Raw genomic sequence first — 56,981 nt, 5'->3', positions numbered from 1 at the left:
ATCGGCAATCCCCACATCTCCCAATAGGTGTTGCGGGGATGCGGATCGTCGGTGAACTCGATGTTCACCGCCCAACCCTTGGTCAGGCAGTATTGCACCTGCTTGGTGATCTGATCGTCGGTGAGATCGGGCAGGAACGAGAAGCAGCCTTGAGTCAGCTTCATGTCAAATCTCCTTAGACGGTTTCGAGCGCGGTCGGCACGAAGTCCGGCGTGTCGGTGGATTGATAATTGAAGGTCACATCCTTCCAGACCTCGAGCGCCGCCTTCAGCGGCGTGCAGGTCTCGGCCGCCCTGGCCAGGATCTCCGGGCCCTCGTGGACGTAATCGCGGCCCTCGTTGCGCGCGAGGATCATCGCTTCCAGCGCCACGCGGTTGGCGATCGCGCCGGCCGCGATGCCCATGGGGTGGCCGATGGTGCCGCCGCCGAACTGCAGCACGACGTCCTCGCCCAGGAGGTCGAGCAGCTGGTGCATCTGGCCGGCATGGATGCCGCCGGAGGCGACCGGCATCAGCTTGTTGAGGCTTGCCCAGGACTGGTCGAAGAACAGGCCGTGCTCGAGCTTGGCCGGATTGAAGTCCTCGCGGCAGACGTCGTAGTAGCCGCGCGTCGTATTGGGGTCGCCTTCGAGCTTGCCGACCACGGTGCCGGCATGGATATGGTCGACCCCGGCAAGCCGCATCCACTTCGCGATGACGCGGAACGACACGCCATGGCTCTTCTGCCGTGTATAGGTCGAATGGCCGGCGCGGTGCAGATGCAAGATCATGTCGTTGCGCCGCGCCCATTTGGCCATCGACTGGATCGCGGTGTAACCGATCACGAGGTCGATCATGACGATGCACGACCCCAGCTCCTTGGCGAACTCGGCGCGCTCGTACATGTCCTCCATCGTGCCCGCGGTGATGTTCAGGTACGTGCCCTTCACCTCGCCGGAGGCGGCCTGCGCGCGGTTCACGGCCTCCATGCAATAGAGGAAACGATCGCGCCAATGCATGAAGGGCTGCGAGTTGATGTTCTCGTCGTCCTTGGTGAAGTCGAGCCCGCCCTTCAGCGCCTCATAGACCACGCGGCCATAATTGCGGCCTGAAAGCCCGAGCTTCGGCTTCACCGTCGCGCCGAGCAGCGGCCGGCCGAACTTGTCGAGCCGCTCGCGCTCGACCACGATGCCGGTCGCGGGCCCCTGGAACGTCTTCACATAAGCGACGGGAAAGCGCATGTCCTCCAGCCGCAATGCCTTGAGCGGCTTGAAGCCGAACACGTTGCCGATGATCGAGGCCGAGAGGTTCGCGATCGAACCAGGCTCGAACAGGTCGAGATCATAGGCGATATAGGCGAAGTACGAACCCGGCGTGCCCGGCACCGGATCGACGCGGTAGCATTTCGCGCGATATTTCTCGGCAGCCGTGAGGCGATCGGTCCAGACCACGGTCCAGGTCGCGGTCGAGGATTCACCGGCCACCGCCGCAGAGGCCTCGATCGGATCGACACCTTCCTGCGGCGTCACGCGGAACAGCGCGATGACGTCGGTGTCCTTCGGCGTGTAGTCGGGCTCCCAATAGCCCATGCGCTTGTATTCCATCACGCCTGAGCGATAGCGCTCTTTGCCGCGGACCGTGCCTGCATGTGCGTTCATGTCTCTCTCCTGCTCTTTTCTCTGCTCTTCTGATTGATCAGGCCGCAACCGGCTCGCGGGCGTCGACGCGCGGATCGAGCTCGCCGGCGCGGTAGCGCCGCGCCATCTCGCTCAAGGGAACGACCTTGATCTTGCTGGCATGGCCTGCGGTGCCGAACTGCTCGAACCGCTCGCGGCAGAGCTCGCGCATCGCGTCCATCGCGGGCTTGAGGAATTTGCGTGGATCGAACTCATTGCGGCTCTCGGCCGCAACCTTGCGGAATATCGCGGTCATCGCCAGCCGGCAGTCGGTGTCGATATTGACCTTGCGCACGCCGCTCTTGATGCCGCGGACGATCTCCTCGACCGGCACGCCCCAGGTCTGCGGCATCTCGCCGCCGAACTGGTTGAACATGTCCTGCAGCGGCTGGGGGACCGAGGAGGAGCCATGCATCACCAGATGCGTGTTCGGCAGCCGGCGGTGGATCTCCTCGACCACGCGCATCGCCAGGATGTCGCCGTCCGGCTTGCGGCTGAACTTGTAGGCGCCATGCGAGGTGCCCATCGCGATGGCGAGCGCATCGACCTTGGTGGCCCGGACGAAGTCGACCGCCTGGTCGGGATCGGTCAACAGCTGGTCGTGGCTGACCTTGCCCTCGACGCCGTGGCCGTCTTCCTGCTCGCCGCCGCCGTGCTCCAGCGAGCCGAGCACGCCGAGTTCGCCTTCGACGGAGGCGCCGACCCAGTGGGCGAGATCGACGACGCGCCGGGTGATCGCGACATTGTAGTCGTAGTCGGCCGCCGTCTTGGCATCGGCCTTGAGCGAGCCGTCCATCATGACGGAGGTGAAGCCATGGGCGATCGCGGACGCACAGGTTGCCTCGTCATTGCCGTGGTCCTGGTGCATGCAGAGCGGGATGTCCGGATAGGTCCGCTCCAGCGCGTCGATCATGTGCGAGAGCATGAGATCGCCGGCATAGCTGCGCGCGCCGCGCGAGGCCTGGATGATCACGGGCGCGTCGACCTCGGCCGCCGCCTGCATGATCGCGATGCCCTGCTCCATATTGTTGATGTTGAATGCCGGCACCGCGTAGCCGTGGCTGGCCGCGTGATCGAGCAATTGGCGAAGGGTGATACGAGCCACGATTGATCCTCCTTATTGACGCTTGCGGGCGATCGCCCGGCGGGCCGCTTCCGCGATGCTTTGCGGCGTGATGCCGAACTCCCGGTACAGGACCGGTGCCGGCGCCGAGGCGCCGAAGCCGCGCATGCCGACGAATTCGCCCTCCGGGCCGATCCAGCGATGCCAGTCGCCGGCGACGGCTGCCTCGACACCGACGCGCGGCGCGGTGCCGAGCACGGTGGCGCGGTAATCGTCCGGCTGCTCCTCGAACAGGGCGAAGCAGGGCGCGGAGACCACGGCTGCACGGACGTGCTCGGTCGCAAGCAGGCGGGCGGCTTCCAAGGCGATCGACACTTCCGATCCGGTTGCGATCAGCGTCACGTCGCGGCCGCCGTCCGGCGAGACGACGAGATAGGCGCCGCGTGAGACACGGTTCTTGCCGCGCGCATCGCTGCGGAAGGTCGGCAGCGCCTGCCGCGACAGGCAAAGCACGGATGGACGGTTCTCGGAGCTGAGTGCGCAGTCCCAGGCCTCCAGCGTCTCCACCGCGTCGGCGGGACGGAACACCAGCAGGTTCGGGATCACCCGCAGCGCAGCAAGGTGTTCGACGGGCTGGTGGGTCGGGCCATCCTCGCCGAGGCCGATGGAATCGTGCGTCATCACATGAATGGCGCGCAACCGCATCAGCGCGGCCAGGCGGATCGCCGGCCGGCTGTAATCGGAGAACGCCAGGAAGGTGCCGCCATAGGGGATGAAACCGCCATGCAGCGCGAGGCCGTTCATCGCGGCGGCCATGCCGTGCTCGCGAATGCCGTAGTGGATGTAGTCGCCGGCATACGACCCGCGCTTGACGGGAGCCTGCGCCTTGGCATGCGTGAGGTTCGAATGCGTAAGGTCCGCGGAGCCGCCGACCAGGCCGGGGATGGTCCCGGCGATGCCGTCGAGCACCTGTTGCGAGGCCTGCCGCGTCGCGAGCTTCGGACGCTCGGATGCGAAGCGCTCGCGCAATTTCGCCGCGGCCAGCGCGTACTCGGCCGGCAAGGCAACCGCCTTGCCCTCGACGAACAGATCGCGCTGCTCCGGCGTCGCGCGTTCATAGCGATCGAGCCAGGCGAGCCGATCGACCTGCCCGCGCTGCCCGATCATCCGCCAAGCCCTGAGCACCGGCATCGGAACCACGAAGGGTTGATAGTCCCAACCGAGAGCCCGGCGCGCTGCCGCCGTCTGCTCAGTGCCGAGCGGCGCGCCATGCGCCTTCTCCGTGCCTTGCCGATCCGGCGCGCCGTAGCCGATGATGGTGCGGCAGGCGATGAGCGACGGCTTTGCGGTCTCCCGCTCCTCGGCGATGGCCTGCGCGATCGCTTCGGGATCGTGCCCGTCGATGCTGCGCACCGACCAGCCGGAGGCGGCGAAACGCGCGAGCTGATCGTCGGACGTCGCCAGCGAGGTCGGTCCGTCGATCGAGATGCCGTTGTCGTCGAACAGCACGATCAATCGGCCGAGCCCGAGATGGCCGGCGAGCGAGATCGCCTCCTGGCTGAGGCCTTCCATCAGGCAGCCATCGCCCGCGACCACATAGGTGAAGTGATCGACGAGCCCGTCGCCATGACGCGCATTGGCCATCCGCTCGGCGAGCGCCATGCCGACTGCGGTCGCAATCCCCTGCCCGAGCGGCCCCGTCGTGGTCTCCACGCCCGGGGTATGGCCGTATTCCGGATGGCCCGGCGTCTTCGAGCCCCATTGCCGGAACGCCTTGATGTCGTCGAGGCTGACGTCGCCGCCGGTCAGATGCAGCAATGCATAGAGCAGCATCGAGCCATGGCCGGCCGACAGCACGAAACGATCGCGGTCCGGCCAGTTGGGATGCGCCGAGTCGAATTTCAGGAAGCGCGAGAACAGCACGGTTGCGACGTCGGCCATGCCCATGGGCAGGCCGGGATGGCCCGACTGCGACGTCTCGATGGCATCGACCGCGAGGAAGCGGACGGCGTTGGCGAGATCATTGTGCGAGACCGCATTGAGGTCGGCTTCGGCATGAACCGAGATGTTCATCGGATCCTCCCATTATCGTTGGTGTACGTCACTTCAGGTTCCGCTTGCGCTCGATGAGCTGCATGATCAGCGGCGTCAGGATCAGCTGCATCGCAAGGTCGAGCTTGGCGCCGGGGCAGACGATGGAATTGGCGCGCGACATCCAGCTCTGCGGCAGCATCGACAGCAGATAGGGGAAGTCGATGCCGCGCGGGTTCTTGAAGCGGATCACCACCATCGATTCGTCCGGCGTCGGGATCCAGCGCGCGACGAACGGATTGGAGGTGTCCACCGTCGGCACGCGCTGGAAGTTGATGTCGGTCTCGGTGAATTGCGGACAGATGTAGTGGATGTAGTCGGGCATCCGCCGCAGGATGGTGTCGGTGACCGCCTCGGTGGAGTAGCCGCGCGCGCTGCGATCGCGATGCAGCTTCTGGATCCATTCGAGATTGATGACGGGCACGACCCCGATCTTGAGGTCGGCATAGCGCGCGACATTGACCTTGTCGGTGACCACGGCGCCGTGCAGGCCCTCGTAGAACAACAGGTCGGAGTTCTCCGGCAGCTTCTCCCAATCGGTGAAGGTGCCGGGCGCCGCGCCGTGCAGCGCTGATTCCTCGGCGTCGTGGACGTAGTGCCGCGTCACCGCCGTGCCGGTCTCGCCGTAGTCGCGGAAGGCGCGCTCCAGCTCCTCGAACAGGTTGGTCTCGGGGCTGAAATGGCTGAAATGCTTGTTGCCGCGATCGGCCTCCTTCGCCATCTGCGCGCGCATCTCGGCGCGGTCGTAGCGATGAAACGCGTCGCCTTCGATATAGGCGGCGTTGACCTTCTCGCGGAAGAATATCTGCTCGAACGTCTTCTTCACCGAGGTGGTGCCGGCGCCGGAGGAGCCGGTGATGGAGATGATGGGATGCTTCCTGGACATGGCGCGCCTCGCTCAAAGCCGGAAGAAACCGCGCCGCGCGAACAGCGGTGCGGAGACGCTGGCGACCAGCAGCGGATCGCAATGCAGCTCCTCGACGCGGCGCACCTCGTTGCTCGAGCCCATGATCAGCGGCACGCGCTGATGCAGGCTCTGCGCCGAGAGGTCGAGGATGCGCTCGCGTCCCGTCGTGGCGGAGCCGCCGGCCTGCTCGACGATCATGGCCATCGGGTGCGCCTCGTAAACCAGGCGCAGCCGGCCGTCGCCGTAACCGGGACGCGCGTCGGAAGGGTAGAGGAAGACGCCGCCGCGGGTGAGGATGCGATAGGCCTCGGCGACCAGCGAGCCGACCCAGCGCATGTTGAAATCGTGGTTGGCTTGCCCTTCGACACCGGCGAGACATTCGTCGATGAAGGCCCGCACCGGCGGATCCCAGTGCCGGCGGTTCGAGGCGTTGATCGCGAACTCCTCGCCGGCCTCGGCGATCTGCGCGCCGGCGCGCGCGAGGCGGAAGCAGCCGGCCTTGCGGTCGAGCGTGAAGATGTCGACGCCCTCGCCGAGCGTCAGCACCAGGGAGGTCTGCGGACCGTAGGTGACGAAGCCCGCCGCGAGTTGCGCCGAGCCGCGCTGGTGGAAGGCGAGCGTGAGGTCGTCCGGGGCGGGCAGGATCGAGAAGATCGTGCCCACCGTCATGTTGATGTCGATGTTGGAGGAGCCGTCGAGCGGATCGATCGCGATGCAGATGCGCCCCTCGTGGTCGCCGATCTGGGCCTCGCGCATCTCTTCCGAGGCGAGCGCTGCGACCGGCAGCCGGCCGAGGCAGCGGCGCAGGATCGCATCCGCCTGCACATCGAGATTGCGCTGGAGGTCGCCGTCGCTGTTGCGGCCGGTCGTCAGGCCGGAGGCGTCCGCGAGATCGCCTGACGCGATGAGGTCGGCGATCTCGATGGCCGCCGCCGCGATGGCATCGACCGCGGCTGCCACGGCCAGCGCGTGCGGCGCGGTCTCGGAATACCGTTGAAGGTGATCGTCCAGCCTGATTTGCCCGGTCATCTGCGTCCATCCCCTGTGCCGGCGCCGCCTCCGATTGCCTCCCCGGCGGAGGTCGGTGCGGTCAGTCCCGGCATCAGGAGATTGACAGGGACGGCTTAATAAGGAAAATTTCTATTCATAATGAGCCTCAAAGAATTTTCTTATAATGGCCCCGGCCATGCGGCGGCTCAGCTCCGGCATCTGACGATCCGGCAGCTGCGCTCGCTTGCGGCGCTCTCGGCCAAGGGCAGTGTGACGGCAGCGTCCGGCCATCTCGGGCTGACCCAGCCAGCCGTGACCCAGCAGCTCCGGCAGCTTCAGGACCTCGCCGGCCTGCCGCTGGTGCAGCGGACCGGCGACGGCATGCTGCTGACGGAGGCGGGCAAGGAGGTGCTGACGCTGGCCGAGCGGGTCGAGGCCGCCATCATGGACTGCCAGGGCGCGCTCGACCTGCTGGCGGGGCGGACCGGCGGCACCGTGCATCTCGGCGCGGTCTCGACCGCGAAATATTTCGTGCCGCACGCGATCGCGGCGTTCTCCAAGCGCTATCCCAAGATCGAGATCAAGCTGACCATCGGCAATCGCAAGGAGATCCGCGAGGCCATGCACGGCTACGAGCTCGATTTCGCGGTGATGGGTCGGCCACCGGCCGACGTCTCGGTCGATGTCCGCCAGCTCGGGCGCAATCCGCACATCATCGTCGCGCGCAAGGGGCACTGGCTCGAGCAGGATTCCGGCCTCAGCCTGACCGATCTCGTGCACGAGACCTTCCTCACCCGCGAGCCCGGCTCGGGCACGCGGACGTTGATGGAGGGCATGTTCCAGAAGTCCGACCTCGAGCCGATCATCGGCATGGAGATGAGCAGCAACGAGACCATCAAGCAGGCGGTGATCGCCGGGCTCGGCATCGCCTTCATCTCGGCCCACACCGTGGCGCATGAGCTCGCCGAGGGCCGGCTGGTCGTGCTCGACGTGGCGGGCCTGCCGATCGTGCGGCAATGGTACGTGATCCGCCGCAGCGACAAGGTGCTGCTGCCGCCGGCGCAGGCGATGTTCGATTTTCTCGGCTCTGAAGGGTCGAACTACCTGCCGGACCTGCCCGAGCTCGGCGAGCGCTGAACCGCCGCCGCTCAGCTCATCAGCTTCATGGCAACGGTGGCGGCCAGGATCGCGATGATCTGGAGCAGGCGCTGCGTCGTGAAGATGCGGTTGAAGGTGGTCATTGCTTGCCCCGGCCGGCGTGGAGGAGATTTCGAGCGGCCCGTTGCTAGCACAGGCGGGCGGCGACACAACTCCGTAATGGCCACGGGGGCGGTCGCGCCTGCGGCGGGCCGGTTCACGGCCGCACCGGCCGCTGGCGATCAGGCCGCGAGCGGCGCGGCGTGGTCCATGCGCGCCGCGAAATAGGCTTCCAGCTCCGACAGCGCCCGCGCCTCCCACTCCCTCGCCTGCTCCAGCAGCGACCAGCTCTGGCCCGGGCGGAATGCCGCGGTCTGGCGATAGAGCGATGCGATGCCCCGATAGCGCCGCACGTTCTCCAGGATGGCGTGACCGTTCATGTCCGAAAGCTCCCTCGTCGTTCCCGGGGGAGAAATTGCGGCCAAATCTTTTTCGAAAAGTTAGCGGCGCGCGGCAAGCGCGCGGATGGTTGCCGGATTGTTGCGCGCACGCAACGCCCAACGCGGTGACGGGACGGTCTGGACAGCGATTTATTGCGGATTCGTTGCCGCGCTCTTGCCCGGGGGCTTCAGCCCGCTGCGGCTGACGATCTTCATCGTCTCGCGGCAGAGATCGGCAAGGCCGATCAGCAGCACGGCCAGCAGGCAGAACAGGTTGATGGAATCGGCATTCGCGCTGGATAGCGCGTTGAACTCGAAGGCGGGCGGAATGAACGCCCACCACACCAGCGGAATGGTGAACAAAGCAGCGAACCCCGCCGCCGGCGCGCCCGCGATGAGGCCGAGCACGAACAGGCTGGGCAGGAACGCCGCAAAATAGAACTTCGCGCCGAGCGCGACGCAGATGGCCTGAAGCACAGTCGACATCGCGATCACGATGCAAGCGAGCAGCAACGCCTGCCACGACCACGGCCGTACCCAGGGTACGCCAAGCAGCCCCGCACGCCTCATCAGCCTCCCCCTGCCGCCCGTTAACCGGCTTGATTGAAACGAAAGTACTACAGCCGCAGGCAAACCGCGAGATGGAAATGACAGCGCCCCGGGACGGGTCAACGAGCCGCGAAGCACCGCTCTGGGCGGCTTGCCGGCTGGCTGGGGTGCGTGAGACTTTCAGTTCCGTCATCCTGAGGTGCGAGGCTTGCTCCGCAGCGCGATGCGCCGCAAAGCGCGCACCTCAGGGTGACGGGGCTGAAAGTTGAGTTCGCATTGTCGATCTTCAGGCAAGCAGACACGCCTTCGCAGCCTCGCGGCTGGATTCACCCGAGCTTTGCTTCATCTTTCACCCTCTAAATCCAGGAGGGCACAGGGAAGGCCGGGTGCTGACAACGCACCCACGGTCTGCTGCGCAATATGCACACGCAGAAGAACCGCACAGCAGCATACAGGTGGTGCCGATCACTCGGCCTTCCCTGCGCGGTGGTCGGACGGCTTATGCCGTGCTCTCCCGGGAGCCGAACTTTCCTTCTGGCCTCCCTCGCCGTTCGAATTGGCGATGCCGTCCGCCCGGTTGGGCTCGCGCGCATCTTCGATCCGGCTTGACCGTAGCAACGACGGCCAGGACCACACGGTTTTGCCGTACGCGTATTCGTGAGCGCCACAGGGTCAACGGCATCGTGCACGGTGCCATCGAATGTCGGCGCGACGAACTGAACAGCGCCGTTCGTCCGCACGCGGCCACGGGCTCACAGGGACTACCCGCCCTGCCCGCACCTCTCGTGCCGACGCTGCCGCGTCCACCGCAAGCCCGGCTCGCGATCAAGACGACCTCGAGATCGCCCCTCCTGGATGAGCCGGGATGGGCGACACATACGTCAAAACCGAATTTCGGTAAAGTGGAATATTTTCGCGCGGGTGGATTGACAGAGGCCGACACAGGCGCGACTTCACCCTATCCCGCGCGGCGGGCGCGGGCTCTGCTTTCCCAGCGGTTCAGCATCTGGCCGAGCTCGCCGTTGACCACTGGGACGGCCGTGATGGCGCTCGTGATCTCGTTGGTGTTGGCCGGCGCGTTCGCGTTGAGCCAGTCCGGCTCGGTGTATTCGCGCCAGCGGCGGGCCTCCGCGCGCCGCTTGTTGGAGATGTGGTCACGCGTGAAATAGCCGGCCGCGAATGCGATCCCCAGCAACACGATCAATACGACGACGCCAGCCACGTTCAACTCCGTTCATCGCCCCCGGACGGTGTCTGCGGGGCAATGCGCGCGAAATCATGGCTTGAATCGGGCTGAATGCGTTGCATGCCGCGCTTGCCCGCAAGCAAATTTTGCGCTGGCCTGCGGAACATTTTCGAGCCCTGCAAACGGTGCAAGGCGGACGCGAAGCGCGCTCGCTCCAAACGCATTCGAATATGACGGGATTGCGGCCTCCGACATTGCGCGAGAGCAATTCCAGTCTCGCAACCGGCGCCGGACCGCATTAACCTCCAGTTGCTCGGCCGGATCAACCGGCCAGCCGAACGATATTGGGAGGACGCCATGACACGCCAGGAACAGCGTGAGCACGAGCTTGCGCTTTCACGACGAACACTTGTCCGGGGGCTTGCGCTTGGCGCTGCGGCCACCATCGCCGGCCCTGCGCTGGCCCAGACCGGACCCGCCGCACCGCCGACCACCATCACCACCCCGCCGCGCGATTTCGGACCGCACGGCGCGCCGACCACCTATTTCTGGGACCCCGACATCATCGCGGTCGATCCCTCCTTCAACGATCTCGCGCAGCCCAACACCGCGATCAAGCGTCTCTACACCGGCTTGCTGTGGGCCGAGGGCCCGGCATGGAGCGCGCAAGGACGATATCTGTTGTGGAGCGATATTCCCAACAACCGGCAGATGCGCTGGAGCGAAGACGACGGCCGCGTCAGCGTGTTTCGCACCCCCTCCAACAATTCCAACGGCAATTCCTTCGACTTCCAGGGCCGCCAGCTCTCCTGCGAGCATCTGACCCGCCGGGTGACGCGCTACGAGCATGACGGCACCGCCACGGTGCTGGCCGACTCTTATCAGGGCAAGAAGCTGAACTCGCCGAACGATGTCGCCGCGCATCCCGACGGCAGCTACTGGTTCACCGATCCGCCTTATGGCGGCCAGCTCTACGAAGGCGAGCCTGACGTCGCGGGCGGCCCGAGCAATGCGGGCGGCAAGCTCAATCCGCGCATCGGACAGCCGGCCGGCTTCACACCGGGCAGGCGCGAGCTGCCGACCAATTGCTATCGCATCGACCCCTCCGGCCGCGTCGACCTCGTCGTCACCGAGGAGCAGGTGCCCGATCCGAACGGCCTCTGCTTCTCGACCGACTACAAGAAGCTCTACATTGCCTCCACCGGCAAGGGACCTGGCGACACCGGCCCCGGCGGCAAGGGCGAGATCTTCGTGTTCGACGTCGGCAGCGACAACAAGCTGTCCAACCTCAAGAAGTTCAGCGATTGCGTGGTCGACGGCGTGAAGTGCGGGCCGGACGGCCTGCGCTGCGACGTCAACGGCAATCTATGGGCCTCCAGCAATGCCGGCCGCGCCGTCGGCTATAGCGGCGTGACGGTGTGGTCGCCCGAGGGCAAGCTGCTCGGCCGCATCCGCCTGCCGGAGGTCTGCGGCAACGTCTGCTTCGGCGGCCCCAAGCGCAACCGCCTGTTCATGGCCGCGAGCCAGTCGCTCTACGCGGTGTTCACGGCGACGCAGGGCGCAGGGCCGGGCTGAGAGTGCACCACTATCGTAGGGTGGGCAAAGGCGCAAAGCGCCGTGCCCACCTTCTCGTTCCGTATTGAAGGAGTCGTGGGCACGCTGCGCTTTGCCCACCCTCCGGCACCTGCAGACAGGACAACGGAGGTGACTCCCCGACAAAGCGCGTGATACTTGAGCCATGGCAGATAAAATTCGCGTCGTTGTTCTCTATGGTGGCAGGTCAGGTGAGCACGAGGTCTCGCTGAAATCCGCCGCCTCCGTGCTCAGGCATCTCGACCGCTCGCGCTTCGAGATCATCCCCGTCTCCATCGACAAGGCAGGACGGTGGCAGTGGAACGATCTGCATGCGATCGATCAGGCGCAGGCGACGTCCTTGCCGATCCTGCCCGACGCACCCGAAATACGGCTCGCCCGAACACCCGACGGACGCTGCGCGCTCATGCCGATCTCGGAAAGCGGAGCTGGCCCGCTCGATATCGACGTGGTCTTTCCGGTCCTGCACGGGCCGCTCTGCGAGGACGGCGCCGTGCAGGGCCTCCTGGAACTGGCTGAGGTTGCCTATGTCGGGTCGGGCGTTCTCGCCTCCGCCGTCAGCATGGACAAGGATATCGCCAAACGCCTCGCCGGATTAGCCGGCATTCCGGTCGCGCCCTATCGCGTGCTGACCCGCAATGCTTTCGCCCGGGACCGCGCCGCATCGGTCGCCAAGGCGACCGAGGGCTTGGCGCTCCCGGTCTTCGTCAAGCCTTGCAACATGGGCTCCAGCGTCGGCATTCACAAGGTCAAGACGTGGGATGCGCTCGGCGCGGCGCTCGACGACGCATTTCGCTATGACGTCAAGGTGCTGATCGAACAGGGCATAGACGCGCGAGAGATCGAGGTCGCAGTGCTCGATGGCGAGACGCCGTTTGCGAGCGTCGCCAGCGAGCTCAATCCCAACGCCCATCACGAATTCTACTCGTATGAGGCCAAGTATCTGGACCCCGACGGCGCCCGGGTCGATCTTCCGGCCAGGCTCGACGCCGCCCAGATGGCGCGCGTGCGCACGCTCGCGGTGCAGGTCTTCGCGGCCCTCGAATGCAGCGACCTCGCGCGCGTCGACTTCTTCCTCGACCGGCACTCCGGCGAATTCTATTTCAACGAGATCAACACCCTGCCCGGCTTCACGTCGATCAGCATGTACCCGAAGATGATGGAAGCCTCCGGCGTATCCTATGGCGAGCTGCTGACGCGTCTCGTCGACCTGGCGCTGGATCGGCACCTGCAGCGTCGATCGCTGGAACGCGCCTACGCAAGCTAGGTTATCTGTCGGCACAGGCGACACCTGATCGCCGCGCGAAGCATGCGCCGCGCGGAGCCGCTCCCGCCGCGGCCGGAGGATCCAGATGGATGATCGATCAGAACCGACCGGCAGCCTGATGCAGGACGATGGCTTCGTCCGGGTGCGGGGCGCGCGCGAGCACAATCTCAGGAACGTCGATGTTCGCATTCCCCGCAACGCGCTCGTGGTCTTCACGGGCGTGTCGGGCTCCGGCAAATCCTCGCTCGCCTTTGGAACGATCTACGCCGAGGCGCAGCGGCGCTATCTGGAGTCGGTATCGCCCTACGCGCGTCGGCTCTTCCACCAGATGCAAGTCCCTGAAGTCGACGACATCGAGGGCCTGCCGCCCGCGGTCGCGCTTCAGCAGCAGCGTGGAGCGCCAACAACGCGGTCGTCGGTCGGCAGTGTCACCACCATCTCGAACCTTTTGCGAATGCTCTATTCCCGCGCCGGCGACTATCCGCGCGGACAATCGATGCTCTATGCGGAGGCGTTCTCGCCAAACACGCCGGAGGGCGCCTGCCCGACCTGCCACGGTATCGGCCGGATGCTCGATGTGACCGAAAAGTCGATGGTGCCCGACGATACCAAGACGATCCGCGAGCGTGCGGTCGCGGCCTGGCCGAGCGCTTGGCAAGGTCAGAACCTCCGGGACATCCTGACGACGCTGGGCTACGACGTCGACAAGCCTTGGCGCGAGATCCCGAAGAAGGACCGCGACTGGATCCTGTTCACCGAGGAGCAGCCGACCGTTCCTGTCTATGCCGGCTACGACGCCGCCGAAGTCAAGCGCGCCCTGCGCCGCAAGGAAGAGCCGAGCTATCAGGGGACCTTCACCGGCGCCAAGCGCTACGTGATGCAGACCTACGCCAAGTCCGAGAGCGCGATGATGAAGCGCCGCGTCGCGCAGTTCATGATCACGCGGGATTGCCCGACCTGCCATGGCACGAGGTTGAAGCCCGAGGCCCTCAAGGTCAGGTTCGCCGGGCTCAACATCGCCGAAATGTCGCACCTGCCGCTCTCGCAGCTGCACCAGCTCATCAAGCCGTTCGCAACCGCCTCTGCGGACAGGTCGGAGAAGGCCGTTGTCGCCAGACGCATCTGCGAGGATCTTTCGGCCCGGCTCGTCGTATTGCTCGACCTCGGCCTCGGCTATCTCGCCTGCGAGCGCAGCACGCCGACGCTGTCGCCCGGGGAATTGCAGCGGTTGCGTCTGGCAACGCAAGTCCGCTCCAACCTGTTTGGCGTCGTCTACGTGCTCGACGAGCCGTCCGCAGGCCTGCATCCCGCCGACACCGAAGCGCTGCTGCGGGCGCTGGACCGGCTGAAGCATGCCGGCAACTCGATCTTCGTGGTCGAGCACGAGATCGAGGTGATCCGGCATGCCGACTGGCTGGTGGACGTCGGCCCCGATGCCGGCGAAGGCGGCGGGCTCATCCTCTACAGCGGGCCGCCGGCAGGGCTTGAGGACATCGAGCAATCGCGAACCGCGCACTATCTGTCGAGACCAAGAAAGCCGCTGCCGACTGTTCGTCGCGAGCCGAAGGGGCATCTGAAAATCAGGGGTGTGGTCCGCAACAATCTTCGCGGCCTCGACGTCGACATTCCCCTAGGCGTCATCGCTGGCATCACCGGCGTGTCCGGCTCCGGCAAGTCGAGCCTGATCAGCCAATTTCTCGTCGACACCGTGGCCGCTCATCTCGGCCACACGCTTGCTGCCGATTCCGATGACGACAGCCTGGCTCCGACGGTCGAGACATTGGGCGGCAGGATCGTTGCCGGCCTCGACCAGGTGAACCGGCTCGTCGTGGTCGATCAGAAGCCGATCGGCCGCACGCCGCGGTCCAACCTTGCGACCTATACCGGCCTGTTCGACCATGTGCGAAAACTGTTCGCGGCGACGCCGCAGGCGAAGTCCCGCCGCTACGATGCCGGCCGGTTCTCGTTCAACGTCGCCAAGGGCCGCTGTGCGACCTGCGAGGGCGAGGGTTTCGTCTGCGTCGAGTTGCTGTTCCTGCCCAGCGTCTACGCACCCTGCCCGACCTGCAAGGGCGCGCGCTACAACGACAAGACGCTCGAGGTGAAGATCCGCGGCAAGTCCATTGCGGATGTGCTGGCGATGCGCGTCGACGACGCCTTCGAGTTCTTCCAAGGCGATGCCACGCTGAAGCGCTCGCTCTCGGTCGTGCGCGAGGTCGGCCTCGGCTATATCCGCCTGGGCCAGTCCGCCACCGAATTGTCCGGCGGCGAAGCTCAGCGCATCAAGCTCGCGACCGAGCTGATGCGTCCGCAGCGCGGGCACACGCTCTATATCCTGGACGAACCCACTACCGGCCTGCACCCGCGCGACGTCGAACGGCTGATCGCCCAGCTCGAGCGGATCGTCGACGCCGGCAGCAGCGTGATCGTGGTCGAGCACGACATGGACGTCGTGGCCCACAGCGACTGGATCATCGATCTCGGCCCCGGCGCCGGTGACGAGGGCGGCCGCATCGTCGTGGCGGGAACGCCTGAACAGGTCGCCAAGGCCGGCGGCAAGACCGCGCGCTATCTGGCCCGGCGGCTCAAGCAATAGCGTCGTCCAGCCCGATCGTCATGCCCGGGCTTGTCCCGGGCATCCACGTTCTTTGTACAGTGTGGCAAGGCGTGGATGGCCGGGACAAGCCCGGCCATGACGTTGGAGAGACTGGCGGCCGCGCGCGCATATATACGAGTGCCGGGTCGCCCTCGACTTTCGCGATGTTGACTTTCCGTCGGCGCGCTCCCCATACTTCGCAAAAAAGATAACAAGATCATACGACGGTTTTGAGGGAGGATAGGATGCCGACTTCACGCAGGCAGCTGCTGAAGAGTACGGCGGCTGCCGCCGCCACGCTCAGCCTCGATTGGACCCGGGCCCAGGCGCAGGCCGAGAATTTGCGCATCGGCCTGATCTACGATCTCACCGGCCCGTTCGCCGCCGGCGGCTCGGTCGCCTCCTCGGTCGGCGCGCAGATCGCCATCGACCTCGTCAACGAGAAGGGCGGCATCGGCGGCAAATACAAGGTCGCTCCCGTCGCCGCGGATTCCCAGAGCAAGCCCGACGTCGCGATCAACGAGGCGGAACGCCTGATCAGCCAGGAGAAGATCGACATCCTCAACGGCGTCTATGCGAGCTCGCACGCGGTGCCGCTCGCCGCCAAGGTCGAGCAGCAGAAGAAGATTCTCTGGATCACGACCGCGGTCTCCACCGCCGTGTTCAAGGACAAGAACCTGCAATACGTGTTCCGCGCGCAAATTCACTCGGATCAATACGGCCAGGCCTTCGCCGCCTTCCTTACCGAGCACGCCAAGGCCAAGCTCGGCATGGAGGCCAAGGACGTCAAGGTCGCGCTGATCCATGAGGACGGCCCCTACGGCGTCGGCGTCGCCGCGGCCGACGAAGCCTATGCCAAGGAGGCCGGCATCCAGGTGGTGCTGCGCGAGGGCTATTCGGCTTCGGCGCCGGATCTCTCGGTGCTGGTCACCAAGATCAAGCGCGCCAAGGCCGACGTGATCTCGCATGCCGGCTACAACCCCGACATCACCCTGTTCCTGCGCCAGGCCCGCGAGAGCGGATTGCGCTTCAAGATGCTGTTCGGCGCCGGCGCGGGCTACAGTCAGCTCGACAAGCTGCGCGCGACGTTTGGGACCGACATCGACAATTTCTGCAACATCGACCCGGTGCCGGCGCAGCTGCTCGATCCTGCCAAGCTCGCACCGGGCATGGGCGAGCTGATCAAGACCATGGTCTCGCGCTATCAGGCCAAGACCGGCGCCACCGACGTGCCGCCGCATTGCTCGATGGGCTTCAACCAGACCTGGGTTCTGCTCAACAACGTGCTGCCGGTCGCCAAGGAGAAGTACGGCAGCTTCGAGCCCGAGGCCATTCGCAAAGCCGCGCTCGACGTCGACATTCCCGCCGGCGGCACCATCCAGGGCTACGGCGTGAAGTTCTTCCCGCCGGGCACGCCGCTCTCCGGTCAGAACGAACGCTCGACCCCGGTGGTGATGCAGAACGCCGGCGAGCACATCTCGGTGGTGTGGCCGACCAACATCCGCACGCGGGACCCGGTATTCCCGCTGCCGAAGGGCTCGACCTACGGGGCGTAAGGACGCAGCTTGCTCCCACCCTCCCCTGGAGGGGGAGGGTCGCTTCACGTCGAGCGAAGCGAGAGGTGAAGCGGGGTGGGGTGATCTCTCCGCACGGGCACTGCCCGATCGGAGAGATCACCCCACCCCGCTCGCGCTACGCGCGATCGACCCTCCCCCTCCAGGGGAGGGTAAGTGCGCCCGCTCCTACAGCACCACCCGTCGTCCCTCCTCCGCCGCCCAATACCCGGCGTAGTTCACCTTGATCGTCTCATAGGCCAGCGCGAGATCGGACAACGGCTGCCGCCCGCTCGCCACGCATTCCATGAAGTCCTGGATCTCCTGCAGATAGCCGCGCGTCCATTCCTCCTCGAGACAGACATATTGCCAGCCGGTTTTGCGGTCGACCTTTTCCGTGATGTAGACCGAGGCAAGCTTCTCTTCGCTGGTCTGGTAGCTCATCAGGTGATTGTTCGGCGTGATGTTGGCGAACAGCGAGCCGCCGGACGTATAGGTCTCGATCAAGTTGCGCACGCCGCCCATGATCATGTCGCCGGAGAACACGGTCGCCTTGGTGCCGTCGGAGAAGGTAGCAGTGAGCGTGCCCCAGTCCTCGACGTCGACGGGATTGGCCTTGATGTAGGTGCGCTCCTCGGGCTTGAGCCCGGCGGTGACATTGCCGACGTCACAGGTGACGCTGGCGACGTGAATGGTCTCGCCGCGCGCCGTGGCCTCGACCTGCTTCAGATAGAGCACGGCCGAGAGCGGATGGCAGCCCATGCGGATCAGCGAGCCGCCGCCGGTCATCGCCCATTGCGCGGCATGGGCCGCATGCGAGCCGGAATGGCTCTCCTCGCCCTTCATGAACAGGATCTTGTCCTTGGTCGCCCTGACGATCTCCGCAATCTTGGTCACCGCGGGCGCGTAGACCCAGTCCTCGGCATACATGAACAGCTTGCCGGTGCGCTCGATCGCGGCGCGCGTCTTGTCCATCTCCTCGATCACGCGCTGGTACATCAGCGCCTTCGGCACGTGCTGGCCGATCGGCCGCACATCGCCGTCGCGGCCGAAATAGCCGGCGAAAGGCTTTTCGCAGATCACGTGCTTGCCGGCCTGCATCGCCGCAACGATCATTTCCGCGTGAAGATTGGGCGGGGTGCAGATGTCGACGACGTCGATCGCGCCGTCCGCGATCAAATCGGCGAAGCTGCGATAGACGCGTGCGATGCTGTGGCGGCTGGCGAATTCGACGACACGGTCGCCGCGCGCGGCCACCGCGGCAACCTCGACATTCACGCCATAGACGCGCCGGAACGCGTACATGTGCAGCTCCGACACGAAGCCGCAGCCGACGAGTCCCACCCTGATCCCAGCCATAGCCCTCACCTTTGCTCGGGCAGCACTATAGCGCGCGGGGCGGCCTATTCCACGGAGACCCGCACCACGCCGGCGCTCATCATGCCGAGCGCACGGGCGGCCGGCACCGAGAGATCGACGATCCGGCCGCGGATGAAGGGGCCGCGATCGTTGACGCGGCACTGGATCGTGCGGCTGCCGTAGGACACCCTGAGCACGCTGCCGAACGGGCGCGTGCGGTGCGCGCAGGTCAGCTCGCCGCCCTTGCCGGCTTTTCCATAGCCGTAATACGAGGCAAGGCCACTTTCGGCCTGGGCAACGGAAATTGCACAAAGCGAAAAGCTGGCCAGAGAAAAGAAAAGCGTGGTTTGCGCGCGCACGGCACCACTCCCGGTTGGCCCTGCCCGGCGCTGCAAACGTCGCTTTGTTCCCTCGAGTTCCAGCAACACTGCCGCTCAAGGCGCGACAGTGCGATCACAGATTATTTCCGTCTGTGAAGAGACCCGCTTTTTTCCGCGTATGAGGCTGCGTCAACGCGCTCAGCCGAAGAGGCGGCGGGGAATGCGGACGTTGCCTTAAAGCCGCCCAGCCGCAGCTCGCCACGATCGTGCTCATGCAGTTTGCCTGCATGAGCTGATCGCCTGACTCTCCCACTACCTACGCGACACTCACCAATGTCGGCGGTAATAGTGACGGTGATAGACCCGGTGCGGCCGGTAATAGCCGTAGCCGTAGTACGGACGGTAGGGTCGATAATAGCGTGGATAGGCATAGACCGGCGCGTAGCCGTAGCCGTAATAGGCGGGGGCATAACCATAGCCATAGCCGTAGCCCGGATAGCCGTAGCCGCCGTAATAATAGGGTCTGCCGTAGTAGCCATACGGCGCGCCGCCGGCGATGGCGCCGCCGATGATTGCACCTGCGGCGAGGCCACCAATGGCCAATCCCCATCCGCCGCCGCGCCAATGCACCGGCGTGACGTCATCGCCGACCGCCGCCTTCATGGTCGCGACGTTGGTCGGCAGCGGGGCCGCCGCCGCCTGCTGGATTTGACCGGCGATGACCACGCCGGCCAGCGAGCAGGCAATTGCCGTTTTCCAGAACCTCATCGTCTCAGCTCCTGTTTGACGTTTCGCTTGGAAAAGGATCGCAGCGGCATGATCGGGCATCGTTGCGTTATGTCAAATCCCGGATCTTCGAGCCGGAATTTTGCGTGCGGCGCACAAGTCCCATTCATGCCTCCTGGCGAGAGGGCCGTCGGCATGCAAAGCGCCCGAACCATCCGCCGCCCGGCGTCGCCGCCGCGATGCCGGAGCCGGGCGGGCAGAGCATTAAGCTTCCCGCGCTCGCAACCAACAACCTACTTCACGATTTACTATGCGTACCGCTACTATCTGTTCCAAGGGCGCGAGGGCTTCTCGCGACAAATGGCCTCGGTCTGCGCCGGGCGTGAGTGGGAGGATGACATGAGTGCCGTCGGTAATGAGCCGCTCGCCCGTCAGGCGCTGGCGTTCGTCCTGGCTGGTGGACGCGGCAGCCGGCTCCTGGAGCTGACTGACCGGCGCGCCAAGCCCGCCGTCTATTTCGGCGGCAAGTCCCGCATCATCGATTTCGCGCTGTCGAATGCCGTCAATTCAGGCATCCGCCGCATCGCGGTCGCCACCCAATACAAGGCACACAGCCTGATCCGGCATCTTCAGATGGGCTGGAACTTCTTCCGACCCGAACGCAACGAGAGCTTCGACATCCTGCCCGCGAGCCAGCGCGTCTCCGAGAACATGTGGTATGTCGGCACGGCGGATGCGGTCTACCAGAATATCGACATCATCGAATCCCACGCCTGCCGCTTCATCGTGGTGCTGGCCGGCGACCATATTTACAAGATGGACTACGAGGTGATGCTGCGCCAGCACGTCGAGAGCGGCGCCGACGTCACAGTCGGCTGCCTGGAGATGCCGCGCGCGGAATCTTCGGGTTTCGGCATCATGCATGTCGACGAGAACGGCTGGATTCAGGAGTTTCTGGAGAAGCCGAAAGATCCGCCGCCGATGCCGGGCAAGCCGGACGTCTCGCTTGCCAGCATGGGCATCTACGTCTTCGACGCAAAGTTTCTGTTCGACCAGCTCAAGCGCGACGCCGAGGACCCTGACTCGAACCATGATTTCGGCAAGGACATCATTCCCTACCTCGTCAAGAACGGCCGCGCCATCGCCCACCAGTTCTCGACCTCCTGCGTCCGCTCCAGCCGCAACAACACCGCCTATTGGCGTGACGTCGGCACCGTCGACGCCTACTGGTCCGCCAATATCGATCTCACCGACGTGGTGCCGGAGCTCGATCTGTTCGACCGCGCCTGGCCGATCTGGTCCTATTCGGAGATCACGCCGCCGGCGAAATTCGTCCATGACGAGGAAAGCCGGCGCGGCCAGGCGGTGAGCTCGCTGGTCTCCGGCGGCTGCATCATCTCCGGCGCCTCGCTGCGCCGCTCGCTGCTGTTCACCGGCGTGCGCATCAACTCCTACGCCAATGTCGAGAACGCAGTCATCATGCCCTATGTGAATGTCGGCCGCGGGGCTCGCCTGAAGAACGTCGTGATCGACCGCGGCGTCGAGATTCCCGAAGGCCTCGTCGTCGGCGAGGATCCCGAATTCGACGCAAAGCGATTCCGCACCACCGAACAGGGCATCTCCCTGATCACCCAGCCGATGATCGACGGGCTCAATAGATGATGCCTGTTCGCGTCCTCGCGGTCGCTTCGGAAGTCTATCCCATCGTCAAGACCGGCGGCCTCGCGGACGTCGCCGGCGCGCTGCCGATCGCGCTGAAGGCGCACGGCGTCGAGATGCGCACCTTGATGCCGGGCTATCCCGACGTGATGCGACTGCTGTCCGGCGCCGCGGAGATCCGCAGCTGGCCGGATTATTTCGGCGGTCCCGGACGGCTGCTCGCGGGCTTCCACGAGGGGCTCGACCTGTTCGTGCTCGACGTGCCCCACCTCTATGCGCGGCCGGGCAATCCTTACGTCACCGCTGAAGGCGTCGACTGGCCCGACAATGGCGTGCGCTTCGCAGCGCTGTCGCGCGTCGCCGCCGACATCGGCCGCGGCCTCGTGCCCGCGTTCGTGCCCGACGTCGTGCACGCCCACGACTGGCAGGCGGGGCTTGCGCCCGCCTATCTGCACTATGACAATCGCCCGCGGCCCGCCACCGTGATGACCATCCACAACATGGCCTATCAGGGCAAGTTCGCGCCCGATCTGATCGGATCGATCGGCCTGCCCTGGCACTCCTTCAACGTCAATGAGCTCGAATATTTCGGCGGCATCAGCTTCCTCAAGGCCGGCCTGCAATTCGCCGACCGCATCACCACGGTGTCGCCGACCTACGCGCGGGAGATCCAGAGCGACGAAGGCGGCATGGGATTCGGCGGCCTGTTGCGCGCACGCGCAAGCGTGCTCAGCGGCATCCTCAACGGCATCGACATCTCGGTGTGGAATCCGCAGGAAGATCCTCACATCGCCTACCGTTACGGCGCCGAGGACCTCACGTTCCGGGCCGCGAACAAGGCGGTGCTGCAGCAGCAGTTCAACCTCGATTCCTCGGACGAGGCGCCGCTGCTCGGCGTCATCAGCCGGCTGTCGTGGCAGAAGGGGCTCGATCTCCTGCTCGAGGCGGTCCCGATCATCTTGCGCGAAGGCATGCAGCTCGCGCTGCTCGGCAGCGGCGACCGCGATCTGCAGGACCGCTATCAGGCCGTGGCCCGCGCCAATCCCGGCCGCATCGGCGTCGTGATCGGCTATGACGAAATCCTGGCGCACCTGCTCCAGGCCGGCTCTGACGCGCTGATCGTGCCCTCGCGCTTCGAGCCATGCGGCCTCACCCAGCTCTGCGCGCTGCGCTATGGTGCCGTCCCGATCGTTTCGCGCGTCGGCGGGTTAGAGGACACTATCGTCGATGTCGACGAGGCCGCCGCCTCCGGCCGCGACGCCACCGGTTTCAAGTTCGCACCCGTGACGGCGGAGGCCCTCGCCGGCAGCTTGCGCAAGGCCAACGCCGCCTTCCACGACAAGCAGACCTGGCGCCGGCTGCAACGAAACGGCCTTGCGACCGACGTCTCCTGGAGTGGCCGCGCCGGCGACTATGCCGCACTGTATCGTGATCTGATGGCGGCGCGCGCCTGAACGTGACCATCGGCGAATCCATGTTATAGAGCCGGCATGGACCCCTTCGTTATCAAGCTGATCGGCTTTGCCGCCGCCACCTGCACCACCGCGGCCTACGCGCCGCAAGCCATCAAGGTGTGGAAGACCCGTTCCACCGGCGACATCTCGCTCGGCATGTTCCTGGTCATGGTGCTGGGCCTCGCGCTCTGGCTGATCTACGGCCTGCTCTCCGGCGACGCCCCGCTGGTCGCCGCCAACGCCATCACCATAGTGCTCGCCGGCGGCATTCTGGTGATGAAGCTGAGATACGGGTGAGGTTGACTTTCTTCACCTCTCCCCGCTTGCGGGGAGAGGTCGGAATTCGCGCGTAGCGCGGATTCCGGTTGAGGGGGACTCTCCACGAATCCAACTCTCACCTCCCTTGCGGAGACTCCCCCTCACCCAACCCTCTCCCCGCAAGCGGGGCGAGGGAGAAGATCACCGGCCAAACACATACGACGCCATCGCGACACCCGAGACCTCGTCGACGAAGACGCGCTTGCCGACATCGCTGCCGGCGGCCCCGGCGGCCACCATCAACGGCAGCAGATGGTCTTCGCGCGGATGCGCCAGGCGCGCACTCGGCGCATGCTCCCAATCGACCAGCATCGCATTGCGGCGGACCGGATCCGGGTTGCTGATCGCCTCGTTCAGATAAGCCTCGAAATCGTAGGAGACCGGCTTGGACTCCGGCCGGTTGAAGCCGCGCATGTTGTGATAGGTCAGCCCGCTGCCGACGATCAGGATGCCTTCATCGCGGAGCGAGGCGATGGCTTCGCCGGCCTTGATGTGCTCGGCCGCATCGTAGGCAGACTTCAGCGACAGCAGCACGATCGGCATGTCGGCGTTCGGATACATCAAGCCGAGCGGCACGAAGGTGCCGTGATCAAACCCCTGATTGGGATCTTCCCGGCAATCGAGGCCGGCCCGCGTCAGCAGCGCCTTCACTTGCGCCGCGAGCTCCGGCTTGCCGGGCGCCGGATATTTGAGGTGGTAGGTATGCTCGGGGAAACCGTAATAATCGTACACCATCGGCGGCTGCGCCGAGGTCGACACGGTGAAGGCGTCGGCCTCCCAATGGCCGGTGATGACGAGCACGGCCTTCGGCCTTTCCGGGAGCAGCTGCGGCAGTCGGCCGAACTCCGCGGCTGTCTTGGCATATTGCACCCGCCTGTCCTCCATGAACGGCCAGGGACCGCCGCCATGCGACAGGAAGAGCGTCGGAAATCGCGTCATGTGCTCGTCTCGCGGCAATATGCGCGCCAGTGCCGGCGCGACCTGCGGCGAGCATAGGCAAACCGGCATGGTTAGCAAGTCGTTAACGATTTGCCGCCCAAAATCTCCGGCGTGGCCGAAGCAGTCGGCCTGAAGACAAGTGAGACGTGAGATGAGGAAGTTTGCGCTCGGGGACGTCGTCAACAGTGACAAGGGCCGCCGCGGCATCGTGCGCGCCGCCTTCAAGTCGCGGGAAGGCCAGCAATTCTACGCCGTCGAGAAGGACGGCGCGATGGATTATCTGGAGGAAGACCGGCTGACGCCCGCACCGCGCGTCGAGCTCGCGGCTTAAGTCCACTTCATTTCATCGCTAGCGTGCGAGCCGGTCCAGACGCTCCGCCAAGGGATCGTCGCCGCTCGCGATGCCGTCGTTCGTCATCAGCAACAGGCGATCGCGACCGGCCGCGTCCCAATGCGGGAGATCCGGACCGTTGGGATCGCCGCTCCTGGCGAAGTTGATCCAATAGGATCGCATGCGGCTTGCGACCTTGCGATCGCCGCGCGAGAAGATGCCCGCCCCCGGCACGCCTTCCGCACCGAATATGAACTGCAGCTCGCGTCCATGCCCGCCTTCCGGACTGGCGCGCCGGGCCTCCGGCACATAGGCAAAGCGATAGCGAAAGGTCGCGGCGCCGCTTGCGGCATGCAGGCGGGCCAGCAATCGTGCGGGCTCGGTAAAGACCTTGTCGGTATAGAACCTCGCCGCAAGCTCTGACGGCTGGACGAGACCTGGATAGAGCTCGCGCAGCTCGCCGCTCGTGAGCCCTGACGATGCGACCTCCTCCTTGATATCGGACTCGCTGTCGAAACCCGTCTCGTCATCGTTCGAGCCGATGATCATGGGAATGCGGCTTTGATGTCCGGCTGCAAAGCCCGCGGCAATATCCTCGGTCACCAGATCTCCATCCCTCATCGGCACGAAGCTGCGCCGCGAGGTCTGCAGGAGACGGCTCTCGGCGGCAAGCAGGCGTCGCGGTTCGACGCCGCGCAGATCCGCCTGCGCTCCCAGCGCGGCCACGAACTGCCAGCCGACAGCCTCGGCCTCCTGCACCGAGCGCAGATGCGCGCGCGCCGGGGTCGATTGCAGAATGGCTTTGTGAAAGAGACCACGCGCTTGCGCGGACAGCATCAGGAGTGCGATCGACGTCGCGCCGGCGCCGCTGCCGAACAAGGTGACGTTGTCAGGATCGCCGCCGAAGGCCGCGATGTTGTCGTGAACCCAATGCAGCGCGGCGATCTGGTCCATCAGGCCGTAATTGCCGGAGCCGCCTTCCGATAGCGCGGGATGAGCAAGCCAGCCGAGCGCGCCGAGACGATAATTGGCGGTCACGACGATGAGGCCGGCCTGCGCCAGCCTGGCACCCTCGAACAACGGCTCGTTCGCGCTGCCGCTGACGAAGCCGCCGCCATGGATGAACACCATCACCGGCAGCGGGCCGTCGACCCCGAAGGGACGGAACACGTTCAGCGTGAGACAATCCTCGCTTGCCTCGGGCAGCGCCGGCTGAAGACAGGGCGCGCCGTAGGCGTAGGCGGTGTGCATCTCCGAGCTTTCGGGCATCGGCTGCGGCGGACGCCAGCGCAACGCGCCGACCGGTGGCGCCGCGTAGGCCAGTCCCTTGAACGAGGCCATCTCGCCTTCGACGGCGCCGAGCATCTGCCCTTCGCGCGTCAGCGCGAATGGAAATTGTCCGACCGGCTGAGCCATGGCCGAGCCGGCAAGCCAAAGGAATGCGGAAGCCGCAATGAGCGCAAGCACGGATCGCATCTTCTGGGCATCTCGATGCGCAGACGGGTTCCCGCGAGGTTATGTCCGCGGCGCGCCAGCAGGCAAGCCTCGCGGCTCACTCACCGCGCTTTGCGAGAATCTCCGCCAGCGCGCGCCGCGCGACGATGCCGAGTTCGCCGAGCGTGGAGTGCCCGACCTGCGCGGCCTCGATCAGGCGCTCGGCGATGAATCTGCGGCTGTCGTGATCGCCGCCATGCGGCAATTGCCGACACGTCTGCTCCAGGACGACGTCCATGTTCGCTTTGGTCCGCTCACTCAACTCTGGCATGACGCTCGGCCGCTACGCGTGGCTTGTAGCCGCAAGCATACACAGGGAGATCGGGCATGATTAGCCCGGCTAATCACGGCCATTGTGCATCGCGATGCGTGTAGCCCCGCGACATTCGCGCGACCACCATGCGCCGCAAACGACCACCGAAGATTGCACTTGCTCTGATGACAAGCTGAACCTGCAGCGCTAGCCTGCCGGCAAAACGAAACATATGGGAGGAAATGCCATGTCTGATGCGATGGTTGCTACACGTGCCTCCGAGGAACGCGGAACCGCTCAGCAGGTCGACGTCGCCGTGGTCGGGGCCGGCTTTGCCGGCCTCTATCTCCTGCACCGCCTGCGCAAGGCCGGCTTCAAGGCCGTCGCCCTCGAAGAGGCCGGCGACGTCGGCGGCACCTGGTATTGGAACCGTTATCCCGGCGCGCGCTGCGACATCCAGACCATCGACTACAGCTACACCTTCGATCCCGAGCTCGAGACCGCCTGGACCTGGTCGGAGAAATACGCGACCCAGCCTGAAATCCTGCGCTATCTCGGCTTCGTCGCCGACCGCTACGATCTCAGGCGCGACATCCGCTTCGGCACGAAGGTCACCGAAGCCAGATGGGACGAGACGGCGGAGCGCTGGCTGCTCAGCACCGACAATGGCGAGCCGGTTTCCTGCCGCCATTACATCATGGCCACCGGCTGCCTCTCGGCGCCAAAGCCGCCGGAGATCGACGGCGTCAAGGATTTCAAGGGCGAGGTCTATTTCACCGGCCGCTGGCCGCATGACGGCGTCAATCTGTCGGGAAAACGCGTCGCCGTGATCGGCACCGGCTCATCGGCGATCCAGTCGATCCCGCTGATCGCCGAGCAGGCCGCCCATCTGACCGTGTTCCAGCGCACGCCGAACTTCGCGCTGCCGGCGCATAACGGTCCGGCGCCGTCGGACCGCATGAGCCTGCTGCAAAGCGACCGCGCCGCCTATCGCGAGCAGGCGCGCCAGTCGATGGCCGGCGTGCCCTATCCGCAGCAGACGGTCGTGAGCTGGCAATTGAGCGATGCCGAACGCCGTGAGCGGTTCGAGCGCGCCTGGGCGGCCGGCGACCTCGTCCACATCCTGACCCAGCTCTGGGCCGATCAGGCGGTCGACGTCGACGGCAACAAGATCGTCCAGGACTTGATCCGCGAGAAGATCCGCGCGGCCGTCAAGGATCCCGAGACCGCTGCCGCACTCATGCCGCACGACCATCCCTTCGGCGCCAAGCGCCCCTGCCTCGATACCAATTACTACGCCACCTACAACCGGCCCAACGTCACGCTGGTCAATCTGCGCCAGGAACCGATCAAGGCGATCACCGCGAGCGGCATCGCGACCGACAAGCGCAGCTTCGACCTCGACGTCATCGTGTTCGCGACCGGGTTCGACGCCATGACCGGCGCGATCCGCGCCGTGCATCCGATCACCGGGCGCGGCGGCAAGTCGCTCACCGATGTCTGGGCGCAAGGGCCGCAGACCTATCTCGGCCTCACCGTTGCGGGCTTCCCGAACTTCTTCATGATCACCGGTCCCGGCAGTCCGTCGGTGCTCTCGAACATGGCGGTCTCGATCGAGCAGCATGTCGACTGGGTGGTCGACCGCCTGGTCGCGCTGCGCGACGCCGGCCTCACCACGATCGAGCCGACCGAGACGGCGCAGGCCGGCTGGAGCAGGCACATGGCCGATTGTTCGATGCTGACGCTGCACCGGCTCGCCAACACCTGGTACACGGGCGCCAACGTGCCCGGCAAGGTGCAGGGCCTGATGCCCTATACCGGCGGCGTCGGTCCCTATCGCAGCATCTGCGACGAGGTGGTGAGCCGGGGCATGCTCGGCTTCAAGCTCACCGGCCCTGATGGCGCCGCGCAATGCAATGACGGCGAGGTGGTGCGGCTGCAGCCGGACGTGCGGCTGGTGCTGAACCTGCTGGCGTCGCTGAACCTGCCGCCGATCGAGTCGATGGGCGCGGAAGGTGCGCGTGCGTTCGTGAACGAGTTCAACAAGAGCCGGCCTGCGGGACGGCCGATCGGCGACATCGTCGACGGCACCCTGCCCGTCGAGGGCGGCGCGCTGCCTTACCGCGTCTACAAGCCGGCGACGACGGGACCACATCCGGTCGTGGTGTATTTCCACGGCGGCGGCTGGGTGCTCGGCGACGAGCAATCGGACGAGCCGTTCTGCCGCGACATGGTGCGGCGGACCGGCATGATGTTCGTCAGCGTCGGCTATCGTCACGCGCCGGAGCATCGCTTCCCGACCGCCGCCGAGGACGGCTATGCGGCGACGCGCTGGATCGCCGAGCACGCCGAAGAGCTCGGCGGCAGAGCGGGCCCGGTGCTGGTCGCCGGCTGGAGCGCCGGCGGCAACGTCGCCGCCGTCACCTGCCAGCTCGCACGCGACCGTGGCGGGCCCGAGATCGCCGGCCAGCTCCTGATCTGCCCGGTCACCGATTGCAGCTTCGATCGTTCCTCCTACAACGACAATGCGACCGGCTACTTCCTGACGCGCTCGCTGATGTACTGGTTCTGGGACCTCTATTGCTCGCCGGCCGACCGCACCGATCCGCGCGTCTCGCCGCTGCGCGGCAAGGTCGCCGGCCTGCCGCCGGCCTTCGTGGTGACCTGCGAGTTCGATCCGTTGCGCGACGAGGGGATCGCCTATGCCGAGGCGATGTCGGCCGCAGGCGTCCCGGTCGAGCAGCTGAAGGCGCACGGCCATTTCCACTCCTCCTTCACCATGGTCGATGTGGTGATCACGGGCGTACCGGGCCGGGTGCAGATGGCGGAAGCCTTGCGTCGCTTCGCCGGGCAGGCCAGCCCGGGGCACAAGATCGCGGCGGCGGCGAGCTGATCAGGCAAGGCGGCCGGGAACCTTTTCCCGGCTGCTGCATTAAGGCGTCGTGGCATTGAGATGCAGCGACAGGTGTAGGCCCCGGCACGCATATTTGCGTGCTGGGGCGTTTTTTGCGTGAGGCGGGACGATGGGGGACGTTGTCGGGGAGTCAAAGGTCGATTTCGGTGCGCTTGCGGTGCTGAACAAATGGCCGTCGCTGGCCAATCAGCGTCAGCCGGACCGGGAGCCGTACCAGGTCGTCGAAGGCACGCTCGACGATTGCATCTCGGCATTCATGGACAAGCCGGTGGCGACCCGTCACCTCTATGAAATCCGCACCGCGGCGCAGCCGCCGCTGGTCACCGAGGTTCTCTCGCCCGAGCACGTCGTCGAGCTCTGGCGCCTCCGAGAGTTTCTCTGACGGCACTTCACGGCATCGCGCGCAGGAACCTTCTTCCGGTTTATCCCGTTAACGGGGATCGGAAGCCAAAGTCCTAAGCCAAGTCGCGAGTGCCTGAGGATGCTTGAAGCTGGCGTACCATCATCGATCGTGCCTTACGGGGCGGACCAGACCTTGTTCGTGGTGGTCGATCGCCGCGACGAGAACACGGAAATCCGCGTCGAGCGCAACGACCTCGAAGCCACGATCGGCGATCTCGTCGCCGGCTGCTTTAACGACCCCATCAAGGTGATCTCCTTCAACACGCTCGAGCATTGGATGAAGGACATCTCGACCGACGTCGCCGGCGAGATCCGAGCGCGCTGCGACATCGACGGAATGGAGCTGCCTGATTATCTCAGCGACTTCGTGGAAAGCCATTCCTGAAAGCGCTCTGCTTGCCCGAACAAGAAAAGCGCCGCGTCCGCGGCGCATTGGTGGTCACCTCGGTGGTGCCAGCCGTCAGGACATGGATTGGGAAGAGTCTAAGCGCGCCGGTATTTGCCAGCGATGACCTCGATCTCGCGGCGGCGCTCGTCGGCAAAGGCCAGCAGCCTTTCGATCGTCAGCGTATCCGTGATCCGTCTGGCGAGCCGCTCGGCGCGCGCGGCCTGATCTTCGAGATACTGGATCGTGTTCAAGCGTCACTCTCCCCACTGCCCCAAACTGCCTGGACACGCATGGTGCTCGATAAGCCGCTAACACCCGGTTAAGCGCGGCGTCTTGTGTTCGGGCGTCCTATTGCACGACCTCGAGCCGGACATTGGTGATGCCCTTGTCGACCATGCCGAGCGCCTCGGCCGCGGACGGCGTGATGTCGACCACGCGTCCGCGAACATAGGGCCCGCGATCGTTCACCCGGACCGTGACGAAGCGGCCGGAATCGGTATCGGTGACGCGCAACTTGGTGCCGAATGGCAGGGTGGGATGCGCCGCGGTCAACTCGTTCTTGTCGAACCGCTCGCCGCTCGCGGTCTCCGTATCCGAATAGAAGCTGGCAATGCCGTGCGACACAGTTTGCTTTGCGTCCGCATCGGGAGCGCGCGCCCGGCTGATCGGGCGCGGATGCAGCGCCGCCACGCGCTGCGGGCGCTCGACCGCGGCCTGCCGGCTGGCACCGGCGAGATCGGCCTTCTGGCGGCCGACCGGCGCTTGCGCGCAGGCGGCAAGCGAGGCGGCGCCTGCGATGGCAAGCAACACCCGGCATGAGGTCGCGAAGGAAATCCGGGAAGCTTCGGCACGTGCAATGCGAGACATGATACGCCCTCCGAACGGGGGCGATTTTCGGTCGGCAATGAGGGCAGAACCTTGTCGGAACAAAAGCAGGCGTGCGGCCGCCGCCATTTCGCGTCAGCTGTGACGATTCCACCACAGTGACGCGTCCTGAATCGGGACAGCCGGCCAGGGAGGGCCGGCAACCCCGGTGGTTCAGTAATGCGGCTCGTACATCTGGGACTGGACCAGGGCCTTGACGTCGTTGGGCGCTGGTCCTTCCGCCAACCCGCGCTGATAGGCGACGTCGGCAACGGCCGCGGCGATGCGGACCGAGACTTCTCGGATGCGCGGCAACGCCGGATAGAGACTGCCCTGATCGAGGTCATCCTTGCCGACGCAATCGGCAAGCGTATGGGCCGCCGCCATGAACATCTCGTCGGTCACCAGCTTCGAGCCGCTGGCGATGACGCCGAGGCCGACGCCGGGGAAGATGTAGGAATTATTGCCCTGGCGCGGCACGAAGCTGCGACCGTTGAGCTTGACCGGATCATACGGGCTGCCGCAGGCGAACAGCGCGCGGCCCTCGGTGTAGCGATAGGCATCCTCGGCCGAGCATTCCGCCTTCGAGGTCGGGTTGGAGAGCGCGAACACGATCGGCTGTTCGTTGAGCTCGGCCATGGTCTTGAGCACCTCCGGCGTGAAGGCGCCGCCGACCGCGGCGACGCCGATGATCGCCGTCGGCTTCAGCGTCTTGATCGCGGTCAGGAAGTCGGAGATCGGCGCCTGGTCGGCATGCGCATAACGCAGCTTGTGGCCTGAGAGACCATCGCGGCCGCCGACGACGAGGCCGCGGGAATCCACCAGCCAGTTGCGCCGGAGCGCGTCCGCTTCGCTGGCGCCCTCCGCCATCATGGCCGACACCACGAGGTCGGCGATGCCGGTCGCCGCCTCGCCCGCGCCGAGGAACAGGATGCGCTGATCCCTGAGCTTGCCGCCGGAGATGCGCAGAGCCGAGAACAGGCCGGCCAGCGCCACCGCCGCGGTGCCCTGGATGTCGTCGTTGAAGACGCAGGCTTCGTCGCGATATTTGTGCAGCAGCTTGAACGCCGAATGATTAGCGAAATCCTCGAACTGGATCAGCACGCCCGGAAAGGTCTTTCGCGCAGCCTGCATGAACTCGTCGACGAAGCTGTCATAGGCTTCGCCCGTGAGCCGCCGCTCGCGCAGGCCGAGATAATAGGGATCGTTCAGCAGCTCTTCGTTGTTGGTGCCGACGTCGAGCACGATCGGCAGGCACGTTTCCGGGTGCACGCCGGCACAGGCCGAGTAGAGCGACAGCTTGCCGACCGGGATGCCCATGCCGTTGGCGCCGAGATCGCCAAGCCCCAGGATGCGCTCGCCGTCGGTGACGACGATCAGCTTGGCCTGGTAGGGCCAGTTCTTCAAAAGCTCGGCGATCTGGCCGCGATCGCGCGAGGAGATGAACATGCCGCGCGGCCGCTGGAAGATCAGGCCGTATTTCTGGCAGGCCAGCCCGACCGTCGGCGTGTAGATGATCGGCTGGATCTCGTCGATATGGTCGACGACGACGCGGAAGAACAGCGCCTCGTTGCGGTCATGGAGCGCGTTCAGCGCGACGTATTTTTCCAGATCGGTCGGCAGCGTGCGCAGATTGGTGAGGACGCGCTGCGCCTGCGTCTCCATCGTCAGCACGCAAGGCGGCAGCAGGCCGCGCAGGCCGAGTGCGGCGCGCTCGGATTCCGTGAAGGCGGTGCCCTTGTTGAGCAGGGGATCGCGCAGCAGCGCCATGCCTTGCGGCGGATTTGACGACGTCGATTGGGCAACGACCCGAGCAGGTCTATTCACGATTCCCCCAAGGAGCTTCACATTGAACGGCGGACATTGTCGGCCAGCGCTCCATCGAGATCAAGGACGTAGAGACTGAGGCGCCGATTGTGATCTCGCAATGCAGCGAGATTGCCGCGAACGACTGGCAGTGGCGCGAGCAAAAGTTAACGCGGCAAGACAGCTCTCTCGCCTCATGGTGAGGAGCGCGGTACGCGCGTCTCGAACCATGAAGGTCGAGATCTCGCCCGCGGCCATCCTTCGAGACGGCCGCTGCGCGGCCTTCTCAGGATGAGGAAGATTGCTTGTGGCGCCGCGCGCGGCTATTCCGGCTTGATGTTGGCCGCCTTCACGATCGGCCACCATTTCGCGGTCTCGGCCTTCTGAAAAGCCGCGAGCGCCGCAGGCGTCTGCTGGTCGGGCGGTGGTATCTCCTGACCCAATTCGGCAAAGCGCCGCTTGACCGCGGCATCGGCAAGCACGGCGACGATGGCCGCGTTGAGCTTGGCCACGATCTCCTTCGGCGTGGTTTTCGGTGCCCAGATGCCGTGCCAGTAGGAAATATAGAGCCCCGGCAGGCCCGCCTCGTCCACGGTCGGAATGTCCGGAGCGGAGGCAAGCCTGGTCGGCGACGTCACGGCGAACGCCTTGATCGCGCCGCTCTTGACGTGTGCCAGCGAGTTCGCCGCCTGATCGAACATGATGTCGATCTGCCCGGCGACGAGATCGATCATGGCGGGCCCTGCTCCGCGATAGGGTACGAACTGGAAGTCGGTGCCGGTCTTGTCCTTGAAAAAGACGGCGGCGACGTGGGCTCCTGTGCCCGCCCCCGAGGTCCCCGCGGTGGCCTTGCCGGAATTGGCCTTCAGCCAGGCGATCAGCCCCTTGAGATCGTTCGCCTCAAGCGAGGTCCGGCCGACGATGAGTTGCGTGCCCATCGCAATCATTGCGACCGGCTCGAAGTCGTCCACGACATCATAGGGCAGCTTGAGGATCGCACCGTTCAGCACGTGCGTGCCCCAATGACCGATCGTGATCGTGGTGCCGTCAGGCGTCGCGCGGGCGACGCGGGTGCCGGCAATGCTGCCGGAGGCGCCGGCGACGTTCTCGACCACGACCGTGGTGCGCAGCTCCGCGGCAATCCGCTCGGACAGGATCCGCGCCAGCGTATCGGTCGGGCCGCCGGCCGCGAACGGCACGATGAGCGTGATCGGACGCGAGGGAAACGGCTGCGCGACGGCCTGGGCAGACCAGGCCGCACATCCCATCAATGCGGCTACGACGACCGCAACGCCGCGCAATCCGGCCCACAACAGCCCCCGCATCGGTCTCTCCCAGTCTTGCCGCCCGCATGTTGGCAGCGGGCTGGAGACGGAGTGAACGCTGCCGGCTGGACGGAGGCAAGCCGGAAATTTCCGCCGGGCGACTAACCGGCCGCCCGTCTTGGCGTCAGACTGGCGGCACCGTCCGCCGGCGGCGCGATATGCATCAGGATGGTCTGGGTGGCGGATGCGATGTTGATGCCGTTCTGCTGGAAGCGCAGCTTCATGCGGCGGTTAAATTCGCGCTGGACCGGCCAGCGCCCGGCCTCGGTGCAGCGGATCTGGCCGACGATCGACACCATCGCGCCGTCCACCTTGTCGATGCCCCACAGATCGAGGTCGCCGCGGATCAGCGCGCGGAATTCGGGTTCGCGGCGCATCTCGTCGACGATGTCCTTGAGGAGCTGGCCGGCGCGGTCGGTGTCTTCCCTGTAGGCGACGTTGACGCTGACCGAGGCGTTGCCGGCGCCGCGGCTGGCATTGGTGATGGTCGTGACCGCGCTGAACGGCACGATGTGCACCGCGCCGTCGCCCGCGCGCAGGCGGATGGTGCGGATCGAGACGTTCTCGACCGTCCCGGACAGCCCGGACACGCTGACATTGTCGCCGACCTGCACCGTGTTCTCCAGCAGCAGGAACAGACCCGTGATGAGGTCCTGCACCAGCTTCTGCGAGCCGAAGCCGATGGCGATGCCGACGATGCCGGCGCCCGCCAGCAGCGGCGCGACATTGACGCCGATCTCGCTCAGCGCGGTGAGGCCGACGATCGTTGCGATCAGGCAGAGCAGCGCGGTGCGCAGCATCGGCTGAAAGGTGCGCAGGCGCGCGGCGCGGGCATAGTGCCCATCGCGCGACAGCGTGTTGATCTGGCGGTCCAGCAGCGCGTTGCTGGCTTCCCAGATCGCGGCTGCGATGAAGACGGCAAGGCCGATCGTCACGAGGGCGGAGATCAGCCGGCTGCCGATCTGGCCGCCGTAGAACCAGACGATGGCGTCCACACCCCAGACTTCGAGCACCGCCACCAAGCCGATGAAGACGATCACGCCCGACACGATCTTGCGCAGCAGCGGCAAATAGCGGTTGGCGCGGATCTCGAGGCCCGGAAAGCGCTGGAGAATCTCCGGCTGAATCCGGAAGCCGCGGTCGATCAGGCTCAGCGTCAGCATGACGGCGAGCCGCGTGATCACGGCGACCACGATGGTGCCGACGAAATATTGCAGCAGCAGCGAATAGCCGTTCCGGATGTTGAGCGCCCACACCGCCCACAGCGCGAGATCCAGGGCGATGGCGAGATAATGCCAGCCGCCGGCGATGCGGTTGCGCAGGCGGGCCGCGATCCCCTGCCGGTCGGCCGGCGCGCGGATGGCCTCGGCAACCTGCCGCCGGCATTGCAGGATGATGACGACGACGAAGAGGTGCACGATCAGCATCACCATGCGCAGCAGCGCGGCGTAGCCGGCGCGGTGCAGACCGAGCAGCAGCGCGACATTGGCAAAGGCAATGCCGGAGACGCCGACGCCGACGATGCGGCGCGCCCAGATCTCGACATAGGCCGCCGTCTCGGCGCGCACCGGAAACAGGCCGAACGGCCCCGCCAGCGCGCGCACCACGCAGATGAGCCCGCGCGAGAACGCGTAGGCGTTGACGACGGCGAGGATCACGAGGCGGACCGTGGTGGGCTGGCCGATCTCGGTGCCGAGCAGCGCGGTTGCGACGCCCACGAAGACGAGAACGGGAAGCAGTTCGAGCACGAGGCGGCCGAGCACGGGGGGCAGCCGCAGCATCACCTGCCAGACGCGCGCGAGACTGTGACGGCGCTTGTGCAGCTCGGGCGCGGGGGTGACATCGGCGACCGAAGACGGCGGATCGGCAATCGGCAGCGCCTGCGCCGGCAGATGCGCGGCTTGCGGCACGCGTCCTTCCAGGAAGGCAACCGGGCGGCGGATCAGGCGGAACAGCACCCATTCGGCCACGAGCGCGCAACCGAGCACCAGTGCAAGCTTCCAGGCGATCTCGATCAGGAGGTTATAGGCCGCGGGATCGTTGGCGGTCCGCACGATCCAGTAATAGAACGCCGGGAAATGCGTGATCGTCCGCGCCACGCTGGCGATCTCGCTCGAGATCTCGCCGATCTCCTCGGACACGGTGAGCAGGAGCTGCGCACCGAGGCCGTCGGCCGAAAGCGGGATCGGCGACGTCTGCGCAGGCGCGGGCGTCGCGGGCTGCTGCGGGCCGGACGCATTGGCGATCGCGCGCAGCGTGTCGATCATCTGCGCGCGTTTCTTGTCGTCCTGGAGCGTCTCAAGCGCGCGCCGGGCCTCCTCGGGCGACAACGCGGCGGCATTGGTCGTCGCTGGCTGCGCCTGCTCGGCGCGAACGCTGGGGAAGGAGAGCGCGAGGAAGAGAACGGCGAAGAAGGCTTGGGCAAGCTTATGCGACACGAGGATTCCCTGAAAAAAATGCATGCGCCGGCGGCGTCGGGACCACCGAAACACATGCGTCATGTCGGATTGCCGTTATTCGCCCGTCGCCTGTGTCGGAAATTGGCCTTCGAGGCGACATTCTCTTGGCATTTGCCGCAACGCGAAGATCGGGGGAACCGCACTCATCGACGAAACTGAGAGGTGCAAGCGACGAGAGGTCGTCATGCCCGGACTTGTCCCAGCCATGACGGTGCGGAGACCAGCGTGCCACGAATGCACACGTCGCCCGCAATTATTCCTCCGTCATTCCGGGAAGTGTCCCAAATGACGCAGAGGAGGAAGGAGGATGAAAGCAGGATATCAAAGGCAACTATCGCGGCGGCCTCATCACGGCCGGCAACACGATCGATGCGATAAAAAATACAGCGCCGGGAAGGTAGGGGCTCTGCCTTACTGATGCAGCCCGCTAAACCTTGACCCGGCGTGCCGTTCGCGGTTTTTGCCGCTATGCGATAGTCCGAACGAGCTCCATCGCACTTAACGCGGCTGGATTTGCGGAGGTGGTGTCATAGACCTCCCCTTGCTCATGAGGTGGACGTTGCGCGTCGCTTGTTTGCGACCGTCGGCATGGTCCTCCCCTGACACAAAACTGTCAAGCCGGATCAGCCGGGTGAAACATCACAATTGAACAAGCCGGTTCCGCAAGGACTCGGCGAGCGTCTGTTTTGCCCGCCGCGACAAACTCATTTCGCCAAATCAGCAAGATTTCCCGGTCGCCCCCAAGCCATTGATTCTGCTGCCGCAGGCTACTGTGCATGGGGTTGTTTTCGCGATTTTCTTGTCTTGTCCCGTTCTTCTTCCTGCTCCAGCGCCTTGCGCACCTCGTCGAACTCCCGCAGCGAGGCCTTGTCGGCACGGGGAAAGCGCAGGTCGAGCTTTTCGAGCGTCGCATTGATCACCGAGCCGATCACGACGCGCGCGAACCATTTGTGGTCGGCCGGCACGACGTACCAAGGCGCGTGAGACGTCGCGGTGTGCCGGACGATGTCCTGGTAGACCGCCTGGTAACGCGGCCACAGCGCGCGCTCCTCGATGTCGCCCATGGAGAATTTCCACTGCTTGGCCGGATCCTGCAGCCGGTCGAGGAAGCGCTCGCGCTGCTCGTCCTTGGAGACGTTGAGGAAGAACTTCAGCACCACGGTGCCGTTGCGGCAGAGATAGCGTTCCCATGCGGAGATGTCTTCGAACCGCTCCTTCCAGATGTTCTTGGTGAGGAGCCTATGCGGCAGCTTCTCCTTGGCGAGAAGCTCCGGATGCACGCGCGTCACCAGGCATTCCTCGTAGTGGGAACGGTTGAAGATGCCGATGCGGCCGCGCTCGGGCAGCGCGATCACATGGCGCCAGAGGAAGTCGTGGTCGAGCTCCTTGCTGCTCGGCGCCTTGAAGGCATGGACCTCGCAGCCCTGCGGGTTGATGCCTTCGAAGATCGCCTTGATCGCGCTATCCTTGCCGCCGGCGTCCATGGCCTGGAACACGATCAGCAGCGACCAGCGGTCCTGGGCGTAGAGCTTCTCCTGAAACTCGGTCAGCCGCTTCTTGTTGGCGTCGAGTATCGCCTGCGCCGCCTCCTTGTCGAGACCGCCCTTCTCGCTGGTCTTGTGATCCTTGAGATGAAACTTGCCCGAACCGTCATAGCGGAACGGCGTGATGTAGCGGTCAAGCTCCTGGGCGAGCGGCTTGGACGGTTTCTTGCTCATGAGCGCGGGGCACCTTGCGTTGCGGCTTCAGTCGGTCGAGCAGGCTACCAAGAACGCCCTTGGGAAGGAATATGATGAAAAGCACGAGCAGCACGCCGTAGACGAGATTGTCCCAGCCGACCGCCTTGGTGCCGAAGCCGATGCGCAGGGTCTCGGCCAGCATGATGGTGATGATGGCGCCGAAGGTGGGGCCGAGCGAGACGAACAGGCCGCCGACGATGGCCGCAAACACCATCTGCAGCGACACCGCGATGCCGCTGACGGTGTCGGGCGTGATGAACATCTGGTACTGGCAGTAGATCGCGCCCGCGAGCGCCGTCATCAGAGCGCTGAGCAGCGTGATCTTCAGCTTTTCCGCGGTGACGTCGACGCCGGCGGCGGCCGCCGCGTCCTCGTCCTCCGAGATCGCCTCCAGCGCATAGCGGGCCATGCTGCGGTCGACCCAGTGCCAGATCACGATGCCGAACAGCCAGACCCCGAGCGCGATCAGGTACCAGGTCGTCTTGTCGTCGAATTGCAGCGCCAGCAGCTTGTTGCCCGAGGTCCGGTTCGGCGTGTAGCCCAGCGAGCCGCCGGTGTAGTCGCGCGTCGCGGTGATGACCTGGAGCACGATGCCCGACAGCGCCAGCGTCACCAGCACGAAATAATGCCCGGTGATGCGGAAACGGAAGCAGGGATAGCCGACGATCAGCGCCAGCACGCCGGCCGCGATCATGCTGATGGGAATCCCGATCCAGGGCGAAAGGCCTGCGTGATTCCACAGCAGCGCGGTGACATAGGCGCCGATCCCCATGAAGCCGCCGTGCCCGAGCGAGACCAGGCCGAACCGTCCCATCACCGACCAGGAGGTGTAGGCGAACGACCAGATCAGGATCAGCACGAGGATGTGCAGATGATAGGGATCGCGATAGACGAACGGCAGCGCGACCAGCGCCGCCAGGCCTATTCCCCATGCCGCAAGCCGCCCCTGCCCCATCATCGGCGCCTCGCCAGGAGGCCCGCGGGCCGGATGAACATCATGACGATGAAGAAGGCGAAGGCGAGCACGTAGCCCCATTCGAGATCGGAGAACAGGCCGCCGAGCGAGATGATCTCGGCGAACACGAAGGCGGCAATGAAGCCGCCGATGAAATTGCCGAGACCCCCGAGCACGCAGATGAGGAAGGTGATCGGCCCGAACGACAGGCCGACGAAGGGGTGCACGTCATATTGCAGCACCAGAAGGCAAGCGGCGAGCCCGGCGAGTGCGCCGCCGAGCGCGGAGGTGATGAGATAGATCCGTCTGGTGTCGACACCCATCAGCGCCATGATCTGGCGGTCCTGCGAGATGGCGCGGATCGCGGTGCCGGTGAAGGTGCGCGTCATGAACAGGTAGACCGCGACCATGCCGACCAGCGCCGCCAGGAACGACAGCAGCCGCGCATAGCTGAAATTCATGTCGCCGAAGGCGAGCACCGGCAGACGGATGCCGAGATTGCGGAAGTCGATTCCGAAGGCGACGGTGGCAAAGCTCTGCAGTACGAACAGAACACCGCCGGTCGCGAGCAGCTGGTTGATCGGCGGCGCGGTCAGTAGCGGCGCGATCACGAGGTAATGCAGCGCCGCGCCAAGCACGGCGACCAGCAGGATGGTGAGCGGGGCGGCAACGAAATAGCTGACGCCGTAAACCTGGACCAAGAAATACATGCCGTACATGCCGATCATCACCAGCTCGGCGTAGCAGATCCAGGTCACGTCGATGACGCCGAAGATCAAGTTGAGCCCGAGCGCGAGCAGCGCCAGCACGCCGCCGAGCAGGATGCCGTTGATCACGGCCTCCAGCAGGTAGATGTCGAAGACGTCGAGGAATCCCTGCATGCCCATCACACCCCGAGATACGCTTCCTTGACCGTGTCGCTCGCCAGCATCTCGGCCGAGGTGCCGGACGCGCGGATCGAGCCGGCCTCGATCAGATAGGCGCGATCGACCACTTTCAGCACCTGCTGCACGTTCTGCTCGACGATCAGCACCGTCAGCCCGCTGGCGCGGATCCGCTTCACCAGCTCGAACACCTGCTGCACCACGACCGGCGCGAGACCTGCCGACGGCTCGTCGAGCAGCAGCAATTTCGGATTGGACATCATCGCGCGGCCGATCGCGCACATCTGCTGCTCGCCGCCGGACATGGTGCCGGCCATCTGGTGCCGCCGCTCCTTCAGGCGCGGGAACAGGTCGAACACGACCTCGAGCCGCTCGGCATAATGCCCGCGCGCTTCCTTCATGAACGCGCCCATCTTGAGATTGTCGTCGACCGTGAGCTGCGGAAACAATCGCCGGTTCTCCGGCACATGCGCGATGCCGAGGCTGACGATCTTGTGCGGCGGCGTTGCCACGACGTCGACGCCCTCCATCCGGATCGAGCCGCGCGAGGGCCGGATCAGGCCGGAGATGACGCGCATCAGGGTGGTCTTGCCGGCGCCGTTGGGGCCGATGACGCCGACGGCTTCACCGGCCCTGACGTCGAGGCTGACGTCGAACAGCGCCTGGAACGTACCATAGCCGGCATTGACGGCGCGGAGCTCCAGCATCGGCTAGCCTCCCGCGCGGCGGCGCGCTTCGGCGGCCGCGGCCTGCGTGGTCTCGGCATCGGTGCCGAGATAGACCTCGATCACGCGCGGATCGCCGGCGACCGCGCTCGGCAGGCCTTCCGAGATCTTCTCGCCGTGATCGAGCACCATGACGCGATCGACGACGCGCATCAGGACGCCCATGATGTGCTCGACCCAGATGATGGTGATGCCGAGCTCGTCGCGGATGTTGCGCAGCATGTCGGCAGCCTGGTCCATCTCGGCCTCGTCGAGGCCGCCGAGGCTCTCGTCGGCCAGCAGCAGCTTCGGCGCGGTGGCGAGCGCCTTGGCGAGCTCGAGCTTCTTCAGGCCGGCGGCGCCGAGACCATCGACGCTGGCATGGCGATCGGTCGGCAGGCCGACCATGGCGAGCGAACGCTCGGCCGCCTCCTCGGCCTTGACGCGACTGTGGCGGCCCTGCCCATAAAAGCCTGCGAGTGCGACGTTCTCGAAGATGGTCAGGCGGCGGAACGGGCGCGGAATCTGGAAAGTGCGGCCGATGCCGCTGTTGATGATCCGGTGCGGGGCGAGCCCCGAGATCTCGGAGCCGCCGAACAGGATCGAGCCCGAGGTCGGCGCCAGCGTGCCGGAGAGCATGTTGAAGATCGTGCTCTTGCCCGAGCCGTTGGGGCCGATCAGGCCGAGGATCTCGCCCTGGTCGACCCGAAACGACACGTTGTTCACGGCGGTGAAGCCGCCAAACCGCTTCACCAGCCCGCTGACTTCCAGCACCAAAGCTCTCCGCCGCTACTGGTTGCTATAGGTGGTGCCCTTCGGCAGCGGCAGCACGGCCTCGCGCTGCGCCTGGCTCTTGGGCCACACCACGTAGGATTTGTCGTCGACGTACTGGATCACGACGGGGAACGAGCGCTCGTTCTGGCCGGCCATGGGTGAGCCCTCACCGTGGAATTTGACGCCGAAGCCGAGCATGGTGCCGCCTTCGGGGATGTCGGTGTCGAGTGCTGCCTTGCGCAGGGATTCGGGATCTATGCCGCCATATTTCTTGATCGCTCGCGGCAGCACGTCGGTCAGGAACAGGTGAGTGTTGGACGCCGCCATGCCGACATGAGCCGAACGGATGGCGAGGCCCGGCTTGCGCTTGTCGAACTCCTCTCCCACCGCCTTGATGATCGGCGGCAGCTTCGGATCCATGCTCTTCTGGTTGGCGAGCCAGATCGAAATCGGATCGGTGTTGAAGACGTAGTTGACATCGGCGCCGAGGCCTTCCTTCAGCTTCTCATAGACCCCGTAGCCCGCGCCATGTCCAACCAGTGCCCCGAACTTCAGCCCCTGCTCGCGCGCTTGCCGGAGCAGCAGGGTGATGTCGGGATTGTAGCCGGTATGGAAGACCACATCCGGCTTGGCCCGCTTCAGCTTGGTGACCAGCGCAGACAAATCCGGGGCCGTGGCCGAATAGCCTTCCCTGAGCACGATGTTGAAGCCGGCCTTCTTGGCACCGGCTTCGTTGCCCTTGGCAACGTCGACGCCGTAGGCGCCGTCCTCGTGGATGATGGCGACCCGCAGGTCCTTCGGCTCCTTGCCCAGCTTCTCCTTCGTGTTCTGCGCGATGAAGTCCATCGTCATCATGCCGAACTGATCGCCGGAGGCCTGCGGCCGAAACACGTATTTGTAGTTCTTGTTCTCCAGCACCGCGGACGAGATGCAGGTCGTGATCCACATGAACTTCTTCAGCTGCTCGACGCGAGCGGCCACCGGCACGCACTGCGCCGAGGAAAAGAAGCCGAGCAGCATGTCGACCTTTTCCTGCTCGATCAAACGGATCGCTTCATTGATGGCGACGTCCGGCTTGCTCTGAGCGTCGGCATAGATCGCCTCGATCTTATAGCCCTCGACGTCCTTCCCGCTGTACTGATCCAGCATGATTCTCGCGCCGGTATATTGCAGCTCCGAGCCGCCGCCGGCGAGCGGGCCGGTCAGATCATAGATGACACCGATCTTGAGCTTCTTCTCCTGGGCCTCGGCGGACACCGCCAAGCCTGTCGCCGATATCGCGACCAACAGCCCACGTAGCAAACGGGCAGCCATGCGCATGCGCATCAGAACCTCCCTGGACGATTGTGCGTTGCATTCGTCTTGATCTTGCTTGCCCCCATCACATGGGCAGAGCGCAGGGATGTCAAGCCTTGCGCATCAACGCGAGGCGAACTGCTGCTCGATAAAGGCCGTGACAAATCGCGGCATGGTCGGCTTCAGATCACTCATCCCGCGCACGAGATGGATGGCCGACAATTCGGGCTCGTCCTCGCGGGCGAGGTTGGCTTCGATCCGGGCGCGGGCCTCCTCCCCCGACATATCCAGGTTGAGCACCTGCATCATCGCAATCGTCGGACCGCTGACGACGCAGTGCCATTCCGGCTCGGCCCGGTAGTCCGCCGGCGTCAGGCCGGTCTCCTCCTCGAGCTCGCGGACGACGCTACCGGGAATATCCAGCGCGCCGTCCCTGACGTCGTCGAGATCGGGCGTGCCCGACGGGAAATAGATGCGGCCCGCATTGGCGGTGTGCTGCGCCATCTCGCCCATGATGAAGGCGCCGTCGGAGGTACGCAGCGCGCCCATGCCGAAACCGTTGAACACGGGGACGCCGGGAAAGCCCCAGTCGCGCCAGGCGAGGAAGCTTGCAAAATCGGTTTCGAAATAGGTGGAAGCGAAATGGCCGCCCGCGAACACGGGATCGCGTCCAAGCAGGACCCGGCCGTTCCAGATCTTCGGACGCTCGCGCTGCTTCTCGGCGAAGTGCGCCGCGATCTCGTCACGGCGCTCCTCGGCGAACGGCCAGGCGATCGGCCGCACCGCAAGAGCGAGCGTCGTGACGCGATGAATGATCGGTGACGTCATGCGGGACGGTTGTCGCGTCAGCTATTTGACGTTTCCCGTGGTCTTCTTGGCTTGCTCGACGAACTTGTTGGTGAAGGTCTTGCTGACATCGATCTTGGCGCTGGCCACCTCGGGCGAGCCGACGCTGAACACCGCGAGCACGGCATCCGCCCCCTTCGGGTCCATCTTGCCGGTCTCCGAGTACATCGGGATCGTGTTCTTCAGCGCGGCGAGATAGAGATCCTTGTTCTTGCCGACCGTCTCCTCCGGCATCTTCGCCATGATCTCCTCCGGCGAGTGCGAATGGATCCAGGCCAGCGTGGCTACGATGGCGTTGGTCAGCGCCTGCGCTTCCTTCTCGTGGCTGTTGATCCAGGCCACGGTCGAGTAGAGCGCGCCGCCCGGATACTCGCCGCCGAACGTCTCGAGCGTGTCCTTCTGCGTGCGGGTGTCCGAGAGGATGCGCAGATCCTTGTAGCTGCCCTGAAGCACGGTCACCGAGGGATCGAGCATCACGGCCGCGTCGATCTGGCCCTGCTGCATGGCGGCGACCGCGGTGGCGCCGAGACCGACGCCGATCACGGCAACGCTGGTGGGATCGATCCCGTTCTTCTTGAGCATGTATTTGAGGAAGAAGTCGGTGGAGGAGCCGGGCGCACTCACGCCGACCTTCTTGCCGGCGAGATCCTTGACCGACTTGATCTCATTGGTCCGCGAGGGCGCGACCACCAGCACGAGGCCGGGATAGCGGTCATAGACCACGAAGGACTGGAGCTCCTGCTTCTTGGCGGCGAGATTGACGCAATGGTCGAAATAGCCGGAGACGACGTCGGCGCTGCCGCCGAGCACGGCCTTCAGCGCGTCCGAGCCGCCCTTGAGGTCGACCAGCTCGACATTGAGGCCGGCCTTCTCGTATTCGCCGAGCTGCCTGGCCAGCACCGTCGGCAGATAGCACAGGCAGGAGCCGCCGCCGACCGCGATGGTGACCTTGCTTTGCGCCTGGGCAAGCGAGACGGTAAACGTCAGCGCGAGCAGTGCGCCGGCGAGCCTGGCAATCGTGTTCTTCATTGGTTTCCTCCGTTCGGCCGGCGGCACCTTAGAGCAGCAGGGCTGCCTTGAGAAGCGCTCCGCCGGCCATTCAATCGAGACCGTTACAGCCTACCCCCGCCCGTCCGACGCCGTCGGCCGCCACACCAGCAGGCGCCGCTCCACCAGCGTCACCCCGAAGTCGATCAGGATCACGAAGGCCGAGAGCACGAACATGCCGGCGAACACGCCGGCGACGTCGAACACGCCCTCGGCCTGCTGAATGAGGTAGCCGAGCCCTGCCGCAGATCCCAGATATTCCCCGACCACCGCGCCGACCACGGCGAAGCCGACCGAGGTGTGCAGCGAGGAGAACATCCAGGACAGCGCCGAGGGCCAATAGACGTGCTGCATCAGCTGCCGCTCGCTCATGCCGAGCATGCGGCCGTTGTCGAGCACGGTGCGGCTGACCTCCTTGACGCCCTGATAGACGTTGAAGAACACGATGAAGAACACCAGCGTCACGCCGAGCGCGACCTTGGACCAGATGCCGAGACCGAGCCACAGTGCGAAGATCGGCGCCAGCACCACGCGCGGCAGTGCGTTGATCATCTTCACGTAAGGATCGAACACCGCCGCCACCAGCGGCTGGCGCGCGAACCAGAAGCCGACCAGCACGCCGCCGAGCGAACCGATCACGAAGGCGAGGATCGATTCCGTCAGGGTGATGCCGAGATGCTTCCAGATCACGCCGGAGGAGAACCACTTCACGATCTGGCTGAAGACGTCGAGCGGGTTGGAGAAGAAGAACGGCGGCAGCAGGATCTTGCCGAACACCGGGACGGTCGATAGCACCTGCCACAGCACGATGCAGACGACCGCGACCAGGACTTGCAGCGCGAGCAGCGTCGGGCGCGACATCAGACCGTCTCCGCCGCTTGCGTGGATTGCGCGTAGCCCTTCATCACCTCGTCCTTGAGCACGCTCCAGATCTCGCGATGGAGCTCATGGAACCCCTTGTCCAGCCGCACCTCGAAAATGTCGCGCGGGCGGGCTAAGCTGACGCGCCAATCGCCGATGATGCGCGAGGACGGACCGGCCGACATGATCACGACGCGGTCGGCGAGCGCGATGGCTTCTTCCAGATCGTGGGTCACGAACAGCACCGCCTTGCGGTCGGCGCTCCACAGATCGAGCAGCAGATTGCCCATCACCTGGCGAGTCTGCGCGTCGAGCGGCCCGAACGGCTCGTCCATCAGGAGGATCTTGGGATCGCGGATCAGCACCTGCGCCAGCGCCACGCGCTTGCGCTGGCCGCCGGAGAGCATGTGCGGATAGCGACCCGCGAAGGCGCCAAGGCCGACCGAGGTGAGCCATTGCTGCGCGCGCGGCAGCGCCTCGGCCCGCGGCGTGCCCTTGATCTCGAGCCCGATCGCGACATTGTCGAGCGCGGTCTTCCAGGGGAACAGCGCGTCGGCCTGGAACAAATATCCGGCATCCCGGTTCAGCCCGGCCAGCGGCCGGTCGAAAATCCTGACGCTGCCGGCGGCCGGCTTCAGCAGTCCCGCCGCGACGTTGAGCAGCGTCGATTTCCCGCAGCCCGTGGGGCCGACAATGGCCACGAACTCGCCCGGCGCGACCGCAAGATGGGCTTTCTCCACCGCCGTATAGACCCGCCCGTCCCCGAGCCGGAACGCGACCTTGGAATCTTCCAGCGCCACCGCCGTGGGCGTCGACATATGCTTCCTCCGAATTTCGCTTGATGCCTTAGCCGCTCGCGCGGCCAAGTTCAATCAAGCCGCCAAGCGTGCTACGCATGGGGCTTGCCGCGCTCTTACCCTCCCCTGGAGGGGGAGGGTCGGTGCGCATGAAGCGAAGCGGAATGCGAACCGGGGTGGGGTGCCGGTCTCTCCACGTCCAACAGTGCCCGAGTTGATAGATCACCCCACCCCGCTCGCGCTTCCGCGCGATCGACCCTCCCCCTCCAGGGGAGGGTAAGGAGAGCGAGCCTACTTGAGATGCCTTCCAAACCGGCCATCAGCTATTCCCACGTCAGCAAGAGCTTCGGCTCGCTCAGGGCTGTCGACGGCGTGTCGCTCGATGTCGCCGAAGGCGAGTTCGTGGCCATCGTGGGGAGCTCGGGCTCGGGCAAGACGACGCTGCTGCGGCTCGCCAACCGGCTGATCGAGGCCGATGGCGGCACCATCAGTGTCGAGGGCGAGGACGTGCAAAGCGTCGATCCGGTCGCGCTGCGGCGGCGGATCGGCTACGTCTTCCAGAGCGGCGGGCTGTTTCCGCATTTGAGCGTCGCTGACAATATCGGGATCACACCCAAATTGCTGGGCGCGCCGGCGGCGGGCATCGCTGCACGCGTCGACGAGTTGCTGGCGCTCGTGCAGCTCGACGGCGATGCGCATCGCGACCGCCTGCCGGCGGCGCTCTCCGGCGGCCAGCGCCAGCGCGTCGGGGTGGCGCGGGCGCTTGCGGCGAAGCCGCGCATCGTGCTGATGGACGAGCCCTTCGGCGCGCTCGATCCGCTCACCCGCGACGCGCTCGGCGAGGATTATCGTTCGCTGCACCGCAAGCTCGGCCTGACCAGTGTGATGATCACGCATGACATCACCGAGGCGATCCTGCTCGCCGACCGTATCGCGGTGATGCGCGGCGGGAAGCTGCTCGCCCAGGGCACCCCTGCCGAGCTGTCGACGAGCAGCGAGGGCTATGTGCTGGAGCTGTTGCGCACGCCGCGCCGCCAGGTCGAACGGCTGAACGCGCTGCTGCCGCAGGGCGGCACGGCATGAGCTTGCTTGCCGATCCACGCTGGGGCGAGGCGCTGGCGCATCTGCCCGATTATCTCGGCAACCACGTCCGGGTGAGTCTGGCCGCGCTCGCGCTCGGTCTCGCCGTCAGCCTGCCGCTGGCGATCCTGACGCGCAACCGCCCGGCGCCGCGCGCCGTTCTGCTCGCGGTCGCCAGCATCGTGCAGACGGTGCCGGGCCTGGCGCTGCTCGCGCTGTTCTATCCGCTGCTGCTGCTGGCGGCATCGGTGACGCTGGCCTGGTTCGGCGTGTCCTTCTCGGCCTTCGGCTTCCTGCCGGCCATGCTGGCGCTGGCGCTCTATTCGATGCTGCCGGTGCTGCGCAACGGCATCGCCGGGCTCAACGGCATCGATCCCGCGCTGATCGAGGCCGCCAAGGGCGTCGGCATGACCGCACGCCAGTCGCTGATCATGGTCGAGCTGCCGCTGGCGTTGCCGGTGATGATGGCGGGCATCCGCACCGCCGCGGTGTGGGTGATCGGCACCGCGACGCTGTCGACGCCGATCGGACAGACCAGCCTCGGCAATTACATCTTTGCCGGACTTCAGACCCAGAACTGGGTGTTCGTGCTGTTCGGCTGCTTTGCCTCGGCCCTGCTCGCACTCGCCGTCGATCAGCTGCTCGGCCTGATCGAAGGTGGCCTGCGCCAGCGCAGCCATGCCCGCTCTGCGCTCGGCGCGGCCGGCATCGCAGCGTTGGTCGCCGCCACGCTGGTGCCGACGATGGGGCGCTCGTCGCAGGGCTATGTCGTCGGCGCCAAGACATTCGCCGAGCAATATGTGCTGTCGGCCCTGCTCAGGGACCGCCTGCAGGCCGCCGGCCTCTCCGCGACGGCGCGCTCGGGGCTCGGCTCCAGCGTGATCTTCGGGGCGTTGAAGGCCGGCGACATCGATCTCTGTGTCGATTATTCCGGCACGCTCTGGGCCAACCAGCTGCATCGCACCGACATCAAGCCGCGCGCCGAGCTGATCGCGGAGCTGAAGAGCGCGCTCGCGAAGGACAACATCACCTTGCTCGGCGAGCTCGGCTTCGAGAATGCCTATGCGCTGGTGATGCCGAAGCAACGTGCCGAGGCGCTCGGCATCCGCACCATCACCGATCTCGCCGCGCACGCATCGACGCTGTCGATCGCCGGCGACTACGAGTTCTTCTCGCGGCCGGAATGGGCGGCGCTGCAGAAAGCCTACGGCCTCTCGTTCCGCGCCCAGCGCCAGATGCAGCCGGACTTCATGTATGCGGCGGTGGCGAGCGGCGAGGTCGACGTCATCGCCGGCTACACCAGCGACGGCCTGATCGCGAAATACGATCTGGTCGCGCTCGACGACCCCAGGCAAGCCATCCCGCCCTATGACGCGATCCTTTTGCTCGCGCCCAAGCGCGCCGGTGACGAGCGACTCAAGGCGGCGCTGAGACCATTGCTCGGCAAGATCGACATCGCCACCATGCGCGAAGCGAACCTGCGCGCCAGCGGCAACGATGCGAATTCATCACCCGATGCGGTGGCGAGGTGGCTGTGGGAGAAGGTGGGCGGGCGGTAGGGCGAGATTTCGTAAGGTGGGCAAAGGCGCGCCAGCGCCGTGCCCACGATCTCTTCAATGCGGTGAGAGGTGGTGGGCACGCTTCCGCTTTGCCCACCCTACAAAGTACGAGATACGTAGCGAGAGGCTACAGCCCCCGGATCATCCCGGCATCGATCAGCAGGCGGTTCAGCCGCCGCGCTTCGGCGCCGTCCTTGCAGCCGTAGAAGACGCCCTTGCAGCGGAGCATGATCTCCTTCTGCTCGGCAAAGGACGGGTCGAGCGGGATGCCCGCGGCCTCCTGGATCACCAGGGGCAGATACGGACCGTCGATCGTGTCCATCACGGCCTCGCTTCTGACCGGCTCGAAATTCAAGGCGTCGATCGCGTAATAGGTCGCATAGAGGCGCGGATCGTAGGCGTCGAGCTTCTTGCCGAGAGCGCCCTCGTCGAGCCCGGGCTCGAGGATGGCAGGCGCGAACTCAGGCTGATGATCGCCGTAACGCACGATCAGGAACGGTTCGCCCGGAAATTTCTTCTTCAACCCCGCGACGAACGCCTTGTACTGCTCGGCGCTCATCGCCTGCCGGCGCAGATATTCGTCGATGGACGCCACATTGCCCGGCGCGCGCCAGTTCGGCAGCAGCTCGGGACGGAAGCGCGTCTCCCAGGGGAAATGATTGGCGCCGAGATAGATGAAGGTGAAGAGCGGCTTGTTGGGGGGCTGCTGGCCGATCAGCTGCAGCGCCTTGTCGTAGAAGAAGCTGTCGGGCTCGACGTCCTTGGCGCCGAGATCCTTGGAATCGAGGAAGCGTTCGATTCCGGTGGTCGTCTGAAAGCTGCGGGCGGCCATGAAGCCGCCATGGGCGGGATAGAGCGACATCGTGTCGTAGCCGCAGCGGCGCAGCGCCAGCGGCAGTCCACGCTCGACGCGGCTCGAGGCGATGCGTGTCACGAAATAGGCGAAGCGGCCGAACGAACGCGAGGAGAGCCCCGCCAGCACGTTGTATTCGGTGAACCAGCTCGGCCCGCCATTGCTCTCCGCCAGGAACGTGCGCTGCTTGCCGTCCCAGGATTTGAAGTGGCTGCCGTAGCCCTGCGGCACCTTGATGCCGCGGGCGGCGCGGATGTCGAAGCTCGATTCATCATGGATCATGATGATGTTCGGCCGGCGCCCGGCGGGGTGGCAGGAATCAACCAGCGGCATGTTGAGCCGCTCATTGGTCGCAGCGGCCGATTCCATGAAGCCGTATTGCACGAAATCGGAGACCGAGCTGACGCCCGAGCGGAAGAACTTCGAGAGATAGCCGTCGTCGTAATAGCCGCGCCAGGCCTCGTCAGGGTGATAGAGCGAATAGAAGACCAGCGCGGCAAGACAGGCCAGCTTGCAGGCGAGCGCGGGCAGGCGGCGGATGCGGAAAGGATCGAGCCACCACAGCGCATACATCAGCGGCAGTGTGACCAGGCCTGCCAGGATCACCGACCAGCGCAAATTCGGGAAGATCGCGAACAGGAACGCGACGGTGTCGCGGTCGATCATCATCAGGTCGATGAAGTTGACCGTCATCTGCACGACGTCGTGCTTCAGCCGCGACAGCAGCACCAGCACGACCACCATGGTGAGCGACAGCGCGCCGGAGAGGGCCGGCCGGCGCAGCAATGTGATCCAGAAGAAATTGAGGATGCCCCAGGCCAGCGCGAACGAAAGCCGCGAGCCGAAATCGGTCTCGGTCTGATACATCAGGGCGAGGGCGGCAAGGTGCGGCGCGGCAACGGCAAGCAGCCGCCAGATGCCGAGCGCGGCGACGCTCGCCAGCACGGCGGTGGTGGCAGAAGGACCTGGATTGGGCGCGGACGCCATCGAGGACACGCAACTCTGGTCCGGTGCGGTGATGCCAAGCCGTCTGGCCGGCCCGAAAACGACCAGGGCCTCCGGCGCAGCCGGAAGCCTGCACCGTGTCATAAAACTGTAACGGAACGGTCAAGGACAGGCAACGCGCGTCGTGATCCGACCTTCGCTTCATCCTGGTGGGCGGCGGCGAGGTGCCACACGTTACGAGTGCCCGCACGCCCAACTCCATCGCCTCACCCCGAGGGGCCCGCGAAGCGGGCGTCTCGAAGGGCGAGGCCCGGACTGGGGCCTTCATGGTTCGAGACGGCGCTGCGCGCCTCCTCACCATGAGGATCCAGCGGCGGTTGCCGCGGCGTCAGGATTTCGCGATCCCGGCAATGAACAGGTCGAGCACCGCTTCCGCCATCCGCTCGATCTCGCCCTCCTCGACGCCCCAGCGCGGAAAATGGCCGTCGAGATTCATCCGGGCAAAGCCGTAGACCAGCGCGCGGCCGGCGATCTGGACTTGCTTGAGGTCGGCCGGTCGCAGCAGGCCCTGCGCCTCCGCATCAGCCAGAATCCCCTCGGTCAGCGCGATCAGCTCGGCATTGTCGCGGCTGAGGTCGGCGGAGCTGCCATGGGCGAAGTAACGCCCGGTGGAGATGATCTCGAAATGGGCGGGATTGCGCATCGCCCAGCGCAGGTAAGCGAGCCCGAAGGCACGGAAGCGAGCGAGTGGGCCGGCGGCCGGAGCCTCCGTCAGCACTGCCTCGATCTCGGCGCGAAACCGCCGTTGCGCCTCCTCCGCCACCGCCGCCATCAAAGCATCGCGGTTCGGAAAGTGCCGGAATGGCGCCCCCGGAGACACCGCGGCCCGGCGCGCAGCTTCACGGACTGAGACCTCCGCTCCCTCCGCCGCAAGTTGCAGCGCAGCATCGATCAGGACGCGGCGAAGGTCGCCATGGTGATAGGGCTTGGCTTGGGCCGTGGGGCGGCGGGCACGCGGCCTGGAGGGCTGACGAGCGGACATGGGCCCTTCTAGCATCACCTCAACGTGAATGTAAGCAGCGATTACACCATTGACCGCGCGGGTGTCACGCCATGTAATCGATGCTTACATAATGCAGGGAGATCACCATGTCGCAACGTCTAGGCTGGCTCGAGGGCTGGCGGCTGCTGGCCGCCCTCTCGTTGAGCCTGATCGTCCTCAGCCTGTGGATCGCCTCAATGCGGCAGTTCGAGGTCGAGGGCGTGCGGATGGTGATCCGTTTCACGGCGCGAAGCTCGCTCGCGCTGTTCTGCCTCGCCTTCAGCGCCGCGGCGCTGGCGCGGCTGTGGCCCAATGCCTGGACGCGCTGGCAGCGCCGCAACCGGCGCTATCTCGGCTTGAGCTTTGCCGCGTCCCACGCCATCCACGCGGTCGCGATCGTAGTTTTCGCCTGGATGGACCCCGCCAGCTTTGCGCAAGCAACCTCGGTCGTCTCCTACATCTTCGGCGGCATCGGCTATGCCGTCATCGTTGCCATGAGCGCGACCTCGTTCGACCGCACCGCCGCGCTGATCGGACCACGCGCCTGGCGGACGTTGCACCTGGTGGGCGGCTATTATCTCTGGTTCCAGTTCCTGGTGTCGTTCGGCATGCGCGTGCCGGCGATGCCGCTTTATGCCGCGTTCCTCATTCCGCTGCTGATCGTGCTGGCGCTGCGCATGATCGCGATGGCCCGCCGCCCGCACGGGCAGGCCGTTGCGGCGGGCTGAAGCGCCTGCCTTACCGTGGCAGGAACCCGAGCCGCTTGGCGATGATGCGATCGAGCGTCCGCTTCGGCAGCACGGCCGCGATCAAGTGGCGCATCGGGTCGGGCGTGATCTGGTAGCGCACCTTGGGGCGCGCCGCCGTCAGCGCCTCGAACACGATCTCGGCGATCCGCTCGGCCGGCAGGCCCTTGGCGCCGAGGTCCATCATGAAGGCCATGACCTTGTTCAGCGCCGGCAGATAGGGCGAGTTCTGGTAGACGGAGAGATCGATCTGTTCGGCCTTGCTCCAGATCGGCGTCTTCACTGCGCCGGGAGCGACGATGATGACGTCGATGCCGAACAGCATCAATTCGCGGCGCAGGCTTTCCGCCAATCCCTCGATGGCATGCTTGGAGGTGGAATAGGGCGCTGACAGCGGATTGCCGTTTCTGCCCGCGACCGAGCTGATCATCACGATCCGCCCCTTCGGCCCCTTCAGCGAGGGATCGGCACCGAGCAGCGGCCCGAACGCCTGGGTCGCGATGACGGGGCCGATGACGTTGATGTCCATCTGGCGGCGAAAATCGTCGGCCGACAATTCGAGCACGGGACCGGCGACTGCGACGCCGGCATTGTTGACGAGGCCGGCCAGCGTCTCCCCGCCCAGCGCCTCGCGGACTTCTCGCGCAGCCGCCAGGACTGCGGCTTCGTCGGTGACGTCGAACAGCAGCGGGACGAAATTGGCGCCGAACTCGGCCTCGAGCCGCTCGGCATCCGTCTGCTTGCGGACGCTGCCGAAGACTCGGAAGCCGCGCCCGATCAGGAATTTTGCGGTAGCCCAGCCGATGCCGGTGGACGCACCGGTGACGACGACAGATCGCATGGTCTTCCCTCCCTCAGGTGCCCGCGATCATGCCTTGGATTCTTGGCGGTGTCCCGGACAAGCGCAGCGAAGCGGAGCGCAGAGCCGGGACCCAGGGAGCCACAATGGACCCCGGATCAGCAGCGCAGCACCAACGTGCTGCGCTGCTGATGGGAAACGACTTCTTAGTTCTTGCTCTTGTCGACCAGCGCGCCCTTCTTGATCCAGGGCATCATGTCGCGCAGCTTGGCGCCGACTTCCTCGATCGGGTGCTGAGCGAGCTTGGCGCGGGTCGCCTTGAACGAGGTCTGGTTGACCTTGTTCTCGAGCATCCAGTCGCGGGCGAACTTGCCGCCCTGGATGTCGGCCAGAACCTTGCGCATCTCCTTCTTGGTCTCGTCCGTGATGATGCGCGGACCGGTGACGTACTCGCCGTACTCGGCGGTGTTGGAGATCGAGTAGTTCATGTTGGCGATGCCGCCTTCGTAGATCAGGTCGACGATCAGCTTCACTTCGTGCAGGCACTCGAAATAGGCCATCTCCGGCGCGTAGCCGGCTTCGACCAGCGTCTCGTAGCCGCCCTTGATCAGCTCGACCAGGCCGCCGCAGAGCACCACCTGCTCGCCGAACAGGTCGGTCTCGCACTCTTCCTTGAAGGTGGTCTCGATGATGCCGGCGCGGCCGCCGCCGATGGCAGAGGCGTAGGACAGGCCGAGGTCATGGGCGTTGCCCGAGACGTCCTTCGCGATCGCGATCAGGCAGGGCACGCCGCCGCCGCGCTGATATTCCGAGCGCACGGTGTGGCCGGGGCCCTTCGGCGCGATCATCAGCACGTCGAGATCGGCGCGCGGATCGAGCAGGTTGAAATGGACGTTGAGGCCGTGCGCGAACACCAGGGCCGCACCCTTCTTCATGTTGTCGTGCAGGTGCTCGCGGTAGATGTCGCCCTGGAGCTCGTCCGGGGTCAGCATCATGACGAGGTCGGCCCATTTGGCGGCTTCGGCGACTTCCATCACCTTGAAGCCGGCGTTCTCCGCCTTCTTGGCCGAGGCCGATCCCTTGCGCAGCGCGATGGCGACTTCCTTGACGCCGGAATCCTTCAGGTTGAGCGCATGGGCATGGCCCTGGCTGCCATAGCCGACGATGGCGACCTTCTTGCCCTTGATCAGGTTCAGGTCGGCGTCGCGATCGTAATAAACACGCATGGTCGTTTCCTCGTTCAGGGCCGAAAATCGGCCATTGGTCAGTGTCCGAAGGGTGAAATTTGCGGATTTCGGGGGCTGTCTAGAGCATTTTCAGCCCTGAGGGAAACCCGTTTCTGCATGGAAATCCGCGACATCATGCATCCATGAAAACGGGGTAGAGGGAGGCCAGCAGCAGGATTGCCATCAGGATGTTGAAGGCGCGGACCAGCCGCTCCGAGGTCAGGACCGGCCGCAAGGCGGAGCCGAACAGGGCCCAGACCACGGTCGAGACGGTACCGACGATCAGGCTGATCAGGGTCTGGATCGCGATATTGAGCGGGAATTGGGCGATCGCCGCATAGGCGGTGATGGTGCCGATCACGATCACCCAGCCCTTGGCGTTGATCCATTGGAACATCGCCGCGCCCCAGAAGGTCATCGGGCCGCGGCCGTCTCCCTCCCCCGGCTTGGCCGGGCCGGACATGGCGATCACGGCGGCAAGATAGATCAGGTAGGCGGCACCGGCATATTTCAGGATGGTCTGCAGGATCGGATAGGCCAGGAATACGGAGCCGAGCCCGAGGCCGACAGCTGCGACCATGAAGGCGAAGCCGAGAACGATGCCCACGATGTGGGGGATGGTGCGCCGGAAGCCGTAGGTCAGGCCCGAGGACAGCAGCATGATGTTGTTCGGCCCGGGCGTGAAATACATCACGACCATGAAGATGAGGAAGGCATAGAGCAGCGACTGGGACATGCTCATCTCACGCCGTCTTCGGCAACGGTTCTTCGGGTAGCGTATTGGGCCGCTTCGCCAGCACCATCACGGCGATACCGCCGATCACGGTCACCATGCCGGCAAGCCGCAAGGGTCCGAACCGCTCGCCGAAAACGATGCTGGAGGCCGCCGAGCCGACGAACGGGACCAGCAGCGCGAACGGCACCACTTGCGCGGCGGGATAGTCGCGCAGCAATCGGCCCCACAGCCAATAGGCGATGCTGGTGGAGATGCCGCCAAGCGCCAGCATGCAGAGCGCCGATGTCAGCGACATCCGGCTCAGCGACGTCCAGGTCGGCGCCGGGCCGTCGGCGATCAGCGTCAGCACGAACAGCGGCACGGCCGAGGCGAGGCACAGCCACGCGAACAGGTCGAACATCGGCACGCCGCGTGCCTTGCGCAGCAGTAGATTGCCGACCGCGAAGCTGAGCGGCGAGATCATCAGCACCGCGAACGCAGCGACGCTGAAATCGTAGCCGACCGTACCGCAGATCATAAGGAGGCCGATCGCGGCGATAGCGATGCCGAGCGTCTGCATCGGTGTCGGACGCTCGCCAAAGGCGATCGCGGCAAAACCGATCGTGAACAAAGCCTGGCTCTGCACCACCACGCTGGTGAGCCCGACCGGCACGCCGTGAGCGATGCCATAGGCCTGGCTGAGGAACTGGCCGAGGAACAACGTGGAGCTGATCGCGATCAGCAGCGACCAGGTGATCTTGGGCTTGCGGATGAACAGGCATGGCACCGCTGCAATGGCGAAGCGGAGCGCCGTCATCAGCTCCGGCGACAGCTCGTCGAGCGCGAACCGACTCGCCACGAAGGCAAGCCCCCAGATGATCGCCACCAGGACGGCGATGAGGATATCGGCCGGCTTCATTGTTGTTCTCGGTTCTGCCCTGTCGTGCAGCCCTGTTGTTATTCGTCTAGCCTTGCTCGCCGGCCTTTACGTGGAAGAATTGGGTTTGCGCAGCAGATATGTGCCGTGCATCGGTCCGTGGTAGTCGGCCGAGACCAGCGTGAAGCCGACGTCGGTCAGCATCCGCTCCATCACCCAGCCGAAGGTGGAATATTCGTCGCGCATATGCGTCACCACGCTTTCGCGCGCGAAATCGTGGTTCTTGATCTGGAAGTCGGCCCATTGCTCGACGTCGCGCTCGATCGCGTCGGGCATCGCGGTGTAGACGATGTCGCGCAGGTAGAACGTCGCTCCCGGCTTGAGGGCGCGAAAAATCCGCGACATCGCCACTGCTTTCCAGAAATCCGGCAAATGGTGCAGCGTGAACTCGCTGACGACGAGATCGTAGGATTCCGGTCGATAGGCAAAGCTGAGCAGGCCGGCGGACTGGGTTCGCACGGGCGCCTTGCGGTCGCGCGCGTAGATCTCGGCGAGCGCCAGCATCGCCGGCGAGATGTCGATGGCGTCGACCTCGGCACCCATCAGCGCCGCTTCGGTCGCCAGCACGCCGTTGCCGCAGCCGATGTCGGCGATGCGCCAGCCGCGCTGGACTCCCAGCATCTTCAGTGCGGCGCGCGCCCGCAGGTCGGCATCGTCGTGGGCGTCGTAGATCGAGGCCACGGCGGGCCCGATCCCCATCCGGTTCCGCTCGTTATAGTACCAGTCGCGCGCCAGCATGGCTCACATCCCTTCAGGCCCGCGTCCGATCGCGGCAACGCCGGTGCGCGACACCTCGACGAGGCCGAGCGGGCGCATCAGGTCGATAAACTGGTTGATCTTGTCCGTGTTGCCTGTGATCTCGAACACAAAGCTCTCGGTGGTGGCGTCGATCACCCGGGCCCGGAACGCATCCGCCAGCCGGAGCGCCTCGACGCGGTGCTCGCCCTGCCCGCGCACCTTCACCATTGCGAGCTCGCGCTCGATCGAGCGCCGGGTCTGGGTCATGTCGACGACCTGATAGACCGGGATCATGCGGTCGAGCTGGTTCTTGATCTGCGCAATCACCATCGGCGTGCCGGTGGTGACGATGGTGATGCGCGACAGATGCTTCTGGGCCTCGGTCTCCGAGACCGTGAGAC

Annotated in this window: 53 protein-coding genes (2 of these 53 only partly in view); 15 read left to right on the top strand and 38 right to left on the bottom strand. The window is 65.4% G+C overall.

Annotation, left to right across the window (positions count from 1 at the left end; all coding sequences use genetic code 11):
• The 6 genes in view from WI560_RS07380 to WI560_RS07355 are tightly spaced (at most 37 nt apart) and all read right to left on the bottom strand, a layout consistent with a single transcriptional unit that may run on beyond the window.
• Positions 1-164: the beginning of a ribulose bisphosphate carboxylase small subunit gene (locus WI560_RS07380; RefSeq protein ID WP_028134957.1), read on the bottom strand. It extends 244 nt beyond the left edge of the window; the window shows 164 of its 408 coding nt (coding positions 1-164); the start codon lies at positions 162-164; its stop codon lies beyond the left edge, outside the window.
• Positions 165-175: 11 nt separating this feature from the next.
• A complete protein-coding gene (locus WI560_RS07375; RefSeq protein WP_375307465.1) occupies positions 176-1,636 on the bottom strand; it encodes a form I ribulose bisphosphate carboxylase large subunit in 1,461 nt (486 codons plus the stop codon).
• Positions 1,637-1,673: 37 nt separating this feature from the next.
• Entirely contained in the window at positions 1,674-2,759 is a 1,086-nt protein-coding gene (gene fba / locus WI560_RS07370) for a class II fructose-bisphosphate aldolase (RefSeq protein WP_257177073.1), read from the bottom strand.
• 12 nt (positions 2,760-2,771) lie between these two features.
• A complete protein-coding gene (gene tkt, locus WI560_RS07365) occupies positions 2,772-4,790 on the bottom strand; it encodes a transketolase (protein ID WP_375307464.1) in 2,019 nt (672 codons plus the stop codon).
• Positions 4,791-4,818: 28 nt separating this feature from the next.
• Complete coding sequence (locus WI560_RS07360; protein WP_135167820.1) at positions 4,819-5,694, bottom strand: phosphoribulokinase; 876 nt, start codon at positions 5,692-5,694, stop codon at positions 4,819-4,821.
• A gap of 12 nt (positions 5,695-5,706) precedes the next feature.
• Positions 5,707-6,744 (bottom strand): class 1 fructose-bisphosphatase, encoded by a 1,038-nt coding sequence (locus tag WI560_RS07355; protein WP_375307463.1) that lies wholly within the window; start codon positions 6,742-6,744, stop codon positions 5,707-5,709.
• A gap of 120 nt (positions 6,745-6,864) precedes the next feature.
• Here WI560_RS07355 and WI560_RS07350 point away from each other — a divergent pair, with 120 nt between their 5' ends.
• Complete coding sequence (locus WI560_RS07350) at positions 6,865-7,842, top strand: LysR family transcriptional regulator (protein ID WP_375307462.1); 978 nt, start codon at positions 6,865-6,867, stop codon at positions 7,840-7,842.
• 242 nt (positions 7,843-8,084) lie between these two features.
• On the opposite strand, the gene WI560_RS07345 is transcribed toward WI560_RS07350, so the two are convergent.
• The 3 genes from WI560_RS07345 to WI560_RS07335 form a co-directional block, all read right to left on the bottom strand.
• On the bottom strand, positions 8,085-8,282 hold the full coding sequence (locus WI560_RS07345; RefSeq protein WP_028134950.1) for a hypothetical protein: 198 nt from the start codon (positions 8,280-8,282) through the stop codon (positions 8,085-8,087).
• Positions 8,283-8,432: 150 nt separating this feature from the next.
• Positions 8,433-8,852: a DUF4118 domain-containing protein gene (locus WI560_RS07340; protein ID WP_375307461.1), complete on the bottom strand. Its 420-nt coding sequence runs from the start codon at positions 8,850-8,852 to the stop codon at positions 8,433-8,435.
• 937 nt (positions 8,853-9,789) lie between these two features.
• Positions 9,790-10,053, bottom strand: coding sequence for a hypothetical protein (locus WI560_RS07335; protein ID WP_257195374.1), 264 nt, complete (start codon positions 10,051-10,053; stop codon positions 9,790-9,792).
• Positions 10,054-10,374: 321 nt separating this feature from the next.
• On the opposite strand from WI560_RS07335, the gene WI560_RS07330 reads away from it, so the two are divergent.
• From WI560_RS07330 to WI560_RS07315, 4 genes are all read left to right on the top strand, one after another.
• On the top strand, positions 10,375-11,592 hold the full coding sequence (locus WI560_RS07330; protein ID WP_375307460.1) for an SMP-30/gluconolactonase/LRE family protein: 1,218 nt from the start codon (positions 10,375-10,377) through the stop codon (positions 11,590-11,592).
• A gap of 163 nt (positions 11,593-11,755) precedes the next feature.
• Positions 11,756-12,877 (top strand): D-alanine--D-alanine ligase family protein, encoded by a 1,122-nt coding sequence (locus WI560_RS07325; RefSeq protein WP_375307459.1) that lies wholly within the window; start codon positions 11,756-11,758, stop codon positions 12,875-12,877.
• Between the two features lie 85 nt (positions 12,878-12,962).
• Positions 12,963-15,473 carry an excinuclease ABC subunit UvrA gene (gene uvrA, locus WI560_RS07320; protein WP_375307458.1) on the top strand — a complete coding sequence of 837 codons (2,511 nt, stop codon included), beginning with the start codon at positions 12,963-12,965 and terminating at the stop codon, positions 15,471-15,473.
• A 245-nt stretch (positions 15,474-15,718) separates the two neighbouring features.
• Complete coding sequence (locus tag WI560_RS07315; protein WP_375307457.1) at positions 15,719-17,029, top strand: ABC transporter substrate-binding protein; 1,311 nt, start codon at positions 15,719-15,721, stop codon at positions 17,027-17,029.
• Positions 17,030-17,215: 186 nt separating this feature from the next.
• On the opposite strand, the gene WI560_RS07310 is transcribed toward WI560_RS07315, so the two are convergent.
• The 3 genes from WI560_RS07310 to WI560_RS07300 all read right to left on the bottom strand — a co-directional run bounded on the left by WI560_RS07310 (position 17,216) and on the right by WI560_RS07300 (position 19,473).
• Positions 17,216-18,385 (bottom strand): Gfo/Idh/MocA family protein, encoded by a 1,170-nt coding sequence (locus tag WI560_RS07310; RefSeq protein ID WP_375307456.1) that lies wholly within the window; start codon positions 18,383-18,385, stop codon positions 17,216-17,218.
• A 44-nt stretch (positions 18,386-18,429) separates the two neighbouring features.
• Positions 18,430-18,744: a septal ring lytic transglycosylase RlpA family protein gene (locus tag WI560_RS07305; RefSeq protein WP_375308790.1), complete on the bottom strand. Its 315-nt coding sequence runs from the start codon at positions 18,742-18,744 to the stop codon at positions 18,430-18,432.
• A 288-nt stretch (positions 18,745-19,032) separates the two neighbouring features.
• The gene (locus tag WI560_RS07300) at positions 19,033-19,473 is read right to left on the bottom strand and encodes a hypothetical protein (protein ID WP_257175973.1); all 441 of its coding nucleotides are present in this window, start codon (positions 19,471-19,473) and stop codon (positions 19,033-19,035) included.
• Between the two features lie 357 nt (positions 19,474-19,830).
• On the opposite strand from WI560_RS07300, the gene glgC reads away from it, so the two are divergent.
• From glgC to WI560_RS07285, 3 genes are read left to right on the top strand one after another with little or no spacing between them, the layout of a single operon-like run.
• Complete coding sequence (gene glgC, locus WI560_RS07295; RefSeq protein WP_375307455.1) at positions 19,831-21,093, top strand: glucose-1-phosphate adenylyltransferase; 1,263 nt, start codon at positions 19,831-19,833, stop codon at positions 21,091-21,093.
• Entirely contained in the window at positions 21,090-22,544 is a 1,455-nt protein-coding gene (glgA, locus tag WI560_RS07290; protein ID WP_375307454.1) for a glycogen synthase GlgA, read from the top strand. Before glgC ends, glgA begins: the two co-directional genes overlap by 4 nt.
• A 36-nt stretch (positions 22,545-22,580) precedes the next feature.
• On the top strand, positions 22,581-22,841 hold the full coding sequence (locus tag WI560_RS07285) for a SemiSWEET transporter (protein ID WP_375307453.1): 261 nt from the start codon (positions 22,581-22,583) through the stop codon (positions 22,839-22,841).
• 162 nt (positions 22,842-23,003) lie between these two features.
• Here WI560_RS07285 and WI560_RS07280 read toward each other — a convergent pair whose 3' ends face one another.
• Positions 23,004-23,801, bottom strand: a complete 798-nt coding sequence (locus tag WI560_RS07280) for a DODA-type extradiol aromatic ring-opening family dioxygenase (RefSeq protein WP_375307452.1) — start codon at positions 23,799-23,801, stop codon at positions 23,004-23,006.
• A 151-nt stretch (positions 23,802-23,952) separates the two neighbouring features.
• On the opposite strand from WI560_RS07280, the gene WI560_RS07275 reads away from it, so the two are divergent.
• Positions 23,953-24,132 (top strand): hypothetical protein, encoded by a 180-nt coding sequence (locus tag WI560_RS07275; RefSeq protein WP_126255372.1) that lies wholly within the window; start codon positions 23,953-23,955, stop codon positions 24,130-24,132.
• 18 nt (positions 24,133-24,150) lie between these two features.
• Here WI560_RS07275 and WI560_RS07270 read toward each other — a convergent pair whose 3' ends face one another.
• Both WI560_RS07270 and WI560_RS07265 read right to left on the bottom strand, forming a co-directional pair.
• Positions 24,151-25,608 carry a carboxylesterase/lipase family protein gene (locus WI560_RS07270; RefSeq protein WP_375307451.1) on the bottom strand — a complete coding sequence of 486 codons (1,458 nt, stop codon included), beginning with the start codon at positions 25,606-25,608 and terminating at the stop codon, positions 24,151-24,153.
• A gap of 76 nt (positions 25,609-25,684) precedes the next feature.
• Complete coding sequence (locus WI560_RS07265; RefSeq protein WP_375307450.1) at positions 25,685-25,864, bottom strand: hypothetical protein; 180 nt, start codon at positions 25,862-25,864, stop codon at positions 25,685-25,687.
• Positions 25,865-26,126: 262 nt separating this feature from the next.
• Here WI560_RS07265 and WI560_RS07260 point away from each other — a divergent pair, with 262 nt between their 5' ends.
• The 3 genes from WI560_RS07260 to WI560_RS07250 all read left to right on the top strand — a co-directional run bounded on the left by WI560_RS07260 (position 26,127) and on the right by WI560_RS07250 (position 29,580).
• Positions 26,127-28,772 (top strand): alpha/beta hydrolase fold domain-containing protein, encoded by a 2,646-nt coding sequence (locus tag WI560_RS07260; RefSeq protein ID WP_375307449.1) that lies wholly within the window; start codon positions 26,127-26,129, stop codon positions 28,770-28,772.
• Between the two features lie 130 nt (positions 28,773-28,902).
• The gene (locus WI560_RS07255; RefSeq protein ID WP_375307448.1) at positions 28,903-29,175 is read left to right on the top strand and encodes a hypothetical protein; all 273 of its coding nucleotides are present in this window, start codon (positions 28,903-28,905) and stop codon (positions 29,173-29,175) included.
• A gap of 99 nt (positions 29,176-29,274) precedes the next feature.
• Positions 29,275-29,580: a hypothetical protein gene (locus WI560_RS07250; RefSeq protein ID WP_375307447.1), complete on the top strand. Its 306-nt coding sequence runs from the start codon at positions 29,275-29,277 to the stop codon at positions 29,578-29,580.
• 98 nt (positions 29,581-29,678) lie between these two features.
• On the opposite strand, the gene WI560_RS07245 is transcribed toward WI560_RS07250, so the two are convergent.
• The 15 genes from WI560_RS07245 to WI560_RS07175 all read right to left on the bottom strand — a co-directional run bounded on the left by WI560_RS07245 (position 29,679) and on the right by WI560_RS07175 (position 45,961).
• Entirely contained in the window at positions 29,679-29,834 is a 156-nt protein-coding gene (locus WI560_RS07245; protein WP_196236077.1) for a hypothetical protein, read from the bottom strand.
• A 97-nt stretch (positions 29,835-29,931) separates the two neighbouring features.
• Positions 29,932-30,450, bottom strand: coding sequence for a septal ring lytic transglycosylase RlpA family protein (locus WI560_RS07240; RefSeq protein WP_375307446.1), 519 nt, complete (start codon positions 30,448-30,450; stop codon positions 29,932-29,934).
• A 171-nt stretch (positions 30,451-30,621) separates the two neighbouring features.
• Complete coding sequence (locus WI560_RS07235) at positions 30,622-32,217, bottom strand: NAD-dependent malic enzyme (protein ID WP_375308789.1); 1,596 nt, start codon at positions 32,215-32,217, stop codon at positions 30,622-30,624.
• Positions 32,218-32,576: 359 nt separating this feature from the next.
• Entirely contained in the window at positions 32,577-33,578 is a 1,002-nt protein-coding gene (locus WI560_RS07230) for a Bug family tripartite tricarboxylate transporter substrate binding protein (RefSeq protein ID WP_375307445.1), read from the bottom strand.
• Between the two features lie 101 nt (positions 33,579-33,679).
• Positions 33,680-36,016, bottom strand: a complete 2,337-nt coding sequence (locus tag WI560_RS07225; RefSeq protein ID WP_375307444.1) for a mechanosensitive ion channel domain-containing protein — start codon at positions 36,014-36,016, stop codon at positions 33,680-33,682.
• Positions 36,017-36,804: 788 nt separating this feature from the next.
• Positions 36,805-37,755 carry a polyphosphate kinase 2 family protein gene (locus WI560_RS07220; RefSeq protein WP_375307443.1) on the bottom strand — a complete coding sequence of 317 codons (951 nt, stop codon included), beginning with the start codon at positions 37,753-37,755 and terminating at the stop codon, positions 36,805-36,807.
• Positions 37,715-38,734 (bottom strand): branched-chain amino acid ABC transporter permease, encoded by a 1,020-nt coding sequence (locus tag WI560_RS07215; RefSeq protein ID WP_375307442.1) that lies wholly within the window; start codon positions 38,732-38,734, stop codon positions 37,715-37,717. Before WI560_RS07215 ends, WI560_RS07220 begins: the two co-directional genes overlap by 41 nt.
• The gene (locus WI560_RS07210; protein WP_028137971.1) at positions 38,731-39,612 is read right to left on the bottom strand and encodes a branched-chain amino acid ABC transporter permease; all 882 of its coding nucleotides are present in this window, start codon (positions 39,610-39,612) and stop codon (positions 38,731-38,733) included. Before WI560_RS07210 ends, WI560_RS07215 begins: the two co-directional genes overlap by 4 nt.
• A gap of 5 nt (positions 39,613-39,617) precedes the next feature.
• Positions 39,618-40,322, bottom strand: coding sequence for an ABC transporter ATP-binding protein (locus WI560_RS07205; RefSeq protein WP_375307441.1), 705 nt, complete (start codon positions 40,320-40,322; stop codon positions 39,618-39,620).
• Between the two features lie 3 nt (positions 40,323-40,325).
• Positions 40,326-41,093 carry an ABC transporter ATP-binding protein gene (locus tag WI560_RS07200; protein WP_375307440.1) on the bottom strand — a complete coding sequence of 256 codons (768 nt, stop codon included), beginning with the start codon at positions 41,091-41,093 and terminating at the stop codon, positions 40,326-40,328.
• A 15-nt stretch (positions 41,094-41,108) separates the two neighbouring features.
• Positions 41,109-42,419, bottom strand: coding sequence for an ABC transporter substrate-binding protein (locus WI560_RS07195; RefSeq protein ID WP_375307439.1), 1,311 nt, complete (start codon positions 42,417-42,419; stop codon positions 41,109-41,111).
• Between the two features lie 93 nt (positions 42,420-42,512).
• Positions 42,513-43,217 carry an NUDIX hydrolase gene (locus WI560_RS07190; RefSeq protein ID WP_375307438.1) on the bottom strand — a complete coding sequence of 235 codons (705 nt, stop codon included), beginning with the start codon at positions 43,215-43,217 and terminating at the stop codon, positions 42,513-42,515.
• A gap of 21 nt (positions 43,218-43,238) precedes the next feature.
• Positions 43,239-44,264, bottom strand: coding sequence for an ABC transporter substrate-binding protein (locus WI560_RS07185; RefSeq protein ID WP_375307437.1), 1,026 nt, complete (start codon positions 44,262-44,264; stop codon positions 43,239-43,241).
• A 90-nt stretch (positions 44,265-44,354) separates the two neighbouring features.
• Positions 44,355-45,143, bottom strand: coding sequence for an ABC transporter permease (locus WI560_RS07180; protein WP_257195403.1), 789 nt, complete (start codon positions 45,141-45,143; stop codon positions 44,355-44,357).
• On the bottom strand, positions 45,143-45,961 hold the full coding sequence (locus tag WI560_RS07175) for an ABC transporter ATP-binding protein (protein ID WP_375307436.1): 819 nt from the start codon (positions 45,959-45,961) through the stop codon (positions 45,143-45,145). Before WI560_RS07175 ends, WI560_RS07180 begins: the two co-directional genes overlap by 1 nt.
• 279 nt (positions 45,962-46,240) lie before the next feature.
• Between WI560_RS07175 and WI560_RS07170 the strand changes: the two genes are divergently transcribed.
• Both WI560_RS07170 and WI560_RS07165 read left to right on the top strand, forming a co-directional pair.
• A complete protein-coding gene (locus tag WI560_RS07170; RefSeq protein WP_375307435.1) occupies positions 46,241-47,023 on the top strand; it encodes an ATP-binding cassette domain-containing protein in 783 nt (260 codons plus the stop codon).
• Positions 47,020-48,579: a glycine betaine ABC transporter substrate-binding protein gene (locus tag WI560_RS07165; RefSeq protein ID WP_375307434.1), complete on the top strand. Its 1,560-nt coding sequence runs from the start codon at positions 47,020-47,022 to the stop codon at positions 48,577-48,579. Before WI560_RS07170 ends, WI560_RS07165 begins: the two co-directional genes overlap by 4 nt.
• Positions 48,580-48,706: 127 nt before the next feature.
• Here WI560_RS07165 and WI560_RS07160 read toward each other — a convergent pair whose 3' ends face one another.
• Positions 48,707-50,419 carry a sulfatase-like hydrolase/transferase gene (locus WI560_RS07160; RefSeq protein WP_375307433.1) on the bottom strand — a complete coding sequence of 571 codons (1,713 nt, stop codon included), beginning with the start codon at positions 50,417-50,419 and terminating at the stop codon, positions 48,707-48,709.
• Between the two features lie 346 nt (positions 50,420-50,765).
• Positions 50,766-51,419, bottom strand: a complete 654-nt coding sequence (locus tag WI560_RS07155) for a TetR/AcrR family transcriptional regulator (protein ID WP_375307432.1) — start codon at positions 51,417-51,419, stop codon at positions 50,766-50,768.
• Positions 51,420-51,526: 107 nt separating this feature from the next.
• Here WI560_RS07155 and WI560_RS07150 point away from each other — a divergent pair, with 107 nt between their 5' ends.
• Complete coding sequence (locus tag WI560_RS07150) at positions 51,527-52,147, top strand: hypothetical protein (RefSeq protein WP_375307431.1); 621 nt, start codon at positions 51,527-51,529, stop codon at positions 52,145-52,147.
• Positions 52,148-52,157: 10 nt separating this feature from the next.
• Here the strand turns inward: WI560_RS07150 and WI560_RS07145 are convergent, their stop codons facing one another.
• From WI560_RS07145 to ilvN, 6 genes are all read right to left on the bottom strand, one after another.
• On the bottom strand, positions 52,158-53,006 hold the full coding sequence (locus WI560_RS07145; protein ID WP_375307430.1) for an SDR family oxidoreductase: 849 nt from the start codon (positions 53,004-53,006) through the stop codon (positions 52,158-52,160).
• A 164-nt stretch (positions 53,007-53,170) separates the two neighbouring features.
• A complete protein-coding gene (ilvC, locus tag WI560_RS07140) occupies positions 53,171-54,190 on the bottom strand; it encodes a ketol-acid reductoisomerase (RefSeq protein WP_257176015.1) in 1,020 nt (339 codons plus the stop codon).
• Positions 54,191-54,323: 133 nt separating this feature from the next.
• On the bottom strand, positions 54,324-54,926 hold the full coding sequence (locus WI560_RS07135; protein ID WP_028137984.1) for a LysE family translocator: 603 nt from the start codon (positions 54,924-54,926) through the stop codon (positions 54,324-54,326).
• Positions 54,927-54,933: 7 nt separating this feature from the next.
• The gene (locus WI560_RS07130) at positions 54,934-55,824 is read right to left on the bottom strand and encodes an EamA family transporter (protein WP_375307429.1); all 891 of its coding nucleotides are present in this window, start codon (positions 55,822-55,824) and stop codon (positions 54,934-54,936) included.
• Between the two features lie 66 nt (positions 55,825-55,890).
• Positions 55,891-56,580: a class I SAM-dependent methyltransferase gene (locus WI560_RS07125; protein WP_375307428.1), complete on the bottom strand. Its 690-nt coding sequence runs from the start codon at positions 56,578-56,580 to the stop codon at positions 55,891-55,893.
• Between the two features lie 3 nt (positions 56,581-56,583).
• Positions 56,584-56,981: the 3' portion of an acetolactate synthase small subunit gene (gene ilvN / locus WI560_RS07120; protein ID WP_028137987.1), read on the bottom strand. Its footprint extends 145 nt past the window's final position; only the last 398 of its 543 coding nucleotides appear in the window; its start codon lies off the right edge, out of view; the stop codon is at positions 56,584-56,586.

The sequence above is a fragment of the Bradyrhizobium sp. A11 genome, assembly GCF_042077125.1.
Classification (GTDB): domain Bacteria; phylum Pseudomonadota; class Alphaproteobacteria; order Rhizobiales; family Xanthobacteraceae; genus Bradyrhizobium; species Bradyrhizobium japonicum_B.
The sequence above is the reverse complement of the archived record's forward strand: the minus strand, read 5'-3'. Positions and strand labels throughout refer to the sequence as shown.

Coding starts and splice junctions, on each gene's coding strand:
- WI560_RS07150 (WP_375307431.1), top strand. CDS start 51,527: ATGTCGCAACGTCTAGGCTGGCTCGAGGGCTGGCGGCTGCTGGCCGCC.
- WI560_RS07355 (WP_375307463.1), bottom strand. CDS start 6,744: ATGACCGGGCAAATCAGGCTGGACGATCACCTTCAACGGTATTCCGAG.
- WI560_RS07190 (WP_375307438.1), bottom strand. CDS start 43,217: ATGACGTCACCGATCATTCATCGCGTCACGACGCTCGCTCTTGCGGTG.
- WI560_RS07145 (WP_375307430.1), bottom strand. CDS start 53,006: ATGCGATCTGTCGTCGTCACCGGTGCGTCCACCGGCATCGGCTGGGCT.
- WI560_RS07125 (WP_375307428.1), bottom strand. CDS start 56,580: ATGCTGGCGCGCGACTGGTACTATAACGAGCGGAACCGGATGGGGATC.
- WI560_RS07230 (WP_375307445.1), bottom strand. CDS start 33,578: ATGCGGGGGCTGTTGTGGGCCGGATTGCGCGGCGTTGCGGTCGTCGTA.
- WI560_RS07170 (WP_375307435.1), top strand. CDS start 46,241: ATGCCTTCCAAACCGGCCATCAGCTATTCCCACGTCAGCAAGAGCTTC.
- WI560_RS07260 (WP_375307449.1), top strand. CDS start 26,127: ATGTCTGATGCGATGGTTGCTACACGTGCCTCCGAGGAACGCGGAACC.
- WI560_RS07135 (WP_028137984.1), bottom strand. CDS start 54,926: ATGTCCCAGTCGCTGCTCTATGCCTTCCTCATCTTCATGGTCGTGATG.
- WI560_RS07185 (WP_375307437.1), bottom strand. CDS start 44,264: ATGAAGAACACGATTGCCAGGCTCGCCGGCGCACTGCTCGCGCTGACG.
- WI560_RS07360 (WP_135167820.1), bottom strand. CDS start 5,694: ATGTCCAGGAAGCATCCCATCATCTCCATCACCGGCTCCTCCGGCGCC.
- WI560_RS07325 (WP_375307459.1), top strand. CDS start 11,756: ATGGCAGATAAAATTCGCGTCGTTGTTCTCTATGGTGGCAGGTCAGGT.
- WI560_RS07155 (WP_375307432.1), bottom strand. CDS start 51,419: ATGTCCGCTCGTCAGCCCTCCAGGCCGCGTGCCCGCCGCCCCACGGCC.
- WI560_RS07165 (WP_375307434.1), top strand. CDS start 47,020: ATGAGCTTGCTTGCCGATCCACGCTGGGGCGAGGCGCTGGCGCATCTG.
- WI560_RS07180 (WP_257195403.1), bottom strand. CDS start 45,143: ATGTCGCGCCCGACGCTGCTCGCGCTGCAAGTCCTGGTCGCGGTCGTC.
- WI560_RS07330 (WP_375307460.1), top strand. CDS start 10,375: ATGACACGCCAGGAACAGCGTGAGCACGAGCTTGCGCTTTCACGACGA.
- WI560_RS07175 (WP_375307436.1), bottom strand. CDS start 45,961: ATGTCGACGCCCACGGCGGTGGCGCTGGAAGATTCCAAGGTCGCGTTC.
- WI560_RS07280 (WP_375307452.1), bottom strand. CDS start 23,801: ATGACGCGATTTCCGACGCTCTTCCTGTCGCATGGCGGCGGTCCCTGG.
- WI560_RS07240 (WP_375307446.1), bottom strand. CDS start 30,450: ATGTCTCGCATTGCACGTGCCGAAGCTTCCCGGATTTCCTTCGCGACC.
- WI560_RS07340 (WP_375307461.1), bottom strand. CDS start 8,852: ATGAGGCGTGCGGGGCTGCTTGGCGTACCCTGGGTACGGCCGTGGTCG.
- WI560_RS07265 (WP_375307450.1), bottom strand. CDS start 25,864: ATGGACGTCGTCCTGGAGCAGACGTGTCGGCAATTGCCGCATGGCGGC.
- tkt (WP_375307464.1), bottom strand. CDS start 4,790: ATGAACATCTCGGTTCATGCCGAAGCCGACCTCAATGCGGTCTCGCAC.
- glgC (WP_375307455.1), top strand. CDS start 19,831: ATGAGTGCCGTCGGTAATGAGCCGCTCGCCCGTCAGGCGCTGGCGTTC.
- WI560_RS07195 (WP_375307439.1), bottom strand. CDS start 42,419: ATGCGCATGCGCATGGCTGCCCGTTTGCTACGTGGGCTGTTGGTCGCG.
- WI560_RS07275 (WP_126255372.1), top strand. CDS start 23,953: ATGAGGAAGTTTGCGCTCGGGGACGTCGTCAACAGTGACAAGGGCCGC.
- WI560_RS07300 (WP_257175973.1), bottom strand. CDS start 19,473: ATGAGGTTCTGGAAAACGGCAATTGCCTGCTCGCTGGCCGGCGTGGTC.
- WI560_RS07160 (WP_375307433.1), bottom strand. CDS start 50,419: ATGGCGTCCGCGCCCAATCCAGGTCCTTCTGCCACCACCGCCGTGCTG.
- WI560_RS07235 (WP_375308789.1), bottom strand. CDS start 32,217: ATGGCGCTGCTGCGCGATCCCCTGCTCAACAAGGGCACCGCCTTCACG.
- WI560_RS07255 (WP_375307448.1), top strand. CDS start 28,903: ATGGGGGACGTTGTCGGGGAGTCAAAGGTCGATTTCGGTGCGCTTGCG.
- WI560_RS07130 (WP_375307429.1), bottom strand. CDS start 55,824: ATGAAGCCGGCCGATATCCTCATCGCCGTCCTGGTGGCGATCATCTGG.
- WI560_RS07250 (WP_375307447.1), top strand. CDS start 29,275: ATGCTTGAAGCTGGCGTACCATCATCGATCGTGCCTTACGGGGCGGAC.
- WI560_RS07220 (WP_375307443.1), bottom strand. CDS start 37,755: ATGAGCAAGAAACCGTCCAAGCCGCTCGCCCAGGAGCTTGACCGCTAC.
- WI560_RS07215 (WP_375307442.1), bottom strand. CDS start 38,734: ATGATGGGGCAGGGGCGGCTTGCGGCATGGGGAATAGGCCTGGCGGCG.
- WI560_RS07205 (WP_375307441.1), bottom strand. CDS start 40,322: ATGCTGGAGCTCCGCGCCGTCAATGCCGGCTATGGTACGTTCCAGGCG.
- WI560_RS07210 (WP_028137971.1), bottom strand. CDS start 39,612: ATGCAGGGATTCCTCGACGTCTTCGACATCTACCTGCTGGAGGCCGTG.
- WI560_RS07285 (WP_375307453.1), top strand. CDS start 22,581: ATGGACCCCTTCGTTATCAAGCTGATCGGCTTTGCCGCCGCCACCTGC.
- WI560_RS07315 (WP_375307457.1), top strand. CDS start 15,719: ATGCCGACTTCACGCAGGCAGCTGCTGAAGAGTACGGCGGCTGCCGCC.
- glgA (WP_375307454.1), top strand. CDS start 21,090: ATGATGCCTGTTCGCGTCCTCGCGGTCGCTTCGGAAGTCTATCCCATC.
- WI560_RS07270 (WP_375307451.1), bottom strand. CDS start 25,608: ATGCGATCCGTGCTTGCGCTCATTGCGGCTTCCGCATTCCTTTGGCTT.
- ilvC (WP_257176015.1), bottom strand. CDS start 54,190: ATGCGTGTTTATTACGATCGCGACGCCGACCTGAACCTGATCAAGGGC.
- uvrA (WP_375307458.1), top strand. CDS start 12,963: ATGGATGATCGATCAGAACCGACCGGCAGCCTGATGCAGGACGATGGC.
- WI560_RS07310 (WP_375307456.1), bottom strand. CDS start 18,385: ATGGCTGGGATCAGGGTGGGACTCGTCGGCTGCGGCTTCGTGTCGGAG.
- WI560_RS07345 (WP_028134950.1), bottom strand. CDS start 8,282: ATGAACGGTCACGCCATCCTGGAGAACGTGCGGCGCTATCGGGGCATC.
- WI560_RS07350 (WP_375307462.1), top strand. CDS start 6,865: ATGAGCCTCAAAGAATTTTCTTATAATGGCCCCGGCCATGCGGCGGCT.
- WI560_RS07375 (WP_375307465.1), bottom strand. CDS start 1,636: ATGAACGCACATGCAGGCACGGTCCGCGGCAAAGAGCGCTATCGCTCA.